Below are 57,671 nucleotides of genomic sequence, written 5' to 3' on the forward strand. Positions count from 1 at the left end.
CAGCTGATGCTGCTGGGGGTGGCGGGGTTCATCGGGGTGTGGCAGGCGCCAGGCGTGGTCAATGACTGGCTGGTGGCGAGCGATCCGGTGACGGTGCCCGACGCGACGATCACCGATGGGGAATGCCATGCGCGGCGGGTAGTATTCGTCGATTGCTCAGCCCATATCACCTATGACATCAACGGTAAGAGCGTTGAGCACGATATCGAATTGATGTTCGTGGATTTCAACACGGGCGATTATGAGGTCGACGTGGTGCGTTCGGCATCGCAGCCCAGCCGAGCGGCGCTGTCGCTGGGGCTGGACATGCTGTGGAACCGTACGTTCGTGGACAGCGCCCTCGTGCTGGGGATCGCGGCAGCAGGGATTGGCCTGTTCGCGGGAGGCGCCAAGAGCGATCGCAGCCGCCGTTTGGCGCGGCGGGAATCCACGCTGGATCTTCGGGAAGTCAAAGTGGTCCAAATCAATCCGGTCTTGGGCGGTAAGTATGTGCAGTTCCAACATGGCGCCGACCGCAAGGGCAAGCCGCTGCTGGCGCTGTCGCGCTTTGGTGGGAAGGAAGAGCCCTATTGGCTCGACGGGCAGCGCGGGATGGCGTTGGCGGCGCTACCGGAAGGGGCGAGCGTGCCGGTACTGCTCGACGCGGAGCTCAAGCGGCTCGATGCCTCGCCGCCGGAGATTGCGACAATTGCGGCGCGATTGAAAGGGATGATGGCGGGGGCTTGAGGATGGGCTCGTCAAACAGGTATTCAACGCACCGAAGCTCGTCATACGAGACGGATGCACTTGGCATTAGTCGAGAGCGTTCAGTTCATAATCGGACCCTGAGGAGTTCTCGCCGTGGCCATGTTTGAAAAGCGGATGACTGCGACAGGTGGGTCCGATTCTGGCGACGTCGACTCTGTGTATGCCTGGTGGCGGCTGGTACTCACGTTGATCCTCGGCACCGTTGCCTGCGTCGGCAATTGGTCCGTCGTGGTGCTTCTTCCAACCCTGCAAGTCGAGTTCGACACGGTGCGTGGCGGTGCCTCGCTTCCCTATACCTGCACGATGCTTGGCTTTGCCTTTGGCGGGGTTGTAATGGGGCGTCTGGCCGATCGGGTCGGCATCGTCGTGCCAGTGCTGATCGGCGCGTTCCTGCTTTGCGTTGGCTACATCCTGGCTGCCCTTACCACCAATATCTGGCAGTTCGCAGCCTTCTCGCTGGTAATCGGCCTTGGATCAGCTGCCGGCTTCGCGCCGCTGATATCTGACCTCTCTCTTTGGTTTAGCAGGCACCGGGCGCTCGCAGTCGCCTTTGCGGCCTCGGGCAGCTATCTTTCCGGGGCGGTTTGGCCGATGGCTATCGAGCATTTCCAGACGACCCAGGGCTGGCGTGCAACCCATGTCGGAATCGGCATTTTCATCCCACTGGTGATGGTGCCCATCGGTCTGCTGTTGAAGCGGCGTCTACAGACCGTAACCTATGTCCAGGCCGAGGCGATAACCGAAGCAGCACGCAACGAACTGGGCCTAAGCCCGAACGCGTTGCAGGTCGTCCTTGTCGTCGCGGGCTTTGCGTGCTGCATGGCAATGTCAATGCCGCAGGTCCACATCGTCGCATATTGCGGGGATCTCGGCTACGGTGTGGCGGTGGGCACGCAGATCATCGCCTTGATGCTTGGACTGGGTGTCGTCAGCCGCTTGGCGTCCGGGGCGGTCGCCGATCGGATCGGTGCCGGGCCGATGTTGATCCTCGGTTCCTCGATGCAGGCGGCAGCGCTGCTGCTATATCTGTATTTCAACAGCAAGTCGTCGCTCTATGTGATCTCCGGCCTGTTCGGGCTATTTCAGGGTGGCATAGTTCCGATGTATGCCGTGATCATTCGGAAATATCTGCCGCCACGTGAGGCGGGTATCCGCATCAGCCTGGTGTTGATGGCGACCGTACTTGGAATGGCTTGTGGGGGCTTGGCCGCTGGCTATATTTTCGACGCCACCGGCTCTTACCGCCTGGCTTTCCTGCATGGCTTCCTGTGGAACTGCGTCAACCTTGCTTTGGTGAGCTGGTTGATCCTATGGCCAAGGCTGCGCCGGAGGCAGCAGGCGTTGGCGACGTGAACAGGGGCACTTTCTGTTTCTGACCCCGCGACAATGCTCTCGATTTACTGCCCAACGCGCTAACCAAAGCTTCTCGATTCCACACTTTAAAACCCCACCCCCCTGATTGTGGGGATGGGCAGATCACTAAGAGACACCTACTACCAAGGCCAGCATTATCCCGCTCCGAAGAGCGGCGCGAGATCGAATTGGGCATTTGCACTCACAGCAGTCTTCATCAGTACGGTGGGCGCTTTGGCATCCAGGACGGGATCGTGGCACCAATACTGAAAATGGGTTCGTTGACGGTAGGACGCAATGTGCCCGACCGGCGACAATAGCTCCCGGCAATCCGATGGCGGTCTATTAGAGCAAGGGACTGGCAGTCCCGCGGCGCTCGCAACCGTTCAGCTCCTCGGCGATTTCATCTGCGTCCCGCTTTCGAAGTGCACCAGATCCTTGCCGTTCGTGGCGGCCGGAAGTCCTGTCAAGGTGTCCATGACTGTCCAAGAGCCGCCATCGGGCTCGACCCGATAACGGTCGCCACTCGTAACGCAGGGCGCCAATCTCGTCACCGCTCTCCAACCTCATCGTCCGCGATTTTGCGAAGAAGATACAGCAGCGCAATTCTCTCCGCCGGATTGAGGGGAGAGATGGTTTTCTCGCTGATGAGATATGCGCGAGGATACATGTCCTGAAGCAACGCCTCACCCTTCGGCAGGAGAGAAATCACGACTTTGCGGGCGTCGGCTTTGTCTTTGGACAGATCGATCAATCCACGTGCTTTCAGACGCTCGACGATCCCGCGGATGGTCGCCTGATCGACCGAGGTGGCCTTCACCAATTCGACCTGCGAGCTCGGGCCGAGATCGTGTAGCGCGCAGAGCGTGACGAACTGGACCGATGTCAGGTCTGGGTCACTGGCGTTGGCCTGGAAGATCGAGAGATGCCGCTGATAGGCTTTGCGCAGCAAGTGACCCACTTGCTCGGTAACATCATAGACGGTTTCAGACACCGCGGCTTCACGTGGGCGTTCGGTGTCTTTGACAGTCATGTTAGCGGGTCCATCGGTTGCGGCGTCTAGTGCGTCCATGCAGGAAACACCACAGCATGTTTCACCGGTCAAGGCATACGAGGCTCGAGCTGCTTGGCGTGTTTTCACGCCAAGCAGGTGGGTTGTGATCAGGATTTGACGGGGTGCTTCATTTCCTTGACGGCGATATCGCCGTTCAGGACCATCGGCTCATCGTCGAGAAAGAGCGAGCAATTACGCATCGGGATATCGAGATGGCAGGCCGTGTCGTTCGGGCCGCCCAGTTCATTGTTCGGGCCGGTCGAGAACATGACATTGCCGTAGAACGAGCGGGCCTCCATGCCCATGCCGCCCGGAAATTCGCCGGGCACCATGCGATGCCACTTGGCGTTTTGATTAAGACCCCAGCCGACATGGCTCATGCCCATGCCACGCGGATCGTTGAAACCGTCCATGTAGGATTTGACCAGCTCGGCGTCGAGGCCGCCGCGAATGTCGGTGATCCAACCGTTTTCAATGGTGTAGTAGATCGGATCGCGCACGTAGATGTTCTGCGGCAGCAGAATATCGCCCGGAGCAACGACGATCGTACCGTCGACGCCGTCATCGTCACCACCGGTGAAGACAAAGCCGGATGGCCAATGATCCCAGCGGCCCGGCTCGTCGGTGCACGCATATTCCGTGACGGCCGGATAGGTGTTGAGCTTGTAGGTGACATCCGTGCCATGGTCCGAGGTGATCCGCATCACCTTCGCCTTGGACAGCAGGTCTCCGGCAAATTCCACGCGCTCGCGCAGTTCCTTTGTCGGCAACATGCGGGCAAGAATTTCCGGCGGTTCGACGGCGGTCAGGATGCGCGTTCCGGCCGCCTGGATCGCCATCTGTTCCGGGCTGAAGAGCAGGAAGATGCAATCGATCAGCATGTCGGCGGCCTTCAGGGCCTCGACCGCGTCAGGCATTGCCGCGAGGCCTGTCTGGCCGACGGCCCATGCACCCGCCGGTGGCACCGGCGGCAAACGCATGTGATACATCTTGGCCCCTAGACGCATGCCCGCCGCCATGAAGGCGTCGGCATAATCGAGGCGCTCGTTGCCCTGGGTCAGGACGATGAGTTTTTCGCCCTCGTGGACGCCCGACATCTTCAACTGATGCAGGCAGATTTCGGTGAAGCTGAATTGATCCATGCTCGTTCCCCTATCTTACGTGAAGGCTTGGCTGTTTTTGCAAAGTTACGGACAGTCGGACTTGATCTTGGCGATTTCGGCGATGGCATCCTCCCTCGAAACGACATCGCCATACTTGCTGTCGATATCGAAGAGGTTGGCATTGTGCGGATCGGGGTGCCGGTCGCCGACGCAATCGCGCACGACGATGGTCCTGAACCCGTGCTGGACGGCATCCACCGCACTTGCGCGAATGCAGCCGCTTGTCGAGCATCCGGCAAGAACGACGGTATCGATACCTTGCGTGTGAAGTAGAGAGGCGAGACTGGTGCCGAAAAAGGCGCTGGCATATTGCTTGACGACGACCAGCTCGCCCTTTTCCGGCTCGACGCCGTCGCAGAATTCGGCCAGCACGTTGCCCTCGACCATGGCCATCATGACCGGAGCCTTTTTCACCCACATGCCGCCATCGGCGCAGTTCTCGGCGAGATAGAGAATGCGGGTGTGGATGACGGGAATGCCTGCGGCGCGCGCCGCAGCCAGAAGTGCTGGTGTTTGTGCGACGGCATCGACGACACCCGGCGCATAGAGCGGCGCACCTTCCACCGTGTAGGCCTTCAGGAAGTCGATCACCAGAAGGGCCGGCCGCCGGCCGAAACCGATGCGGTTGCCCCAAACGCCCTGATAGTTGGTTTCAGCACTCTGCATGGGGCACTCCTTGTTTTCCTCCGCCGCAATGCGGCCGGAAACGACAAAAACTTCAGGTTCAATAAGCGCCGGACAGAAGAGCACCGGCACCCGGCACCACGGCTTCCAGTCCCAGTGATTTCAGCATGCAATAGGTGGTCGCCACGGCGGCGGTGAGCACCGGTTTGCCGGTCATGGCCTCGACCTTGGCGATGACGGGCAGTGACGGCATCTGCACGCAGGCCGAAAGCACGATGACATCGACATCGGAAAGATCGAGCGTCTGGACGATGGCCGGCAGGTTTTCCGGATCGTGGCGGGCAACATCCAGATTGTCGGGAATTTCAAGCGCCCGCCAATCCATCACTTCGAAGCCTTCCTCGCCAATATAGTTCACGACGAGTTCGGTCAGCGGCTTCATATAGGGCGCGACGACGGCGATCTTCTTCGCCTTCATCACCTTCAGGCCCTCGATCAGCGCGCCGGCGCTTGTGACGACCGGGATGTTCGTGTCGTTTTCCTGCGTGCGGCCGGTCAGGCGCTTTTCCGACTGGCGATGGTAGCCGAGGCCCATCGCCATGATGGCGACGAGGCAGGCATATCCCAGCACGTCGACGCGGGCATCGGACAGTTCGATGGCGCACCGATCGGATTCGGCGTCCATGGCGGCCAGTTCTTCCTTGACCACCTTCTTCATGCGCATGCGGCTGGAATGGAAGGTGAAGCGCTCCGGCCGGATCAACTGGCGAGCCATCAGCATCGCCGGAATTTCCGTCTCCATCGTCGTGTTGGAACTCGGCACGATCTGGCCGATACGATAGGGTTTCTGCACGGACGGCTCCTTTGATGAGTGAGCGGGCGCACGTTGGGCGCTCTCGCTGCGGCAATAAAAATGGCGGGCCGAAGACCCGCCATTGGCGTTTATCGGGAGAGGAAATCTCCAAGCGCTTCGAAGAAGCCGTCGAGATCGTCCCAAGGGATCATGTGGCCGGCATTCGGGACGCGGCTGATCTCGATAGCGGGGTTGAGCCCACGGATTTCCGCTTCATCTTCCGGCGCAATCACGCCGCCACGTCCCGCGACCATCAGCATCGACGGCTGCTTCAGTGTGGCGAAATCCGGGAAGATGTCGTCCTTGTGGAAGTCCTCGAAGGCGGTGACGATGGCAGGCTCGAAGCAGGTGTGCAGCCATTCGGCGCGCAACTGCAGCTGGCTTTCCGTCCATGTCGGGCAAAACGCCTTCATACCCTCGGCATCGATGCCTGCCAGCGCCAGGCGAATGCTATCGACATACCAGGGCAGCTTGCTCGGATAAGGCCGGCGGCCCGGCCCGGAGACTGGGGGATCGATAAGGGCGAGGCGGGAGAACTCGCCGCCGGTATTTGCCGCCCGCATGGCGATGCGCGCACCCATCGAATGGCCTAGCAGCGCAGGAGCGCCAACACCGAGCGCCTCGGCAAGGCCGATGACGTCGGCGGCCATGGCATCGAGACCGTAGTCGAGATCCGGACCGGGCGAGGACAGGCCGCGTCCCCGGACATCGAGAACGTAGACGTCATGGCGTTCGGCAAGGCGTTCGGCAACGAAGCCCCAGGTGATCGCCGGGCTGGTGATGCCGGGAATGAGGATGACCGGCCGACCCTTGCCGCCATAGCGGAGGTAATGCTGGCGAATGCCGTTGGCAGAGACATTCGCGCCGTAGAGAAGGGCCGCGCTCATGCGACGCTCTTGTCGAGGATAGGCTCGGCATAGACGTCGTAGCCGTAGACCCATGAAGGATCTTCCTGCGTCTGCAGGAACGTATTAGCGTTGGACACGGTCTGAACCTGCGTCGCGCGATCGCGTCGGCTGGCCTCATAGAGGCGGAAGGCGGTCGCGTAATCCTGCGATCCGGTTTCCTCCAGGCATCGTGCCAGCATGGCCGCATCCTCGATCGCCATGGCGGCACCCTGAGCCATATGCGGCTTCATCGGGTGGCAGGCATCGCCGAGCAGGACCATGCGGCCCTGGCTCCAGAGCGGTAGCGGGTTACGGTTGAACAGCGGCCACTTGGTGACGTCGTCGGTGGCTTCGATCAGCGCCTGGATGACCGGATGGTATCCGGCAAAGGCTTCCGACATTTCTTCGCGGCTGCTCTGCACGAAAGCGCCGTCGAATTCCCAGGCGGGGTGCGGAACGCCGGTCACGTAGTAATATTCGTCGCGGCGGCTGGTGGTGTAATAGACCATCATGTGGCGATCCGGCCCCCACCACTTGACGCAATCCTCGAAGGTCAAGTCGAACTTCTTCAGCTTTTCCGCCGAGATCATCGCGCGATGACCGACCCAGCCGCTATAGTGCGGCTTTTCGGCGCCCAGCAATGTCTCGCGGACGCGCGAATTGATGCCGTCGGCACCGATCACGATCGTGGCACGCGCCGAGGTGCCGTCCTGGAATTCGAGGTAGACATCCGAGCCATTGTCTTCGAGGCGGGTCAATCGCTTGTTGAACTGGACGGTGCCGGGAGTCATGGTGTCCATCTGCAAGGCAGAGAGATCGCCGCGATGGACGGTACAATAGGTCGCTCCATAACCTTCGAGCGGAATGCGGGAGAGATAGTCTCCCGTCAGGCCATCCCGGCTGAACCAATAGGCCGGCGTGCTGCTGATATCGATCAGCTTCTGGTCCATGCCGATGCGCTGGAAGATCTTCAGGACATTCGGTCCCATGTGGATGCCGGCGCCGAGGCGGGAAAAGCTCGGGGCCTGTTCAAAGATCTGGACGTTGAAGCCGGCATGCTGGAGCAGCGCCCCCGCTGCCGCGCCGCCGAGGCCGGCACCGATGATCGCGATTTTCTCATTTCCCGTGGACATGGCGACCCCTTTTTTCCGTTTTTCAACGTATCGCTCTGGCGATAGGCGAATTGGCTTACTTATAGCGTATACGCTTTAAAATGCAACAGCGAGACAAGCATTCGTGGCCGGCTGGTTTAAATGGATACCCCAGCGTAACGCGTTTTTCGACGTTTGCAACAACGAAATTCGACTTGCCAGCTCTCCATATGAAGCGTATACGCTATTTATATAAAAATGAGGGGCAGTAGATGCGTGATGTCGGTGACAGTCGCATCGTTATGATGCGCACGCGCCGCCAAGGCGCCCGCCGTATAGCGATCCGTCCAGTAGCAAAAGGCCTGGCTATTTGCGCGATGCTGGAGGAGTTGCCGTGAAGCCTCCCGTTTCCGTTTCACTGAATGTCAACGACGCTCTTTGGCGCGTTAGCGCGAAACCGGAAACACCGCTTCTTTACATCTTACGTAACGACCTGTGCCTGAATGGACCGAAATATGGCTGTGGCCTGGGCGAATGCGGCGCCTGCGCGGTTCTGGTTGACGGCCGTCCGGTGCGGTCTTGTACTGTGCCGCTTGGCGCGATCGGCAAACGACGCGTGATCACGCTCGAGGGGCTGGCGGTGGATGGGCTTCTGCACCCGGTACAGCAGGCTTTCATCGAAGAGGCGGCGGCGCAATGCGGGTATTGCCTCAACGGCATGATCATCGCCACGGTTGGACTGCTTCAGCGAAATACGGATCCCGACGAGGGCGATATTCGTGATGCTCTGCGGCACCATCTCTGCCGGTGCGGAACGCATGTTGAGATACTGGCCGCTGTGCGGCGCGCCGTAACCCTTACCAAAGCCGGCCGGCCAGTCGACTCGATGACCAACGACATGACGGAGGTTTCGCGATGAACCACCGCGAAGCACCCAAGTCCGCCTACATGGCAGCCGCGAGCACGCTTCTCATTGTCAATGACGCGTCGATGGGCGACGCCGCCGAGCTTTATATCGCTGTCGGGGCCGATAGCCGGGTGACAGCGTTCAACGGCCACGTCGATCTCGGGACAGGCATCCGCACGTCGCTGGCGCAAATCGTCGCCGAAGAGCTCAGCGTGCCGTTCGAACAGGTGGACATGGTGCTCGGCACGACGACCGCCGCGCCCAACCAGGGCGCGACCATTGCCAGCGAAACCATCCAGATCACCGCGATACCGCTGCGCCAGGCCGCCGCCACCGCCCGCCGCCATCTTCTCGTCAAGGCCGCCGAGAAGGTCGGCGTGCCGATTGAGCGGCTGCGGCTGGAGGACGGCATTATCCGTGCCGACGGCGGCGAGAACTGGCAGCTGAACTTCGGCGATGTTGTCGTCGGCAGCCATGTCAGGCTGTCGATCGACAGCAATGCGGCGCTGAAGCCGGCGTCGGACTATAAACTGGTTGGCTCGTCGCGCCCGCGCGTCGATATTCCCGAGAAGGCAACCGGGCGCTGGACCTATGTCCACGATGTGCGCGTGCCTGGCATGCTGCATGGCCGCGTTGTTCGCCCGCCATATGCCGGATTCGATCACGGCGAGCATGTCGGAAACAGCCTGATCTCGATCGACGAGACCTCGGTCGCGCATATCGACGGGCTGGTCGGCGTCGTCGCCATCGGTGATTTCGTCGGTGTTGTCGCGACCCGCGAGGAAATCGCCATCGAGGCCTCCGGGAGCCTGAAGGTCGTGTGGCGCGCGCCGCCCGAGTGGCCGGATCTGAACATGCCGGAGAAGGCGCTGCGTGCCAATCCGTCGACGCCACGCAAGCTTGCCGATCGCGGCAATGTCGACATGGCATTGGCCGGCAGCGCCCAGCCGATGAACCGCACCTATGTCTGGCCTTACCAGATGCACGGTTCGATCGGCCCGTCCTGCGCGGTGGCCGATTACAATGACGCCGGGCTGACCGTCTGGTCGGGAACCCAGAACCCTTATCCCATGCGCCGCGATCTGGCGCTGCTGCTCGACATGCCGGAAGAGCAGATTAGGGTCGAGCGGCTGGAGGCGGCCGGCTGTTACGGCCGCAACTGCGCCGATGACGTGACAGCCGACGCGGCGCTGCTGTCGCGGGCCGTCAAGGCACCCGTCCGGGTCCAGCTGACGCGCGAACAGGAACATGCCTGGGAGCCGAAGGGCGCCGCCCAGATCATGGATGTGCGCGGCGGTCTCGACCTGGAGGGCGGTCCGTCCGCCTATGATTTCGAAACGCGCTATCCCTCCAATCTGGCGCCAACCCTTCCCCTGATCCTCACCGGCAAGCTGCCGCCCGTATCCGACGTCGTGCAGATGGGCGATCGTACCGCCATCCCACCCTATGCCTACGGCAACCTGCGCGTAACCGTGCACGACATGCCGCCGATCGCACGCGCCTCCTGGTTCCGTGGCGTGTCGGCGATGCCGAATACATTCGCCCACGAATGCTACGTCGACGAGCTGGCCGCCGCCGCCGGCGTCGATCCGGTCGAGTACCGGCTCCGTTATCTCCACGACCCACGCGCCGTCGACCTGGTGCACGCGCTTGCCAAACGGGCGAAGTGGGTGCCGCATACGACGTGGGGCACGCTCGGCGGCGAAGGCGATCTGCTCTACGGCCGTGGATTTGCCTATGCCGTCTACGTCCACGGGCCGTTTCCGGGCAAGGCCGCCGCCTGGGCTGCATGGGTTGCCGATGTCGCCGTCAACAAGAAGACCGGCGAGATCGCGGTTACCAAGGTGACATGCGCGCAGGACTCGGGAATGATGATCAATCCCGACGGCGTGCGCCACCAGATCCACGGCAACATCATTCAGTCCACCAGCCGGGTGCTGAAGGAAAAGGTCGAATTTTCCTCGACTGCGGTGCAGTCGAAGGAATGGGGCGGCTATCCGCTGATTACCTTCCCCGAGGTACCTGATATCGACGTGCTGATGGTGCCGCGCCAGGACGAGCCGCCGCTCGGCGTCGGAGAGTCCGCCTCCGTTCCCAGCGCCTCGGCCATCGCCAATGCCGTCTACGATGCCACCGGCATTCGTTTCCGCGAACTGCCGCTGACGCCGGAACTGGTCCTTGCCGCGCTGAACGGCAAGACGGACGAAACGCCGGCCACCCCGGTCGCAAAAAAGCGGAGGTGGTGGAACGTCGGCCTGTCGGCGATCGGTGCCGTCGCCGCTCTGTCCGGTATCGTGACCATGGCATCGCCATGGCGCCCGGCGATCGGCACCATCCAGAAGCCGGACGCCAATGTCTACAGTGCCGCCACCATCGAGCGCGGCCGGCTGGCGGCGGCGGCCGGCGCCTGCAATGTCTGCCATGTCGGAAACGACGGAACACCCTTTGCCGGTGGCCGGCGCTTCGACACGCCATTTGGCGCAGTTTATGCCACCAACATCACGCCCGATGTCCAAAGCGGCATCGGCGCCTGGTCCTACCCGGCCTTCGAACGTGCCATGCGCGAGGGCATCAGCCGCGACGGCCATCACCTCTATCCCGCGCACCCCTACACCTCGTTCGCCGGCGCCGAGGATGCCGATCTTCAGGCGCTCTACGCCTACATGATGACGCAGGCGCCGGTCGCCGAAAAGGCGCCTGAGACGAAGCTCAAATTCCCCTACAGCATCCGCGCGATGATGGCGGGCTGGAACGCGCTGTTCCTGAAGGCGCAGCCGTTCAAATATGTCGAGACCCGCGATGCGCAGTGGAACAGGGGGGCCTATCTCGTCGAGACCTTGGGCCACTGCTCGGCCTGCCACACGGACCGAAATGCGCTCGGCGCGGAAAAGAGCGGCAGCGCCCGGCTTTCCGGCGGCTTTGCCGATGGCTGGGAGGCGCCGGCCCTGAATGCGTTCGCCAACGGCCCGGTCGGCTGGACGGCAGACGCCTTCTATGACTACCTGCGCACCGGACATTCGCGCGATCACGGCAGTGCCGCCGGCCAGATGGCGCATGTCGTCGAGGTCATGCAGCCGCTGCCGGACAGCGATATCCGCGCCATGGCCACATATCTCGCAAGCCTCAACGAGGGCCTGGCCGATAGCAAGGCGCAGAGCGAGGCGGCCATTGCCGCGAGTGAAGCGGCCAAGGCTTCCGCCGCGCGCATATCGCCGAAGGGCGAGCGGCTGTTTAGTGGCGCCTGCGCCACATGCCACACTGGAAACACGATCCTGTCGTCGCTGGCGCTCAACAGCAACCTTCATGCGGCGACCCCTGACAATCTTATCCAGGCAATACTGAACGGTGTCGAGGCGCCGGCAATCCTGGCGCAGACGACCGGCCGCCAAGCCCCGGAGGTGATGTCGATGCCGGCTTTCCGCCAGACGCTGAACGACGGCCAAGTGGAAGACCTTGCCGATTATCTGAGAGCGCGCTTCGCCCCCGACAAGCCGGCCTGGACGGAAACGACCAAAGCCATGCAACGCGTGACGGCAGCAAGCCACTAGGGAGAGACGAGTTGGAGCAGATCCGAACCGGACAGGATATCGGCGGCCGCGACTTGTTCGAGAACCCGACAGCCGCATTTCGCCCGTCGGCCTATTGGTTCTGGCATTCGATTCCGACAGAGGATGTTTGCCACGCGCAGCTCGCCGATTTCAAGCAGAAGGGGATCGGCACGATCCTGATCCAGGCCCGTCTCGCAATGTCGCGCGATGACTACCTGTCGCCGGCCTATCTGGACGCCTATCGTGTTGCGGCTGAGATTGCCGGCAAGCTGGGCCTGAAGCTCGGAATCTACGACGATTACAACTGGATCAGCGGTCACGCCGGCGGCCGGACGGTCGTGGACCGCGACGACCTGCGCGAGCGCCACCTGTTCTGGTCGTCCTCGGGAGGGGCGCAGGGCGAGATCAGCGGCGTCCATCCGCCGTTCACCCGCAAGATGGGCGCCGATATCGTCGCGTGGCAGTATGAGGGCAGCATCGTCGAGTGGTGCCAGTGGACCGTCGAGGCAGCGCTGCTGCATCCGTCGGTCGGCATCGACAGCCTCGACAAGGTGGTCGACGTCACGGCGCGGACATTCGTCGTCGAAAGCGACCGAACGTCGTGCACCTACCTGTTCGACGGTGTACCCGCCGAGGGGCAGATGCTCACGGTGTTCGTCAGCGCCCGGTCGACGACCTCGCGGCTGATCAATTATCTCCTGCCAGAGGCAGCGGAGCGGTTCATCGAGGTCGGGCTCGACCCGTTGGTCGAGGTGCTTGGTGATCTCCTGCCAGACCCCGTCGGCTTCGTGTTCTACGACCAGCCGGCGGCGGGTTTCTACAAGTGGAGCCAGATCTCCGGTGACCTCGGCAACAGCCTGCTCTATGCGCCGACGCTGCCGGACGTCGTGTCGCGCGGCACAGGCGAAACCTTCGCCAGGGCCCTGTTGGCGCTGGTGCGTGACGTCGGACCTGAAACCCTGCGGCTGCGCGCGCAATTCTACGCCGCCTATTCGGCCCTGATGAACGAGGCCTTCTCCGGCACGTTGCGCCGATGGGCCGAGGGCAGGGGGATCGTCCTCACCGGACACGAGATCCTGCCGCATGTCAGTTCCTGGTCGCTGAACGGCGGTTTTACCAGCATCGACCCCAGGGTGGCGCTTGCGGTGGATTTCTTCGGCATCGATGCCTACCGGCACGAAACGGCCGTTGATTGCAACAATTTGGTGGCGCAGCTGGCGCCGAAGCTCGGCGACTCCGTTGCCCGTTCGAATGGTCGCAGCCGATGCGTCGTCGAAACTTATGCCAGCGCCGAGCGAACGCCCGTGCGTGCCGCCGGGCAATGGGAACTGACGCTGGAGACGATGCGGGAGCAGGCCATCCGGCTTCACTGCCTCGGGACCCGGCAATTCCTCTGGCACGGCGTCTACCAGACGGACGGGCGCGACAACGATCCGACGCCGTTTTCCAATCCACGTTTCGATTTCGGGCCGGGCATCAATTTCGAACCGTGGTGGAGCTACCACGATCTGTTTGCCGAGGAGACGGCACGGATTTCCGCCTTCATCGAGGGTGCCACGCCCCGCACGCCGGTTGCGATCCTTTATCCTCTTCATACAGGCTTCGCAGAAGGGCCGCGCCACAGCCATGCAACCCATATCGGCGCCTGGTGCGAAGGGCTTTTAGCAGAAGGCTGCGACTTCATGTTCGTCAGCGAGGCCGATTTGGCGACCGCTACGATCGAGAACGGCCGCCTGCGCGCGTCCGGCCTTGTTTTCGATGCTGTCGTTCTGCCGTCCGTCACCGTGCTCGAGACGACGAAGACCTTGCACACGCTCGCCGTCTTCAAAGCGGCGGGTGGTGCTGTCTGGTCTTCAGGCGAGCGGCTCTCCACCGTCTGCGATGGCGCAGCGGGGCGTGCCGTCGGCCCGTCGATCCATCTCGAAGGAATGCCCGGCAAAGGCGACATCACCGCTCTGTTGCAGTCGCTTCGGTCATCGGGTCCAGATCTTGCCTGTCATTCCGCGGGCAGACCCTGGCAATGGGTGGGGTATGAGGCCGCTGGTTGGTGGCGGGTCGTGCTGTTCAACGATGGCGCATCGCACCTCATCAGTGAGATTTCCTTCGGCGACGGTTTCGCGTGCGAGGTCTGGTCCGCGACGACGGGAGACGTGGGAAAGGCAACCGCCTTCAGCCACCTGACAGTCGCGCTCGCGCCCCAGGAGGTGCAATGCATTCGACTGGGCGAGACGACGCAGAAGACCACCGTGAAAGGCCATCTCGAGCACCAGCCGCTGCTTGCCGCGGCTCGTGCCATATCGCTTGTCGACGGCTGGAGCTTCGCGCCGGCCCCTGACGCGGGATTCGTGCCGATCTCGGTGGTTGCAGGGTGGGAAACGCAGGGTTTTGCCGGTTTCTCCGGTACCGGCATTTATCGGCTGGCGCTCGAAATCGGCGATGAGGCCGAGTGGGTCCTCGAATTGCCCGAGGTCCACACGGTGGTAGCGGCGCTGCTCGATGGCCGGCAGATCGATCGAAGAGGCTGGCGCCCCTATCGCTTTGCTCTGGGGCGGCTGCTTCCAGGCGTCCATTCGCTGGAACTGCGCGTCGCCAACACGGCCGCAAATCGCTACTACATCAACACGCCTTATCTCGGTGACATCGCCGACAAGAGCGGCTTGTCCGCAGCACCGAAACTTATCCAGCTGGCAAACTGACCGGAAGTTACAGATCCATGCTACAACATTCGACGATACCCCTGATGCGTGCCTGGAATAGCTGGTCCAACCGGCCGGCCGAAATGGTCTTCCTGCCACTCGGCGTGCGGATCACACCGGTTCTCTATTCGACCCGCAGCAAGACGACCTCCGCGATCGAGCCGCGACGCGATATGGTTCGCCTCGGCCGTCACACCATCGACGGCTCGCTGATCGAGCTGGAGACCGAACTCAGCGGCACGACGGTCGCCTTTTCTACGACGAAGACAGACCCCTTCGCCATCCGCGGCAGCTGGAACGGCAAGGTATCGGCCGAGTGGGGACTGCGATTCTGGCTGACGCTGGCAATCTCCTCAGATGGCGGCGAGGTGGTGGTCCATGACGCGGGCCGCAACATCACGCTGCTGAAGGTCGGAACGCGCTTCGTGGCGGTCGCGACCGCCGAGGCGCCGGTGCACGTCACCGGCCATGAGACGATCGACGCGCTACGGACCGACTTCGAGGAAAACGGTTATTTCTATACCGCCACCCGCAGGAGCGAAGCGCCGTTGATTGCCCTGCGTTTCAATCTAGAGATGATGCGCCAGGGCGCCTATGCCGCAGGCGTCGCCGACAGTGCCGAATTGGCGATCGCCAAGGCGCAGACATGCCTTGCCGCCGGCGCGCCAGCTGCCATTGCCGATGCGCAGACCGGCATGTTCGAGGGCGCCCTAGAGGCGATGCGTGACGTCGTCGCCTGGAACACCATCTGGGACGAAACCAACGCGCGTTCCTACACGGCGGTCACCCGGATCTGGAACCTCGGGAAATTCGCCGTCTGGTTCAACGACCAGATTTTCGCCGCCCTTCTTGCGGGCGTGTTCGACGCCGATCTGGCGCGCGAAAACATGGCAACCGCGATGGCCGGCGCAACCCCGCAGGGCAATATCGCCTGCATCGTCACCTCCAACGATGCCTGGGTCGATCGCAGCCAGCTGCCGTTCGGCGCACTGGTCGTCTGGCAGCTCTACCAGCGGACGGGCGAGCGGTCGATGATCCAGGCAAGTTACGAGGCGCTGGTACGCAATCGGCGCTGGTGGCAGGACAACCGCGATCCGGACGGTTTCGGCCTGCTGTCCTGCGGCACCTCCGACGTGGGCGAGGGCCTCTACAAGGGGACGGCTTTTGCCGCGCGCAACGAGACCGGCATGGACAATTCCGCGACCCATGACGAGGCGATCTACGATCCCGTCACCCGGACGCTGTCGACCTTCGATCTCGGCCTCAACTGCGCGGCCGCTCTCGATGCCGAGATGCTTTCGAAAATGGCCGCCGTGCTCGGCAAGTATGACGATGCCCGCGAATTCGCCGCCTTGGCCGAACGTCAGCGGACGCTGATCTCGCAGACGCTCTGGGACGAGAGCCGCGGCATCTTCGCCAATCGCCAGCGGCGCGGCGGATTCGTGCGCTCGCTGTCGCCGACCAGCTTCTACCCGCTGCTGTGCGGCGCCGCGACGCCGGCGCAGGCGGCGCGTCTGCTCGAGCATCTGAGCGACGAGACGACCTTCGGCGGCGATTTCGTGCTGCCGAACGCAACACGAGACGATCCGGCCTTCGCCGACAACGTCTACTGGCGCGGCCGCATCTGGCCGAACGTCAACTACATGGTCTGGCTCGGCCTGCGGCGCTACGGTTTCGTGGCGGAGGCGAGCAAGCTGGCAAGCCAGAGCTACGACCTGTTCATGAAGAATTGGCGCGAGCATCGTATCGCATCCGAAAACTACAACGCGGTGACCGGCGAGGCAATGGATCAGGGCGATACCGATCCGTTCTACATCTGGGCCGCCATGCTGCCGCTGATGGCTGCCAGTGAGATTGTTGACTTCGATCCGTGGACCGGATGGACGATGCGCCATGCCGGCCGGGATGTGGTGCTCGGACCTATGGTTTCGCCGTCGGGAACGCTCGAGCTGGTCGTCAAGTCCGGAACACTGGTGATGACTTTGAACGGGCGCGCAGCACTGAAGACAGATCTGCGCACCACGCTGTCGCGCATCGTCTTCGCCAACGGGCGGGTGGCCTGCACGATTGCTCCGGTCTCCGAGGCTGGTTTCATCGAGTTGCCAGGCTTGGCATTGGGCGATGTTCTTGCCGCCCGCATCAACGGGCAGGACATCAACTATGTGTCGGGCGGCGACGGAATACGCGTCATGATTGCTGAACACGCGGAGGATCGCCGGCTCGACGTCTATTTTTCATCGTCAAGCGCTTACTAAAGCAAGGCAGTGCTTGACAGGTCTCGATTCCTCACAGATAGTTTGTGTACATATAAAATAAAAGACTGATGCTAAAGTCAGAGGGTTGAACGAACAGCTTGCAGGAGATCCGTGGATTCATGCCGGCCGCTCAGTGAAGTGATGTGCTGTTCTTACAGAAGTGGTGTGCCGCTGCGTCGCAGCGCGCGCTTCATTTCGCCGAGACGTCAGCGCCCCACGGACAATGCCCATCTGCTTTTAGTATGTATACAAATGATTAAGCGCGCTTTGGCACGCTGTTTGTTTTCAAGCTAGCCGATCCGTTGAGGTCGATGACCGCGGGTCATGATGGTCCATAACTGTGTATCTTCAAGAGGGGTGCCACAATGACTGAACTCACCAGACGCAACACAATGAAGTTGATGTCCGCAGCACTGATTGCTGGCGTCAGCATCTCCACCTTGCCGCGCAAAGCCTTTTCGGCCGGATCCATCACGGTCCTCAACTGGCAGGGTTACGGCACCGACGAAGCCTGGTCGCTGAAGGCTTTCACCGAAAAGACGGGCATCACAGTCGTCCATGACTACTACAGCTCGGAATCGGAAATGCTGACCAAGATGCGCACGAATCCGGGCGCCTACGATCTTGTTATCCTCAACGCTGCGCGTTGCGCCCAGGCGGTTGCCGAAGACCTGCTGCAGCCGATCGATTTCAGCAAGGTTCCAAACGCGTCAACAGTCGACGAGACCCTGCGCGCCAACCCGAACTTCAGCAAGGATGGCAAGGGTTATGCCGTTCCGTGGGTCTGGGGCATGACCTCGCTTGCCATCCGTGAAGGCATGACCGTTCCCGACAGTTACGCGGTGCTCGCCGACCCGGCCTATAAGGGCCGTGTTGCCATGGACGACGACGCCATCATCAATGTCGGCGTTGGCGCGCTGATGAGCGGGCAGGACATCAACGATCCCAAGGATCTGGCTGCTGTTACCGCCGCGCTGAAATCGATCAAGCCGAACGTCAAGTTGCTGTGGTCGACGGAAGATCAGTGGAACAAGTCGTTCGCCGCCAAGGAATTCGACCTGTCGCTGTTCTGGTCGGGCGGCTCGGTGCGATCCAAGCGCGTTTCCAAACTTCCGGTTCAGTTCGTAGTGCCTAAGGAAGGCGGCGTCGGTTGGGTCGATGGTCTCGGTGTTCCGGCATCGGCTCCGAATCCAGAAGGTGCTCTTGCCTTCGTCAACTGGATGATCGATCCGATATTCTATGTCGAATGGGCAACCAAGATTGGAGCCCCCGCGTCTTCAAATTCGGCAGCCCTTTCAGCACTTCCTGCCGACGATCTCACCCGCCTGGTACACAAGACCGAATATTTGAAGACGACGTCGTTTGTCTCGGGCATTCCCGACGACCGGCGCGAAGCCTTCAACAATATCTGGCAGGAAGTGAAAGCCTTCTATGCAGAATGATCGTCTGATATCAGCGTCAGAGCGCGGACCTTCGGGTCCGCGCAGCCGGCGCCCACTCCCGCCATGGGTTTCGACGACGGCGCTGCTGCTGCCGACCTATGGGTGGCTGACACTTGCCGTCTTTCTGCCGCTGCTGACCATGTTCGTGTTCAGCTTCATGTCGGCGACACCGATGGGCAAGGCCCCGATCGTCTTTACGCTGAAGCAGTACCGCGCGTTCATCGATCAACCCTATCTGGTCGGGATCGGCATCACGTCGCTGCTGATCGGCTTCTGGACGACGCTATTCTGCGCGGTGCTTGGTTTCCTGGCGGCCGTGGCGCTGGTCCGCTCGACCTTCGGCAAGACGCGCGAGATGTTGTTGATCCTCATCCTCCTGCCATTCTGGACCAACGGTCTTGTGCGCGTCTTTTCGTGGACCATGGTGCTGCGCGAAAACGGCTTTCTCGACAGTCTGCTGCATATGATTGCTCCGGACGCGGGTTCCATCGGCTTTCTCTACACGCGCTATGCCGTGGTGGTTGGTCTTGTTCACGGCTACCTGCCGTACATGATCCTGACCTGCTACATAGCGCTGGTGGCCATCGACGACGCGATCATTGAGGCTGCTTCAAGCCTCGGCGCGCGCTGGTGGACCATCCTGTTCAAGATTTTGGTGCCGCTTGCAGCTCCCGGGCTGATCTCCGGCGCCGTTTTGATCTTCATTCCGGTCATCGGTTCATTCATGGAACCGCGCATTCTGGGCGGTCGTGTCGGCGTGACCATGGGAACGGTGATCGAGGATCAGTTCACCCAGGCCTTCAACTGGCCTTTGGGCGCATCGTTGTCCTTTACGCTGCTGGCTGTCGTGCTCGCAATTTTCGCAACCTTCTCCGGTGTCCTGCGCCGCGGAACGGTCGCTTGAGGAAGGGATCATGAAAACGCTCGGTCCAATCTATCTCATCGCCATCCTCATCTTCCTCTACACGCCCATTCTCGTGATGATGGCGATGGGGTTCAACGCTTCGCCACTTTACGAATTGCCATTCCATTTCTCGCTGCAATGGTACGACGCGCTCTGGGACAACAGCATCCTTCTGACGGCGGGTTTGAACAGCCTGGTGATCGCGAGTATCACCGCGGTTCTGGCGACGGCTTTGGGTACCATGGCGTCCGTTGCGCTGTCGCGCCGGACCTTTCGCGGCAGAAGTCTCCTGCAACTGATGCTGCTGCCGCCGATTGCCATTCCCTGGCTGATCACCGGCACGGCCATGCTAATCTTCTTTTATTGGACCGGTATCGGGCGCGGTATGCATGCCCTGTTGATCGGCCACGTGGCGCTCGCCATCCCCTACGTTGTTCTGGTCGTCGGCACGGGCTTCAAGACAATCCGCGCCGACCTTGAAGAAGCCGCGATGAGCCTTGGTTCGACACCGGTTCACGCCTTCTTCTCGGTGACGCTACCGCTGCTTTATCCGAGCATCCTTGGCGCCGCGCTCTTCGCCTTCGCCGTGTCGCTCGACCAGTTCGTGATTTCCTACTTCCTCGCAACGCCCGGGTACACCACCCTGCCGGTGCAGATCTACTCCTCGATCCGCAAGGGCTTCACCCCTGAAATCAACGCGATCTCCACCGTGCTTCTGCTCGGCTCGATGACGATCATCCTGATTTTTGCGCGCTTCGCCAAGCCCGGAGACACAAGTGACAAACGTTAAAGTCAATTCCGTCGCCAAGACCTACGGCACCACACCGGTCCTGTCCGATATCACCACCGAATTCCCTGAAGGCTCTTTCACCAGCCTTCTCGGCCCATCCGGCTCCGGCAAGACCACGCTGCTGCGCATCATCGCGGGCTTTATCAAGCCCGACCAGGGCGTCGTCACGATCGGCAACAATGATGTCACTGACATTCCGGTCTGGGGCCGTAACATCGGCATGATGTTCCAGTCCTACGCGCTGTTCCCGCATATGACGATTGCCCAGAACGTCGCCTTCGGTCTCGAACGCCGGGGCATCAAGGGCGCCGCCGCCCGCAAGGAAGTCGACCGTGCGCTGGAAATGGTGCATCTGCCTGGCTTTGCCGATCGCATGCCCAAGCAGTTGTCCGGGGGCCAGCAGCAGCGCGTTGCGCTGGCCCGCGCCATGGTCATCAAGCCGAGCGTACTGCTCCTCGACGAGCCGCTGTCGGCGCTCGATCGGCGCCTGCGCCAGGAAATGCAGGTCGAACTGCTGCGCATCCAGCGCGAAAGTGGCCTGACGACGATCTTCGTCACCCACGACCAGGAAGAGGCGCTGACGCTGTCCGATAAGGTAGCGATCCTCGACAAGGGCCGCATCGTCCAGATCGGCGAGCCGGAAACCGTCTATGAGAGACCGCTGACGCGCTTTGCCGCCGAATTCCTCGGCGATTCCAACTTCCTCACCGGGACGGTGGACAACGGCGCCGTGCGTCTCGCCGATGGGACGGTAGTTCAGACCACCGGCACGTTGCCATCAAGCGGCTCGAACGTCACGCTCGCGGTGCGCCCGGAGAAGATGTCGATCGCATCGGGTCCGACGGATGGCAACAGCCTGACGGCGCGCATCACCACCGTCATCTACGCAGGTCCCGTGCTGTCCTATCTGCTGGAGACGGCAGACGGTCTGCCGCTGAAGCTGTTTGCACAGAACCGCGATGGCAAGGTCCTGAGCGATGGCGACACCATCACCCTGACCTGGGCCGCGGAACACACCGTCCCGGTGGCCGACTGATGATGGCACCCGCGCCACTCTCCAGGAATGCGTTGCATGTCGTCATCGACATGCAACGTCTCTTCGCTGAGCAAACGGCGTGGTATACGCCAGCGATCGAAGGCATCCTTCCCAATGTGGTGGCGCTGAGCAAAGCGCGGCCCGCTGAGACTGTCTTTGCTCGCTTCATGGTGCCCCAAAATGCCGAAGGTGCCACAGGCCGCTGGAAGACCTACTATCGTCGCTGGTCATCGGTGACGCTGGATGAGCTCGATATCGCCATGCTGGATCTGGTCGCGCCGCTTACAGCGATCGCCGCTCCAGGCTCCATCGTTGACAAAGAGACTTACTCGGTCTTTGGCTCGCCCGGGTTTACTGCGCGTTTGCAAGGATCGGCAACGGACACGCTGATTTTCTCGGGCGTCGAGACCGACGTCTGCGTCTACGCCAGCGTTCTTGATGCGGTCGACGCCGGCTACCGGGTCATCCTCGCCGAGGACGCACTGGCAAGCGGCGACTTGAAGGCGCACGCCATGGTCATCGAGATCCTGGCGCCAAGGCTTTCGGAGCAGATTGAAATTCTAACGACAGAAGCCATTCTGAAATTATGGCGAGAGTAAATTCGGCAGCGCCATTGCCGGTCACGACGATGAATAGGCAGATTTGAGAGATCCTATGGACGTTCCGTTCAAAGACAAAGGCGGCCGACAAAAGACCGAGGCGCCCGGCCAGCAGGCACAGTATGCGCTTGGCGAGCAGATCGGCTTCTATCTGCGCCAGGCCAACCAGCGGCACGTGGCGATCTTTGCGAGCCTGATGGCGGAGAAGCTGACCACCACCCAATGGGCGGCGCTCGTCAGGCTGAAGGACCTGCAGCCCTGTTCGCAGGGCAATCTCGGCCGCGAGACCGCCATGGATATGGCGACCATCAAGGGCGTCGTCGATCGACTGGTGAAGCGTGGCCTCGTTCACACCGCCCCCGACGCGACCGACGCGCGCCGGCTGGTGCTGACGCTGACGCCGGAAGGCGAGGTGACAGTCGCCCGCAACCTGTCGGTCGCGCTGCAGATCTCGCAGGAAACGCTGAGCACGCTGACGCTTGCGGAGCGGATGATGCTGATGGAACTCCTTCAGAAGATCTGTTGACACACGCCTGATCCGCAGTACTGGAGACCAATCATGTTCCAGCCGAGCGACGCCGAAATTCGAGCGCTTGTCGATCAGATGACGGTGGCCGAAAAGGTCGATCTCCTGAGCGGGCGTGGCCTGTGGAAGACGGCATCGATAAGCAGGCTCGGTGTTCCTTCGATCGTCATGACCGATGGGGCCTATGGGGTGCGCTACTCGACCACCCAGATCGACGCCGGCGACAACGACGAAGACAGTCTGCGGGCGTTCCTCGATCTCGTCGGGCAACAGGGCGACGGATCGGGCGGCATGTTTGGTGCCACCCGTCCAGCCACGTGCTTTCCCAACGGCAATCTGCTCGGCTCTTCCTGGGATATTGATCTTGCCTATCGCATGGGCGCTGCGCTGGCGGCGGAGTGCCAGGACTTCGGGGTTCATCTGCTTTTGGGGCCCGGCATCAACATAAGGCGCACGCCGCTGGCCGGGCGGGCCTACGAATATTATTCCGAGGATCCTGTTATTAGCGGCGACATCGCAGCGGCCGTCATCTGCGGATTGCAGGATAACGGCGTCGGCGCCTCGCTCAAGCATTTCGCCTGCAATAATTCCGAAATCGAGCGAACCACGACCAGTTCCGATGTCGATGAGCGCGCCCTGCGCGAAATATACTTGGCAGGCTTCGAGCGGGCCATCGAAAAGAGCGCGCCGTGGACCGTGATGAGCGCTTATAATCCGCTGAACGGCATCCAGGCAGCCGAACATCATTGGCTGCTGCGAACCGTGCTGCGCGATGAATGGGGCTATGACGGGCTTGTCCTGTCAGACTGGCACGCGATTAAGGATCGTGCCGCAGCGCTCGATGCCGGCACCGAACTCGACATGCCGGAAAGCAAGCCCCGCAAGGCGCGTCTCCATGCGGCGATCAACGCCGGCGACGTGGCGCCCGAGGTGATCGATGCGGCTTGCGCCAAAGTTCTGGCGTTCGTGCGCAAATGCAAGTCGAGCGAGCGGCGCGGCACGCCGGCGGATTTCGAGGCGCATCATGCGCTGGCGCGCGACATCGCGGCGGAATCGATTGTGCTGCTGCGCAATGAGGGCCAGGCGCTGCCGCTCGATCCCGCCGGGCCTGGTGAGCTTCTCATTGTCGGCGACGGCGCCGTCACTCCTGTTATCCAAGGCTCCGGCTCGGCTACCACCAATCCCTATCGCGTCGACAGTCCGTTCGTTCAGATTGCCGCGCGGGCGGGAGACAGCCTGAAGGTCCGGCATCTGCCCTTCTTGTCGGTCGCGCAGCCCGAGGTGACGGCGTCAATCGCGGCGATCGTCGAAGCCGCGGAGCGTGCCGATGTAGTTGTCGTGTTTGCGGAAAACGAGAAGAGCCGTCACGGCGAGGGCAACGACCGCGACACACTGAAGCTCGCCCCCAGCCACGATGCACTCATCACGGCGTTGGCGGCGACAGGTCGCAAGCTAGTCGTCGTGCTTTCGATGCCAGACACGGTCGAGATGCCATGGATCGGGGATGTCGACGCCGTCCTGGCCAGTTTCTATGCCGGGCAGGGCGGTGGCGAAGCGCTGGCCCGCATCCTGTTTGGCGAGCAGAACCCGTGCGGCAAGCTCTCCGCCAGCATGCCGGTTCACATGCAGGATATTCCGGGCTGGCACACCTATCCGGGCGAGCATGGCCGGCATGTCTATAGCGAGGGCATTTTCGTCGGTTACCGGTTCTACGATCTGAAGGCGATGACGCCAGCCTTTCCGTTCGGCCATGGGCTCAGCTACACCACGTTCGCCTATGAGGATCTCAGGCTCGATACGCAGGAGATCACGCCCGGCGCCGGCTGCACCGCCGCCCTTACCATCCGCAACACAGGTACGGTTGCCGGCAAGGAAATCGTGCAACTCTATGTCCGGCCGATTAAGCCGGGTCTCAAACGACCCGTCCATGAGCTTAAGTCCTTCACCAAGCTTCATCTGGCGCCAGGAGAAGCGAAGAGGGTAACGCTTGGGCTGGCGCAGCGCGATTTCCAGTATTTCGACACGTCGCGTTCGGCTTGGGTTCTTGACGCTGAGGCTTTTGTAATCGAAGCGGCTGCATCCTCCAGAGATATCCGCTTGTCGATCACCTTGCCATGCAGGTCGGAGGCTGCGGCCCTGCCGACGATTTCGGCCAATTCTCCGACAGCGCTTGTCTTTGCCCACCCGAACGCCGAGGCCGCTCTCGTTCGTTTCTTCGTCAGCAGGCTTTCGATCTCCGCTGCCGAAGCCATGGCCCTTCTAGCCAAGACAAAGGGCTCCTTTCTCGGCTTCTACGACACTTTGAGCTGGTATGTCGGAGACAGTGTCAAAGAGGCGGATATTGCCGAAGTCTTTTCAGAACTAAACCAACACTAGATTGAGGCCCGCAGGAATGACCATCCAGACGAAACTGACCGACCCGCTGCTGACGGCCGAGCACTGGATGGAAGCGGGCCGAGCTGTTGCGATTGCGACGGTGATCGAGACGTGGGGTTCGGCGCCGCGTCCGGTTGGCAGTCAGCTGGTGGTCGATGGTGATGGCAACTTCGAGGGTTCGGTTTCCGGTGGCTGTGTCGAGGGTGCGGTGGTTGCCGCCGCTGCCGAGGTGATTGCCGCTGGCAAGGCGCAGATGCTGGAATTCGGCGTTGCGGACGAGACCGCCTGGCGCGTCGGGCTGTCGTGCGGCGGGCGCATCCGTGTCTTTGTCGAGAGGCTCGGCTGATGCTCCGCGACAGCCTGCAGCGTTTGAACGCCGCGCGCCGGAAACGTCTCGCCGTCGTGCTGCTGACAGATTTTCGGGGAGAAGAGCATATCTTCCTGGAAGGGGATCCGGTCGAGCCGCCATTTGCCGCGCTCGTCGAAGGCGCCTTTCGGTCTGGCCGCTCGATGGCTTTCGACACGATAGATGCCAGCGGCTTCCTCAATGTCTACATACCTGCCCCGCGCATCGCCGTCATCGGCGCCGTCCATATCAGCCAGTATCTGACGCCGATGGCAAGGTTGGCCGGCTTCGATGTGCGCATCATCGATCCGCGCACAGCCTTTGCGACGCGTGATCGCTTTCCCGATGTGCAGATGTGCAGCGATTGGCCCGTTGATGCATTGATGGCGGATCCACTCGACCGCTATACCGCCTTAGTCGCACTCACCCACGATCCCAAGATCGATGATTTTCCCCTGGCCCAGGCATTGCGCACCGGCTGCTTCTATATAGGCGCGCTCGGCAGCCGAAAGACCCACGTAGCGCGGACAGGCCGCCTTGCCGCATACGGCTTCGGTGCCGATGCGCTTTCGACGATCCACGCGCCGATCGGGCTCGACATCGGCGCATCCAATCCAGCTGAGATCTCAGTAGCGATCCTTGCTGAGGTCATCAAAGCGCTTCGCACGAGCTGCCGCCAGACGGTGCCTGCGGAGCGCCCATAAAGAGGTTCACCCTCTGTCGATGACGCAGATGGAAATAGCTCGCCTGGACGCTAAGCTGCGGCAAGGCGGCGTTTCGAAAACATCTTGCGCAGCGAGGCAAAACCGCGCTGTCTACACGTCTGCGGCATCGCAACCTGGAGCTTGTCGACGCAGCGGGCGCTTGGTGGGATCGGGAAAAAGATGCGAGCAAAGGCGAATGTATCAATCGTTGTGCTGGCGGCCGGCGCCGCGACGCGCATGAGATCGAACAGCGGGCACAAGCTGTTGGCGATGTTTGACGGAATGCCGCTCGTGCGCCGCTCGGCTTTGATCGCCAAGGCCAGCACCGCCCTTTCGGTCATCGTCGTCGGCCATCGGCAAGACGATATTCGCGAAGCTCTCACCGGCCTGTCACTGCATGTTATCCCCAATCCCGACTACAGAGTGGGCATATCAAGTTCGCTGGCGGCTGGATTTGCCGCCGCTGTAGCCGAGGGCGCCGATGGTGTTCTTATCTTGCTCGCGGATATGCCCGGCGTTTCCGCAAACAATCTGGACCAGGTCGAGATGGGAACCGCGGCGCTAACCGATGTCGATACGGCCGAGGCGATTGTCGCTGCCGGTGGCATTCCTGTTGAAGACTGCTAAGCGATGCCGCCGCTCCATCCAGCGGGTTCTCGCGGCTTCTGAGCGCCTACGGTGAAGAGTTCCACGTCACCGTGGTCATCCGTCATGCGGTCTTAGCCCGTCGAAGCCGTTAGGCTGCCACCGGTCTCAGCTACGAGCGAAACGCCGCTCTTCACATGGGCATTCGAGGCGCTGATGAGTCCCTTGATTTCCTTTGCGGCCTTTGCGGAACGCTGGGCCAATTCGCGAACCTCCTGTGCAACGACGGCGAAGCCCTTGCCTGTATCGCCTGCGCGTGCGGCTTCGACACCGGCGTTGAGCGCCAGGAGGTTAGTCTGGAAAGCAATTTCATCGATAACGCCGATGATGGCGCCTATTTCCGAGGCGGACGATTCGATGCTGCCCATTGCAGCAACCGCATCTCGCACGACGATACCTGAGCGTTCGGCGTTCTCCTTGGTCTGACGAACGAGTTGGCCTGCTTCCTGGGCTCGATTGCTTGAGTCAGCGACGGTTGTCGTGATTTCTTCGAGTGCCGCCGCAGTCTCCTCGACCGAGGCCGCCTGCTGTTCGGTGCGCTTGGAGAGATCTTCGGATGCCGACTGGATTTCTTGTGCTCCGGCTGCGATCGAACGTGCGTTCTCGGCAACGGCTGAACATGCCAAGGTCGACGAAAGCACGCGCACTTGCGGGCCGAGCTTCGATCATGGTCAGGGGAGCAACTGCGCTCGCACGTGCTGTCCCACGCTTGCCTCCGATGACGAAGTCCAGAAACTTCGTTTCTCCGCTTTCCGGTGGAGCGGCATCATGCTCCCCAGCGGTTCCCATGGTCGCAGGACCCTGGTTGCGGCTGCGCCTGTCAATATCGAGGAGAAATCCTGCCATATCCTCGATGGCAGCCTGGCGCGCCTGCTCTCGATTTGCCGCAGTTCTTTCTGGATGAGCCTTGTTCGTCAGCACACGGATTTCCTGATCAGCGTCAGGTGCTGTGTTGGTTCCGAGGAGACGCAAGGCCAATTCGATAGCGACATCTATAGCGTCGGGATCCCATACCCCATGACATGGAAGGACTGCTCAGGGTAGTTTTCGAAAACAACCTGCCGCAGGAAGCGGGTGGTGGGTAGGTCGGAAGCGTTGAATAGATGACAATGAGCGTCGATAAGAGGCTGCCCCTTGCCGGGCGCAGTCGGCGTTGCATCATCACTCGTGCATCCTGTCGAAAGCGCAGCTCCGAACAACGCGCTCTGTCGCAGGAAAGCTCTTCGCAGCATGAATGGCTCCCCCTCAGAAGTCCGGACATGCAACCACAGGGTCAGCGGCTTTGCAACTACTGGCAATAAAGAGGCAGGACGCCCAGCACGAGGCACCTTTTTACCAAGCGACTTCGTAGATCCTCGCGGCATCCGACAGCGACACCGTGCGCGGATTGTTGACCAGCAAGCGGGTCTGTTCCACGGCGCTTTCCGCAAGCAGTGGCAGCCCGTCCTTGGGAATTCCGACATCCCTCAGGCGTACGGGCAGGTTCAGGCGCACAGGCAGTATTGCCAATCCTTCGATGAAACCGGAAAGCCGCTCGGCCTGACCGGCAGGCTCAAGGTGAGGAAAGAGGCACGGCGCCAGTTCCGCATAGGCATCACCACACGCGATCGCGTTGAAGCGCAGGACATGCGGAAGGACCAAACTGTTGGAAAGGCCGTGCGCAACGTGATAGCGGCCACCGATCGGGTAGGCGAGAGCATGGACGGCAGCGACCGGCGAATTGGCAAAGGCCTGACCGGCCAGCATTGCGCCGAGAAGCATCGCCTGTCGGGCGGCGAGATCGGTTCCTTTCATCACTGCGATCTCGATATTTGCCCCGAGTAGCCGAAGCGCCTCCTTGGCAAGGGTCCGGGAAACCGGATTGTTGTTCGTACTCGCGGAGGTAAAAGCCTCGATGGCGTGCACCATGGCGTCGATCCCCGTTGCGGCCGTCACGGCCGGAGGAAGGCCGAGGGTCAACTCCGCATCGAGAAGTGCCGCATCCGGCAGTAGCACCGGCGATACGACGCCTTTTTTCTCGTATGCGCCCGTGGTGACAATGGAAATCGGTGTGACTTCGGAGCCGGTGCCTGCCGTTGTGGGCACAAGCACCAGCGGCAAGCGATGCCCGCTTACTTTGCCTACTCCATAGATATCATCGAGTGCTTCACCGCTTTTGCAGAGCAGAGCTACAAGTTTTGCCACATCGAGCGACGAGCCGCCGCCAATGCCAAGTAGACCCGTGGCGCCGAAACCGATCGCCTGCGCCACAGCCGCATGAATGATGGCTTCCGGCGGATCGGCGACAACGCCGGTAAAAAGCGATATTTCAGCGCCGCCGTCGGCAAGGCTCGCCAGGGCCCGCTGAACGAGCCCCGCTTTGACGACCCCTTCGTCCGAAATCACCAGAACACGCGGCCCAAGCCGGGTTTTTGTCAGCTCCGAAAGCCTCGCGATGCAACCCGGCCCCGCGATGATCTGCGGGACGGTCGCGAATGTGAATGTGGACATCTTGCCGGTCTCTCACTGATGCCATTTGACGAGGGGCTGATAGTGATGCGGCTGGCGCATGACGACAAGATCCTTTCGCCGGACGATGTTCGTCGGATACGGCGTATCGAGATTGGTGGTGTCGACGGCTGCCGCCGCAATCCCGTCCTCGTCCAGGATTGCCGATTCCTGGCGCGGAAAGGCAAAGGAATCCGGCCCGAACACCGCACTCTTGCCCAGGTATCCCCGCGCCGGATCCAGGACGTTGGCGAAGGCGAAATAGACGTTGTTTTCGCCGCCGCGCACGCGCAATGCATGCCAGTGATAGGGATCCGCTCCCTTGGGGATCGGATAGTTGTGCGGGATTTTTGTGCCGTTGTGGCTGCCGGTGAAGGTGCCTGCTATGGCTGATGGGCAAGCGACCACGTCGCATCCCATCAGCGCCAGCGAACGGATGGCTTCCGGATAGAGCGCGTCATGGCCGATCGCCAGGCCGACGCGGCCGATAGCAAGGTCGTAAACTTTCCATTCGTCTCCGGCGGTCGCCCAGCTGTCGGCAATGCCGAGATGCGTCTTCCGGTAGCTTCCCACGAGCCCCTCAGGGCCAGCGAGAACCGCGCTGTTATACACCTTGTCCCCGTCCTCTTCGGCAAATCCGGCGACAAGATAGAAACCGAGCTTCATCGCGAGACGAACGAAGGCCGATACCGTCGGGCCCGAGAGCGGTTCCGCCCGGCCTTGCGGGGCCTCCAGTCCGGTCAGAGATAGTTCCGGGAAAACCAGAATATCCGGTGCTGTCGTTGCCTTCGCTTCGGCTGCCAGATCGCCGATGCGGGCGAGATTGTCGGCGACGACGGAGGTGGGGGCGAACTGGGCGACGGCGGCGCGCGACGCGCGTCCGCGCGGGATCGGCTGGTAGCCATAGAGACGGAAGTAATCGCCCGGATTCCAGGTGAAGCTGTTGGTCATCATGTTCATGTAGAGTTCGGGCCGGCGGGACTTGAATACCGGTTCGCACAGGACCTCGCGGCGGCGGGCAAGAGCGAGATCGATAGTGCCATAGGCGATCCCGTCGCCCGTATCGATCGATGCGGCGACCCTGCCGTCGGGATCGATCACGCAACTTCCGCCGGAAAACTGCACGGTTCTCTCCAGCCCCCAACGGTTGCTTTCGATGACATAGCAGGCGTTTTCGAAGGCGCGGTTGATCCAGTAGGGTGCCGGCGTGCGCTCCTGCAGCCAGTTGGAGATATGGCAGATGATGTCGGCACCCGCGAGTGCCTCCAGGCGCGCCGTCTCGAAGAAGTGTAGATCCATGCAGACCAGCATCGAGATCCGGCCGATCTCCGTTTCGAATACCTCGTGGACGATGTCGCCGTTGGCAGCCCATTTCGGCTCCGCGATATAGGGATGCGATTTGCGATGCCGGCCAACGACGCCGTCTGGGCCGATCAGGACGGCGGTATTGTAGTAAAGATCGCTTGCCGGATCGACTTCCGGCATGCCGACGACGATATAGCAGCGGTGTTTGCTGGCAATGGCCTGGAAAACATCCGTGGTCGCTCCGGGGATAGTCTCGACGAAAGGTTTCACCTCGGCCCTGTCGAACCAGCAATAGCCGGTCGTGCCCATTTCGGGCGTGACGATCAGGCGCGCACCTGCCTCCGCTGCCTCTTCGCAAAGGGCTGCCAGCCGGCTGATATTGCGCGCCTTTTCGAACATGGTCGGTTCGAACTGGATGGTGGCCGCGGTATAGCTTTGTGTCGATGTCATGGTTGTTCCCATTGTCTCTATGAAAGGATATCGGTCTGTTTCAGACAGCCATATGCCGATGAACAAGCGCGTCGGAGAGCGTGTCGATGGCGCCGGCCGCGACCACGCCTCCCTTCTCCAGCATTGCGAACTGGTGAGACGCGTGCCGCGCAAATGCGACGTTTTGCTCAACGAGGATGATCGTCATGCCGATCTCGCGATTGAGCCGGATGATGATCTTTTCGATCTCCTCGACGATGGAGGGTTGGATGCCTTCGTTCGGTTCATCGAGAAGCAGCACTTTAGGATCTGCGGCCAGCGCGCGGGCGATGGCGAGCTGCTGCTGCTGGCCGCCCGAAAGCACGCCGCCCGGCCGATCGAGATTGGCCATCAGGTATGGAAAAAGCTCCGGCACCAGCGCAGGAATCTCGCGTTTGCCATCGGTGCGGGCAAAGGCGCCCATCAGGATGTTCTCGCGGATGGTAAAATCGGGAATGATCTCCCTGCCCTGAGGGACGTAGGCAATACCGGCCCTTGCCCTTTCATGCGTTGGGGATGCGGCCATGTCCTTTCCCTGCAGACGCATCTCGCCCGTCATGCGGTCGGTCAATGCCATCAGCGTTTTCAACAGGGTCGTCTTGCCGGTGCCGTTGCGGCCGAGAATGCTTGTCACCTTGCCGGCCGGAACATCGAGCGTGATGCCGTGCAGTATATGGCTGCGGCCGTAATAGCTGTGCACGTCTTTCAACGACAGCATCAGGATATTCCTTTCGAACCGAGATAGGCTTCACGAACCTTCGGATTGCGTTCGATATCGTTGACGCTTCCTTCCGCCAGAACCTCCCCGAGATGGAGAACGGTGATGCGCTCGGCGATTTCGCGGACGAACCCCATGTCGTGTTCGACGACGAGGATCGTATGGCGACCTTTGAGATTGTTGATGATCTGGGCGGTCTTGCGGGTTTCCGCCTGAGTCATGCCGGCCGTCGGCTCGTCGAGCAGAACCACCTTGGGATCCTGTACGATGAGCATGCCGAGCTCCAGCCACTGCGTCTGGCCGTGGCTCAAATAGGCAGCCATCACGTCGTGCTCGGCATCGAGACCGATGAGGGCAAGGACGTCGTCCACACGCCTTGCCTCGGCGCGCGAAAAGCCGAAGCGAAGATTGGCGAGCACCGAAGGGTTGCGGCAATTGGCGACCTCCAGATTCTGTCGCACGGTAAGGTCGCGAAAGACGCTGGGGATCTGGAATTTCCGGCCTATGCCGGCGCGTGCGATGCGGTGTTCGGGCCAGTTGGTGATGTCGGTGTCGTAGACGAAGACCTTGCCCTGCGTGCTGCGCGTCTTGCCGCTGACCAGATCCATCAAGGTCGTCTTACCCGCGCCGTTTGCGCCAAGCAGCACACGCAGCTCGCCGTCGAAGACGGTGATGCTGACATTGTTGACGGCGCGGAAACCGCCGAAATCGACGCTGAGACCGTCGATGGTCAATGCGATCGCACTCATGTCACAATGCCTCGCTTTGTTGCTGCAACGGTGAAGATGCCGCGCCCGGTTTGAGCCGGCGGATAGACTGCCGCAGCACATCATGTGCAAGGCCGCCAAGGCCGCGCGGCATGAACAGAACGACAAGCACAAAGATGAGACCGATGATCGCCTTCCATGCCTCGACCAGCGCCTCGGTCTCGCTGACCTCCGCCTCGATCATGTTGATCAGGATTGCGCCGATGCAGGCGCCAAGCAGGGAGGAGCGGCCGCCGACGGCAGCCCAGACCACCATCGTCACGGAAAAGGACAGGTCCATGAACGTCGGAGACGCAAACTCTGCGACGACCACGTAGAGCATGCCGGCAACGCCGGCGATCCCCGCCGAAATCACGAAGAAAAACACCTGGTAGAGCGAGACGTCGAAGCCGAGATAGCGGGCGCGCACATGATCGTCGCGGATCGCCTGCAGAATCATGCCCGCGCGGGTTTCAACGATGAGACGGGCACCGATGAGCGTCAGCGACAGGCATGCGGCACACAGATAATAGGTCGCCCGGCTGTAGGGATCGAATTTGATGCCGCCGATCGTCAGCCAGCCAAGATCCGTCAGGCCGTTGAAGCCGTTTGTCACCGGTTGCGCATCGACCATGACGAGACGGACAAGCAGAACGAGCGCCAGCGTGATGATCGAGACGAAAACGCCGGAAATGCGCTTGCGGAAAACCAGCATGCCGAGTGCTCCGGCAATCACCACCGGAAGCACGATGCCGAGCACAAGCCCCACCGACTGGCTTTGAAACGGAAGCCAGAGGAAGGAGCCCTTGTTGATGCAGCAAAGCTCCGTCGGCGCGCCGGGCTCGGCATTCCAGAGCATGAAATCAGGAACCGGCTTGTCGGAGCCCTGTTGGAGACTGGTCAGGCTCGACAGCTTCAGCGACATGGCCAGCATGTAGGCGCCGAGACCGAAAAACAGTCCCTGGCCGAGATTGAGAATACCGGCATATCCCCATGTGAGCGCGATGGCGACGCCGAGCATCCCGTAGACCAGGTATTTCGAAATGCGGTTCAGCCAGAATTCGTCGCCGAAAACGGGGGCGGCGAAGATCACCGCGATGAAGAGCACATAGGCGGCGATCTGGAATTTCCGTTCGATGCTCATGTCAGCGCCCCTTGAACGAGAACAGCCCGCTGGGCTTGACGAGAATGACGAGAATGACGACCCCGAACACGACGGCACGTGCCAGGATGTCGTTCGTACCGATGGCGACCAGCGCATTGATTTCGCCGAGCAGCCCTGACGACAGGATGGTGCCGAAAAGGCTGCCGACCCCGCCGGTCACCACCACCATGAAGCCGTCGACGACCATCGTCGTGCCCATGTCGGGAAAGACGGTCTTGAAGCCGGACATCATGACGCCGGCGACGCCGGCAAGGCCGGAACCGAAAGCAAATGTCATGGCGTTGACGCGTTTCACGTCGATGCCGCAGGATGCGGCCATTTGCGGGTTCCGGATGATGGCGCGAACCTGCATGCCGGCCGCCGTCCGGTAGAGAATGAACCATGTCGCCAGTGTCAGCGCGGCGGTAACGGCGATGATGAAGGTGCGGTAGGCGTTGATGTCAGCGCCGGCGAGCCTGAACGTGCCCTGCAGGTAGGCGGGCACCGCGACGTTCTGCAGGCCGGCCCCAAGACCTTCGACATGAATGCCGAAAAAGGAGAGGCCGAATTCGAGCCGCACGGCCTGTTGCAGGAGGATGGCGATCCCCCAGGTGGCGAGAAGCGTGTCCAGCAGACGGCCATAAAGCCGCCGGACGACCACCCGCTCGATCAGCAGACCGAGCAGGGCCGTCACGACGAAGGCCAGCGGGATCGCAAGCAGAAGGCTTGCCTTCAGCCAGATGCCCGAGAGGACGGCGACATAGGCGCCGATCATCACCATCTCGCCATGGGCCATGTTGATGACGCCCATGGCGCCGTAGGTGATGGCAAGGCCGAGCGCCACCAAAAGAAGAATCGATCCTAGACTAAGGCCGATAAAGAGAATGTCGAGCATAACGCCACCATTCGTGAGAAGGGCGGGCCGAACTCTCCTGCGCCTTGCCCCTCCTGAAGGAAGGATGGCAGCTTGCGGAAAGAGTGGAGGCCCGCCTTACCGAGACATGATCCCGCCACCCATGGATGGCGGGACGACGCGGGGAGGGGTCAGCCCTTGAGCTTTGCGGCGTCGAGACCGCTGCTGGTGCAAAACAGATTGCTCTCCGTCTCCCCATAGGCCGAATAGGGCAGCGGCTTGATCGGCGCCGGATAGGCATCGACCACCTTGCTCTGGCCGTCCGCCTGCCATTGCCCGATGCGCGGCGTCAGCCAGCAATGCAGGTTGTCGGGGTCGGTGGTCACCTTGCCGCCGGGCGCTTCATAGGTTTGGCCGCGAATGCCGGCCCTGATCGCGTCAGCTGAAAGATCGCCGGATTTTTCGACGGCCTGCTTCCACAGGAAGACCTGGAAATAGGCGGCTTCGAGAGAATGGTAGGTGACGGCTTTCGGATCGTTGACGAAGGTCCTGAAGCGGTCGATGAAGCTCTTGTTCGCCGGCGTGTCGATCGACATGAAATAGGGGAAGGAGGTGTAGCTTCCGGCCGCATATTCGGCGCCCATCGCCGCGATTTCGATTTCGGAGGTGACCGTCGCGCAGATCGGCAGGACCTCCTGCGAGAGCCCTTGGTTCTTGAACTCTCGGTAGAAGGCGATGATGGAATCGCCGACCACGTTGGACAGGACCACGTCGGCACCGGATTCCTTGATCTTGCTGACCATGACGGCCCATTCCGAATGGCCAAGTTCCAGATATTCGTCCGCCACCCACTCGGCGCCGGCTGCCTCGATCAGCTTCTTGGAAACCTTGGCCATTTCGCGCGGATAGACATAGTTCGAGCCGACGATGAAGAATTTCTTCTTGCCCAGTTTCTCGACGATCCAGGGAATGTAGTTGGAGAGCTGCTGGTTCGGAACGGCGCCGGAATAGACGACGTTGCGCGAGCACTCGAACCCTTCGTAATGCGTCTGGTAGAACAGCATCGCGCCGCGTCGCTCGAAGATCGGCAGCACGGCTTTGCGGCTGGCCGATGTGTGGCAGCCGAACACGGTCGAAATCTTGTCCTTGAGGATCAGTTTCGAAGCCTTTTCGCTGAAGGTTTTCGGATCGGATGCACCGTCTTCGACGACCACCTCGACGGGGCGACCGAGAACGCCGCCGGTCGCATTGATTTCGGCCACGGCCATCATGACGCCGTTTGCCAGAAGCTTCTCGGCAACCGAAAGCCCGCCCGTCTGCGAGTAGAGCGCGCCGACCTTGATGGCATCGGCTGCAAAGGCCCGGCTGCCCAGAGCCGGCAGGGCGAGTGCGGCGGAAGCGGTCGCTGCGGTTTTCAGAAATTCACGTCTGTTGAACACCATCTTGGTTCCCCTTTTTTTGATTGGCGCACACGGCGGCGTGGCCCGCCCAACGGCGAGGCTTTAATGCCGGTAATGAGTAGAGAACTGACGTCACTGTCAGCAGACAACAAAAAACCCGCCAAGCCTGTCACAGCCTGCGGGCACCTTTGCCATCACCGCATCACGGCAGCGCCGCGTGCAACAGCGGCACATGGCTTCGTCAAACGAAGGGATGTGCCGGAGGTGTTTGTTTGAAACACATGAAAAACTAATCATGTTTTTGGGAAGGGCGCAAGAGCTGTTCGGCGTTGATAATCGAATTGGCGATTTCATCGATCGGCACGCGCCGAGCCATCGCCTGCTCGCGCATTTCACGATACGCCTCATTCTCGCTGGTGCCGCGATTGGCCATCAGAATGGCTTTGGCCCGGGCAAGTTTCTGGTCGCCCAGTACCTTGCGCTTGTATTTGCGCGCTTCCTTGACGAGCTTTTGCCGCTCCAGCCACAGGTTGCGGGCGATGGCGAGATTGGTCAGCAGACCAAAGGGTTTGATCGGTCTTTCGACAATGGCGAGTGCCCCGCTTTCCAGAACGATCTGCAGCGTCGAGGGGTTTTCGTAACCGACGATGGCAAGCATGGTCGGGGCAGGATTGGGGAAAGACTTCAGCAGGCGTTCGATTTCCGGTCGCGCCTCATCTTCCATAGCAAGGAAGACGACATCCGTGCCGTGCGGCAACTCGGCAGGCACCGGCCAGAGGCAACTGACCGTACAACCGATACGGCGCAGGTGATCGACGAGGAACTCTCCTTCGGATGTCCAGGGATGGATGACCAGAACCTTGAGATCCCGCAAATCTCTGAGAAGGGCGAAAGACATCGTCGCTCCTCTCAAACCTGAACACGATGTGGGAAAGTCCGCGTCAAGTCCGGGCGATATTCGCGCATGAACGGGTCTGGCGCCACCCGGAGCGACGGATCGTAGACGATGTCGTAGCCGCCCTGCGCATTCACTTTGGCAACCCTTGGCCAGAGATGCGTGTGGTTCGTCAGCCGGTCGATCTTCACTGCGCCCTGTGGCGCATCGTATTCGACATCGTAGAGAGCCGGCAGAAGTTCCTCCTGCCTATCGCTGCCGGCACGCTGCAAAGCAGCCGCATAGAGATAAACCTGGAAATAAGCCGCTTCGGCCGGCGCGGTTGGCAGCATCTCCAGGCCGTATCGCTGTTGGTAAGCCGAGACGAAGGCGCGGGCGCGGGGTGTATCCAGTGAGGCGAAGAAGGGGGCTGCGGTGATATGACCCTCGGCCACCTCCGGTCGCATACGGATCACGTCCGCCTCGCTGGTCGATTGGCTCGCGATCGGCATCGTTGCCGCATCGAAACCGGCCTCCTTGAACGCCGTGTAGAAGGGAATGATACCGTCGCCGACGATCGTCGAATAGATGACATCCGGCTGTGCCGCGCGAATATGCCGGATGATCTTGGCAACGTCCTCGCTTTTGAGGTTCAGGGGAACATACATCTCGTTCAGGACCTGTCCGCCCAGCTGGAGAAACAGGTCGCTGATCGTCCGGTTGGATTCATAAGGATAGACGTAGTTCGAACCCACAAGGAAAACCCGCTTTCCATAGTGCTCGGTCAGGAAGTCGACGAGCTGGACGGAGTTTTGATTGGGGGCTGCACCCGTATAGATGCAGTGCCGGGAGTATTCGAACCCCTCATAGAGCGTCGGGTAGAACAGCAGTGCATCACGGGCCTCGATGACGGGCAGAGCGGCTTTGCGGGTGCTCGACATATGGCAACCGAAAACGACCCGGACCCGGTCTTCGTCGCAAAGCTTAACCGCAAGTTCCTTGTAGCGATTGGGCGTCGATTGCGGATCGTACACGACGGGCTCGATCGTCCTGCCGAGCACGCCGCCGGCCGCGTTGATCTCATCGATCGCCAGCAAGGTCGCGGCCCTCTGGGTTGTTTCGACGGCTCCCGTCACACCCGTTTCGGAGAACAGCACACCGACCCGCCAACTTTCTGAATGCATCATCGCCCACCAAAAAATAATAAAGCTCCCGCCCGTTTCCGGTCGAGAGCTACCCTGCTCATGGAATATCAGCGGCTCATTGAAGCCTGCCAATCCATGATGTCAGTTTCCGTGTCCGGTGACAATAGCGGAACGAAAGGCCGTTTATGGTTATCGGCTTGCATCCTCAAGGACCATCGCAGCACCTTTCATCGCGATCATCGCGATCATCGCCGTCGGCCTTCGCAAGCGATGCTTCATCGTCGCCGACGGCAATGCCCGGCAGAACTTCTTCCGGCCGGTACGGTCTCACCGCGGACTGTGCCATCAGCCGCCGCGTCGCGCGAATGGCATCCGCTGTTGTCAAATAGTGTTCGACAATGACAATCTCGGCGACGTCTGGCGTGTAGCCGCCAAACCCGTCTCCGACAGATCGGACAATCCGTGTGCCGCCCTCAATTGAGAGCTCAGCCCAGCACGTCGTCCGCGCGGATTTAGCGGAACTCGCTTCCACCCTCGAAAAAACTTTCACCAGCGGCGAGATCGACTTTGCGTCGCGTTTGGCCGAAGCGAAGGATCGAACTGACATTGCGCGAGGCCGTGAGCCTGATTGTCCGCGGTTCGCCATCCTCCCAGTCAAGGTCGAGCAGCATGCCGCCGCGCAGCCGCAAGCCACGGATCCTGCCGCCCGGCCATGCCGTCGGCAACGCAGGGAGTAAATGGATTTCCCCCGGGCGCGATTGCACGAGCATTTCCACGATGCCTGCTGCACCGCCGAAATTTCCGTCGATCTGAAAGGGCGGATGAGCATCGAACAGGTTTTTGTAGCTTCGTTCCGGTGTGAGAAGCAGTTTCAGTACGTTGTGGGCATGGTTGCCATCGCGCAGCCGCGCCCAAAGATTGATGCGCCAGCCGATGCCCCACCCCGTCGCGTCGTCCCCGCGGATCTCCAGTGAACGACGGGCGGCGGCCGCGAGGTCGGGCGTTCTGTCGATGTCGATCTGCCAGCTCGGATAAAGGCCGTAGAGATGCGAGACATGGCGGTGATGCATCTCCGGCGCCTGCATGTCCCAGTCTTCGAGCCATTCCTGCAACTGGCCATTTGCACCGATCCTGTCGGGCGCAAGGCGCGGCAGCACACGATCGATGTCGGCGACAAGATCGATCTCTCCACCGATTGAGACTGCGAGAGGACGCAGGAGACCTAAAAAATCGCGGATGAGTTGACTGTCCATCGCCGGACCGGCGCAAATCGAAGCTCCGTACGGGTGTGCGTTTTCGGGTGAAAGCGACGGGTTCGTCACCAGATAATCCGTGCCGGGAAACGGGACGAGCACGTCGAAGAGGAAGTGCGCCGCCTCCCGGGCGATCGGAAACAGTCGACGTCGCATCGCTTCTGCGTCATCAAGGTAGTCGCAAGCGTCCAGCAGCTGCGCCATCAACCAGATACCGCCCGTTGGCCAGAGGCCCCATTTGGCGCCGTCGATCGGTCCCGTTGCGCGCCAGAGATCGGTATTGTGATGCATGACCCAGCCGCGGGCGCGATAGTGTACGTGTGCCATCGCCTTGCCGGTCTCGGCAAGCTCTTCGGCCATTGCGACGAGCGGCTCGAGGCACTCGTGCAGATTGGCCGGTGCCGGCAGCCAATAGTTCATCTGGAGATTGATGTTGGCTGTGTATTTGCTACCCCAGGGCGGATCCGTTTCCGGATTCCAAATGCCCTGCAGATTGGCCGGTTGCGTCCCGGGACGCGAGGAGGCAATCATCAGATAGCGGCCGAACTGGACATAAAGCGCCGCCAGCGCCGGATCATCGCCACCAGCGAATCCAGCGATACGTTGGTCGGTTGGAAGCGACGCTGCGGGCGTCGATCCGAGATCGATGGCAAATGCGCTAAACAGCCGCCGATGCTCCTCGATATGGTCGTCGCGCAACGATACGAAGTCGCGCGAAGCGGCTCTTGCGAGCCTATCGACGATATCGCGCTCGGGATGTCCCAACACGTCGTCGTAGCGCCTGAAGCTCGTCGCCGCATCGAGAAAGACCAGAACCTCGTCAGCGCATTCTACCGACAGGCCACCCCCCGAAGCGTTCACCGTTCCACCGCTGTTGATAAGCCGGATGCCAAAGGCGAACCGGAGAGCGGCGGCAATGCCGGATTCTGCTTTGCCCTTGCCCGAAAAGCTCAGCTGGGATCCCTCGCCTATGCGCATCTCTCCCTGCTGTAGACTGTCGATGGAGATCCGGCAGCTGATCGCGCGTTTCCGGTCGGCCGAGAGGCGTAGGACGAGCACACCATCTACTGGCGACACGAAGGCTTCGCGCAGGTAGGCGATACCGTCGGCAGTGTAAGACGACGTAGCGATGGCGGTATCGAGATCGAGCGCACGCCGATACCCGGAGACGCTCTCGCGGTGATCGAATTCGAGATGGAGATCGCCGATAGACTGGTAGGACATCTGCTTGATCGGCCGTGCCATCAGATGTTTCTCGGCCAGCGCCTCGGCGTCCGCATAGCGGCCGTCGAAAATCAACTGCCGCACGGTTTCCAGATGACCAAAAGCGTCTGGATTGACGGGCTGATAGGGACCGCCGGCCCAGAAGGTGGATTCGTTGATCTGCAGGTGCTCGCGCAGAGGATCGCCGAAGACCATGGCACCGAGCCGGCCGTTGCCCAGCGGCAGCGCGTCGGTCCAAACCTGTGCGGGCGTATCGTACCACATAAGATGAGCGGTCATGGCTATTCCGCCGGAAGGGTGTTTGCGGGGCGCGTCCCGCGGATGCGCTCACCGTCCCCATCGAAGAGCAGGGCCCTTCGTGCGGGGAAGCCGGCAGTGACGATTTCTCCGGGGCGGTGGATGGTCTCGGAGCGGTCCTCGATGATGACGGCCTGCCCGGAATTCAGCGTGCCATAGATGAAACGGGTGCCGCCGAGATTTTCCACCACGTCGACCTTGAGGTCGATCGCGCCGCCAGCATCGTCGCGTCCGCTGAAGTGCTCGGGCCGAATGCCTGCTTTGATCGGAATGTCGCCTGCGCCGTGCAAGAGACCGGTCTTGAAGACAGCGCCGCAATCGAGGCTAACCACGCCACTGGGATCCAGCGTGCCATCCAGGAAATTCATGCGAGGCGAGCCGATGAAACCGGCGACGAAGAGGTTGTCGGGGTCGGCATAGAGCGTATCGGGCGTCCCTGTCTGCTCGATCTTGCCGGCGCGCATGACGACGATCTTGTCGGCGAGTGTCATCGCCTCGGTCTGGTCATGGGTGACGTAGATCATCGTGGCGCCGATGCGCCGATGCAGCTTGGCGATCTCGACACGCATTGAGACTCGGAGCTCGGCATCCAGGTTCGACAGCGGTTCGTCGAACAGAAAGACAGCCGGATTGCGCACGATCGCCCGGCCGATCGCGACGCGCTGGCGCTGGCCGCCCGAGAGCTGAGCGGGCTTGCGCTTGAGCAGGGGTTCGATCTGCAAGGTGGCGGCCGCAGCGGCGACGCTCCTGTCGATATCGGCCTTGCTCATGCCGGCCATGCGCAGCGAGAAGCCGATATTCTGCTCGACCGTCATATGCGGATAGAGGGCATAGTTCTGGAAGACCATGGCGACGCCGCGCTCGATCGGATCGGCCTCGTTCATGCGTCGCCCATCGATCTTGAGATCGCCAGCGGTGATCTTCTCAAGGCCGGCGATCATACGCAGCAGCGTCGATTTCCCGCAGCCGGAAGGGCCGACAAAGACAGTGAAGGAGCCGTCATCAACGCTTAGATTGAGCCCTTCGATTGCTTCGAAACTGCCATAGGACTTGTCGATATCGTGTAATTCTACGCTGGCCAAAGCTTCCTCCCTTTAACCGCTTGGCGGGCAGAACGCGTCAGGTGATCCGTCGCGTCGAGCCCCGCAAAATGATGTCGCATTCAAGAACGACGCTGCGGGTCGCCCCTCCTGATGGTTCCGTCAGGCGTTCCACGAGAATGTCGGTGATGGTCTCGGCAATGCTGGCGACTGGCTGGGCGACGGCCGTAATGCCGGCCTCATAGAGCCGGAAGATCGCCACGTCGTCGAAGCTCGCAAGCGAAATGTTCTCGGGCACGTGCCGGCCATTCTCCTTCAGCCAGCTTAACGCCCCGACCGCCATGCCGTAGTTGGCGGAGAAAATCGCGGTCGGCGGGTTCTCCAGCGACATCAGCCGCTTGGTCGCCTCATAGCCGCCGTCCATCCGCCAGTTGCCGCGCGCTGCAAGCGTCGGATCGATCGTAACTTCCCTGTCGCGCAACGCCTGCTCATAACCCGCCAAACGCTCGATGCCCGATGAGTTACGCGGATCACCGGTCAGGATGCCGATGCGGCTATGGCCGAGATCGATCAAATGGCTGACGATGCGGTGGCTCGCGCGGTGATTTTCGACCATCACCCGGTCCGCCGCGAGCCCACGCACGTCGTTATTGTAGAAGATGATCGGAATGTCGTGATGGATCAGGTCGTCGACGCGATCATAGACCTCAGCCGTGCCGTCCATGACCAGTGCATCGACGCGTTGCGCGGCAAAGAAATCGAGAGCCTCGGCGACCACGCGCGGATCGCCGCCATGACAGTAGGTCAAGAGCGCTCGTCCGGTCTGACGCACGGAAATGGCCAGATATTCCAACATCCGGGCATGGAATTCGTCGAAGGTCGGCACCAGGAAGCCGATCATATGGGTAAGGTCGGTACGGATCGAGGCCGCTGCAGCATTGCGCCGGTAGCCCAGATCCTGGATTGCGCGCACGATCTGTTCGCGGTTCGACCGGCGGATCGTCTGGCCGTTAAGATAACGGGACACGGTGCCGACAGCGACGTCCGCCACCCTGGCAACGTCGATAATCGTGGCTCCGCGTCTCTTTCCGGCCGTCTGGTCCGTCTGTCGCATGTCGAGCGGGCTCCTGCACTCATTGAGGGGAAATAGCGCCAGGGGAAGCGCTTTTCCGTCGTATAGCCCAGCGCTCTGCCGCCCACCAGCGTTGCGGGCGGCAAGAGCAATGTCCGACGGTTCCCCTACCTCGACCTGCATCAGACGCCTTCGAACACCACGGCTCTGTGGATATGCAGGCGCGGCACTGTGATGCTGATGGCGCCGTCTGCGCCGGCTTCCCAGGCCAGATCCTCTCCGGTCATGGCATCGAAAACCCGCTTCGGCTCTGCCGGCAACCGCACGCTGGCGTTAACCGGGCCGATCGCCGGGATGTCCTCGATCATTTCCATCACCCGTGTCGAGCCGTCATCGCCACGAACATCCTTGCCGCGGATCTGCGGCGGTCCGTAAAGAAGATGCAGGATGTGGCGATTGTGCCCAATCTGCCGGGTCAGCGTTGCCCGGCCGGATGAGGGAAGATCGGTAACCATCGCCGGATCGGGAACGAGACGATCGAGAAGCCCGCGAACAACATATTTATAGAGCGGCTGGCCAATGGCCCGGTAAAGCCGAAAGATCGGATAGGCTATATAGGCGGTGCCCCCATGCTCGGTCACGGCAGCGCCAAGCATATCAGCGGCTGTATCGTCCGGAGCATGCTGGTGCGAGCAGAAATGTTTGTAGGACCGGTTGAAGTAGGAGGGGTAGATACCGGCCAGCACCGTTGCGTCGACCGCGCGGACGGTTTCGGCTTCATCGTAGAAAACGAAGGCCGTTTTCGGCATGGACGGATCAAGGTCCTTGCCTGCTTTCACATAGCTCGGTCTGAACGCGACCGGTGTTGGCTGCCGCTCGATGCCGAAATCGACAGCAAATGCACCATCTTCGCCGATGCCCGAATGCCAGGAGGCGATGATCTTGCCGCCACCGGCGAGATAGGCTTTCAGCCGCGCCGCAAGGGCAGCATCGACCGGGATTTCATCCGGCAGGATCAGCAGTCGGTATTCCTCGAAATGAGCGGAGCTGTCGAGCACGTCGAAGGGCCGCTTCAGTTCCTGCAGCATCTGTGCCGCGCCATCGTCGCTCGGATGGTTGCGCGCTCCCTTGGGGTTCATATGCTCGGCCGACAATATGGCGATCTCGGAGACCTGCTTGGCGCCATCCAGAAACGGCTCCAGCTTTTCGACGCGTCGATAGGCCGGGGCGATCGAGGCATAGGTATCAGGATTGATGGCGCCGTTCGGATGCAGCTGGTCGCCGACCAGGCACTTCGATCCGAGCGCAATCATTTGCGCACATTCATATTCCAGCGCGTCGGGGTGCTTGAATCCGCCGAACTCGCCCCACGAGGTGTGGAACTTGCCTGTATGAGCCAGGAAATCCATGCCGAGCGTTGCCGCGTAGCGCGCGCTGGACGGAAAGTGATCGTAACCCCAACCGCCCGTCGGCAGGCTTTCGAGCTCGAGATGGGAATAGGTGGAAAAGCGCTTCGGGCCTTGCTTGTGGATATGTCCGCAATTGTAGAAGACGCGGAGATTCGGGAACTCCTTGAACAGCGCCTCGCTCGTTTCGCGGCGGAACTGTTCGTTGACGGCCTCGTCGTTTTTCAGCCGGTCCACCGGGTTTTCCGGATCGAGACCCTCGCACTGCATGCGCTCGATGCAAGCCGGGCAGACACAATCCGGCGTGAGGATGATATCGAAGAACAGACCCTGCGTGGGGTAGCTTTGCGCGACTTCGCGCGCCTGATCGAGAATGTATTTCCGAAGGCCGGCATGGTTGAGGCAGAGCGTATGCCACGCCGGGCTGAGCTGCTTGCCGGCCGACGGGTCGTCCGGACGGTCGTGATGGTATTGGTTCGACGCGGTCATGGCGCGCCATTCGGGATGTTCGCGCGCCGACAGCTCGTCCCACTGTACCGATATATAGATCGGGCTTTCGATATCGGCCGCCGACAGGGCCTTCACCATGTCGCCGAGGAGGTCCGGGCGGGCCAGTTGCGGATGCGGCTTGCCGACCTTGGTCGGGTAGTAGGACCAGCCGTGATGGCACTTGGCGAAGATCGTGATCGAGTCGACATGCGCCGCCTTGAGTGTTGAAATGAAGGTATCCGGATCGAAATCTGCGCCGATGCCGGGAATATGTTCCGACGTATGGAAGTCTAGATGGATCTGGCGGTAGCGCAACGGCTTGTTTGTGGTGCTAGGCATGGTCCTATTCCTTTGCGCCGGTGCGGGTTTGAGAGCCGGCGGCGAACTGACGTTGGAAGACAAGAAAGACGAGGAGGGGAACGATTGTCGTGATGATCGCCGCCACCGAGCGCAGGTCCCAATTGATCTCGTAGCTCCCGGAGATGCGGGCGAGCAGCACGGGCAGGGGTACATCATTGCGCAGGAAAAGCATCGGCAGCAGCAGGGCGTTCCAGGTCCAGAGAAACTGTAGGATGCCGACGGCGAAGATCGGCGATAGACTGTTCGGCAGTACGACATGACGGAAAGTCGCAATCGGTCCGCAGCCGTCAATCTTGGCTGCTTCCACGAGTTCGCGCGGGAAATCCTCGAAGAAATTCTTGACGAGGAAGATCGACCAAGCGAAGGACATCCCGACATAGGGAATGAGAACGGAGAGAATGTTGTCGATCAGCCCGAGATCGCGCCACAGCGTGAAGAGCGGAATGATCACAACCTGCTGCGGCAGCACGAATGCGTTGATGATGATGATCAGCAAGATGCGGCGGAACGGGAAATTGAGGAAATGGAAGGCGTAGGCCGCTGCCGGCGTCAAAACCATCGTCAGCGCCGTCGCAATCCCCGCCGTTTTCATCGTCACCCACATGGATTGGGAGAGCGGATATTTGTCCCAGACTCGCTGCCACGCATCGAAGGTCAGATCGAAGCGATCGAAGTGCCACCAGCCAAGCGAGACTCCCTCGGGAGGACGCAGGGAAGTGACAACGATACCGACGATTGGGATGACCCAGATGCAGGCGATGGTGCCGACGAAGATGACAATCCAGCGGGGAGCCTTGCCGATCATTTCGCACCTGCCGTTCGCTGGATGATGGCGGGGATCGAGACGATGAGCACGGCCAGCAGCAGGATGACAGTCGCGGCGGCGCCATAGCCCAGTTTGAACTGGGTCATGGATTCCCGGTACATGAAATAGCCGACTGTCTCGGTTGAGCGCACCGGTCCGCCACCCGTCAGGATATAGATGATGTCGAAGGCGCGAAGCGCACCCAGAAGATTGATGAAGACCGCGACACGGACGCCGGGCATCGACAGTGGCATCATGATATGGCGCATAGTCGAGAGCGGCTTGGCGCCGTCCATATAGGCTGCTTCGAGCACGGATTTCGGGATTGCCTGGATGGCGGCGAAGATCAGCATCAGGGGCAAGCCTACACCGCTCCACGATGCGGCTATGATGAGTGCCCACAGCGCCGTATTGGCATCACCGAGCCAAGCATGCGAGAAGCCGGAAAACCCGAAAAGCTGAATCAGCGAATTGAGCAGGCCGCCGGCATCGGCCCTGTAGATGCCGATCCACATGTAGCCGGAAACAGCCTCCGAAATACCGAAGGCTGCAAAGATCATCACGCGGAACGGCAGCGTCTGTCGTGGCGCGAACGCGCACGTCATTGCCAGAGCCCAGCCGATCGAGACCGAAATCACCGTCGTCCCGATCGTGAAGATCAGGGTCGTCAGCAGCGTGCTGCGAAAGGCGGCGTCCGAAAACAGCCGCACATAATTGCCAAAGCCGATGAAGGAAGGTTTCCGCAGGCCCTGTATGTCCCAGAAGCTCAAGCGGATAGTCTCCACCAGCGGATAGACCACGGCGACGGCAAAGAGCACGATGACAGGTGCGATCAGGATCAATGCGGCGGGCGTGTCCCTGAGCAGACGCCGGCGGCCTTCAATGCTGACCGCCAGCGGAGAAACCTGCATCACGCCCGCCGCTTCCCGTACCGGGGAAGCGGAGGTGCCAGCCATCAGTAGGAACCCTGGGCCTTGGTTTCGATTGCCGCAAGGACGCTATCGATATTAGCATCCGAGGGATCCTGCAGAAATTTCTGCAGCTGCACGCGATATTCATCGACGAGATCGCCGGGCAGGAGATCTCCGAGCACGAATTGCAGCTTCGAGCTTGCGACCGCTGATGTCGCCACCTTCTGCGTCTCGCCATAGAGCGACGTGTCGGTATTACTGCTGGGTGACGCATAGCCGTTCTTGGCAAGAATGTTGGCGGCCTCGGCGCTTGTCCAGAAATCGAGGAAGGCGTCGGCTGCTTTCGGATTGGGGCCGTTTGTCGTGACGAGCAGTTCCTTGGTATCGACGCTCGACGTGTCGTCATGACCCATGCCGAGGGCGGGGAACTGGAAAAGACCGTAATCCTTACCTTCGGTGAGTTTGTAGTCGTTCTTGGCGCGGTTATTCATCCACATGCCGATCAGCAGGTAGTTTTTGGCATTCGCCTGGAAGATCTGATCGGCTTCCCCGTCCCAGTCGTTGGCGAGCATGCTGTTCGGCGCGCCGCAGCAGCCCGCGGTCAACATTTCGGCATACTTTGTAAGCGCATTCTTCACGGCCGGATCGGTCCACGAAATTTCGTGCGCGCCTAGCTTCGAAGCCGTCTCGACGCCTGCCGTTCTCAGTAGCAGTGTTTCGAACCATTCGGCATGCGCCCAGTATTTGCCGGGAATGGCGACCGGAGCCGCGAACCCAGCTTTTGTGAGCTTCGCAAAGGTGGCAACGAACTCGTCCCAGCTCCTCGGCAGCTCGATGATGCCCGCCTTGGCAAGGTGCTCCTTTTTGTACCAGATGCCGGAGCGGTTGCCGAAGGTGTAGGTCAGGCCATAGGTCTTGCCGGCTATAGCGCCGAGTTCCTTCCAGGATGGGCTGATGAGCCTGTCCCAGCCGAAGGACTTCCATTGGTCGTCGATCGGCCGCAGCATGCCGGCATCGAGCAGTTCCTTCCGGAAGGCCGGCCAGGTGTTGTAGAGAACATCGACCACTTCGCCGCCCATGAGTGCCGTGCGGATGCCACCGCGCATGTCTCCTTGGCCGGTAATGGCAACTTCCCTGATCGTCACTTTCGGATATTTCGCCGTAAATGCATTCTGGATCTGGTGCATCATGTCGAGCTCGGAACCACCGAGCCAATTCAGCACCACAAGTTCGCCGCTCACGGTATCCTGCGCGTTGGCGCTGCTCGCCAACGCCATCAATGCGGCACTTCCCGCACCCGCAAGCAGGGTGCGGCGACGTATCTCATGCGTGAATCCACTGCTGTTGGTCATGTCACATCCTCCCAAACGTTGACTTTGCCCTTGGCACTCAATTTAATTGAAACGTTATCATCTATCTTGAAACTGGCAAGGGTTTTGTCTGATAGTGCTCAACGAGTCGAACCGTTGCGTTGCGGCGGCGGCACTACACAGGATAGGAGCACAAAATGACCCGGCTTAAGCACAGCGTAGCGGTCGTCACCGGTGGCGGTAGAGGGATCGGTCGGGAGATCGCGCTCCGGCAGGCGCGAGAAGGCGCCAGGGTCGCAGTGCTTGCGCGAACCGCCACTGAGATCGAGGAAACAGCCTCGCTGATTGAAGATGAGGGCGGGCAAGCGATCGCTGTGACGACCGACGTTACCCAATACAGCGCCGTCGAAAGCGCTTTTGCGCGGATCGCATCTGAGTTGGGACCGGTTGATACGTTAGTCAACAATCACGGTTCTTTCCAGGCTTTCGGACCGATATGGGAGTGTGACCCTGTTGCCTGGTGGCGGGATGTGGAAATCAACTTGCAGGGGACGTTTCACACCTCCCGCTCGGCTTGTTCGACAATGTTGGCGCGCGGCAGAGGCCGGATCATCAACCTTGTTGGCGGAGGGACGGGCAATAGTTTCCCACACGGCTCCGGCTACGCATCGAGTAAAGCAGCGATCATGCGGCTGACCGAGTGTCTCAATGATACGACGATCGCTCATGGCATACGCGCCTTTGCCGTCGACCCGGGGCTCGTACGAACCGACATGACGGAAAAGCAGTTGTTTTCGGAGGCGGGCAAAACTTATCTGCCCGGCATCCAGCAACTCTTCGATGACGGCGTCGATATCCACCCTTCTCGAGCTGCACTTCTTATCGCGGACATCGCCGCCGGCCGTTTCGATGTGCTTGCTGGTCGCCTCTTGCGCGGCGTCGACGATCGAGACGTGCTCGAAAAAGAAATGGACACTTTGGCTAAAGCCGATGGAAGGGCATTGCGCTTCAGCGCGATAGAGCAACAGAAGCTCTGAGGGGGTTTCGATCCTCCCTTCAGTTCCATAAATAGCTGTTACACCACAAAGGTCGAGTTTTCAGCATCCTAGAAAAGAGGCTGTTGGGCCGTGGTATGTATTCCATCAAGAGCACTAAAACGGGCGGGGCCTCGGCTGATTCGTATCGATTTGCAACGATGCTTCGAGTCTTTCTCGCAACACCTGAGCGGGAACTGTAATCTTGGACGGATTTGGCTGGATTAGAGTGTTTCAGTTGCGGTATCCGTAGGACTGCGAAGCGATTTGCGCGAGCGGGACAGCTAGAGAAAGCACGTCCGCATCTCCTAAAGCGGGACCTTGATGAACGCGGATATGATAGCCGCTTGGGCGGTGGAAAACGTCTCCACCATCAGCCCGACTGAGCGGTTGGCAGTGACGTGAAGTCATCCTGGCCAGTTGCCCGACCAGCCTCCCACGAACATTGCGCGACGTAGCGACATTCGCAAAGCCCAGCTCGCGCTCATCGACGAGATCGTTGAGAGATTTGAAGCGACATACCTCCGGCTTTGATTGCCGCGCCGAATAAGGGCGATCGACCGTTGCCAGCCGGCAGGTGAGCCCATTCTCACGCCATGCCCGGATGTTTACCGCTCAGGATGAAGATCTTGATTGCGCGTGATGTTGCATCGTCCGCGCTTCATCTGCGACGAGAGGGACGTGATGCCGCCTCGCGGATTTGCCATTTCCGCCTCCGTCTAAACCTTCCACTTAGTTTGCGTGCGATCGCGTCCTGCCCCGGCTTTTGGTCCTGCCAGGCTCGCGCCGCCCGCAACGGCTTTGCCGTCCTCCACTGCGTTGCGGCCCTGCGGGTGCAGGCAGCGCTTGCAGCCCGGCTTTCGGACCGCCGTAGCAGGTCGCGATGGCCGCGACCTCGAAACGGAGGTTCAGACATGAGCAGGCAACAATCCAATCAACGATCCGATATCTACAGCCGCATCACCACCAGGATCATCACCGATCTCGAACAAGGCGTGCGACCATGGACCAAACCCTGGACGACGGGACATGCGGGAAGTGAGGTCAGCCGGCCACTGCGCCACAACGGCCAACCCTACACCGGGATCAACGTCCTGCTCCTCTGGTCCGAAGCCATCGCCCACGGCTTTGCCTCATCGAGGTGGATGACGTTTCGCCAGGCAATCGAGCTCGGCGGCGCCGTCCGCAAGGGCGAAACCGGCACGACCGTCGTCTTCGCCAGTTCGTTCATCCGCACCGAGACGACCGAGACGGGCACCGAGATCGAACAAGATGTTCCATTCCTCAAAGCTTACACGGTGTTCAACACCGACCAGATCGCCGGTCTTCCCGGGCGCTTTCATGATATCGCACCTGTCCAGGATCCGATGAGCCGCATCGGCGATGCCGGCCGCTTCTTTGCCAATACCGGCGCGCTGATCCGGCACGGAGGATCGGCTGCCTATTATGCCGCTCAGCGTGACTACATCCAGATGCCCTGCCTGGATGCCTTCAGGGACGATGCTTCCTATGTCGCCGTCCTCAGCCACGAGATGACGCATTGGACCGCCGCACCGCGACGGCTTGATCGCGATCTCAGCCGCTACGCGAAAGACCGGAGCGATCGGGCCCGCGAAGAGCTTATCGCCGAACTCGGCAGCTCGTTTCTCTGCGCCGATCTCGGCATTGTCCCAGAGCTCGAACCGCGCCCCGACCACGCACGCTATCTCGATGGCTGGCTGAAGGTTCTGGGCAACGACAAGCGCGCCATCTTCTCGGCGGCAGCACATGCGCAGCGCGCCGTCGACTACCTGCATTCCTTGCAGCCCGAACTCGACGAGGAGGAGGCGGCGTGAGCCGTCTCTTCCTCAACTGATGCTCGCATGATCAGGCCGCCCAGCGGGCCTTCCACGCCATACGGCGGGGCAACCCATCAAGGATGCGGTTATCGACGTCTGGCGGGCCAATGACGAGGACTTGTACGACGTGCAGCGAAGCTGTTTGGTACGTTTTCCAGCCGCCAAAAGGAGCTTTAGCGACATGAACGTGGTCTCGAAGATTGTGAAAATCCCCTGTTGCTCTGTCCGTCGGCGGCTTGCTTGCGGAAGCTCGCGCGGCTCGCGGCTATTCGCTAGATGACGTTGCAGAAACCACTGGTCTGACTGTGGCCGAAGTGACGGCTCTCGAGAACGACACGGATTTCGACGCGTCAAGGATACGAAGGACCGCGGCCGCTCTAGGGGTTTTTAGACAATATTTGAGACGCGCGCCGCGCACTCCACAAATTTTTCACGGCAGCGTGTTATCTGTTGACCCGCAGAGACTGTTTCTCCGATTTAGCAGAAACCCGTTCAACTTGAGGATTTTATAGGCGTCGATTGCCGCTTGGAGTTCATCTTCTGAGTTTCGATCTCCTCGGTTGGCGTCTGGATGATGCAGCTTGAGCATCTGCTTATAACGGCGTCTGATCTCCTCAGGCGTCGCGTCCTGCGAAAGGCCGAGTGTTTCGAAGGCTTTCGCTTCCAATACCTTGAGCTTACGTCGCTGGAGATCAGCTTTCGTTGCTTGATGTTGTGCAGCACTCTTGCGCGCGTTAAGGGCTTTTGCTGTGCCTGAGCGGACGGTCGAAGGAAGCGGCATCTCTGTCGCATGATCAACGCGGGTCCCCCACGTCTTACGGGCGCCGCTTGCTGCGTCATTCTGATAGCGGGCGGTGACCGGATCGGACAGATTGCTCGCGAAATTGTATCCCTTATTGTATTCTCTCGCATGTTGCGGGCAGAACACCAGGTACAAACCCTCCGCATCTCGCCCAACGGGCGCACGATTGGTGCCGCCGCTTTCGCAACCGTCCCACTGGCATTTCGACTGGTAAGGCTCGCGGACCGGAGCTGATTTTTTGCTCGTGGGCTTCAGGCCGACAAAAATTTTCGAATCAAACGTCATCGCGCGTTATATGGCGGTTTTCATCGAACCGGCAAGCTGCCACGCGGCCTGGCTATAATTTCCTAATCCGGTCAAATTGGGCAATGCTGCGGCTGCCCTTCGAGCAATCGTGGCGATCATCAGGCCGCCTCGCAACAGGCCGCAAATAGGAACTGGTAAATCATCGCGTTCGATTTGACGCGGGCAATTCAGTCCTGTTGGAGAGGTTTTCAGTCATCTTTTAGCTGCGAAAGCACGATAGTTTCATGTGCGACGGTTGAACTTCCGACGCTACATCGCTGGCAAGAGCTTACCTCTAGCCCCATTCGCGATCGTGCCCATGAAACAGTGACGACAGAGAATTTAGGCAATCGGTCTTTCAAGGCTTGATCATCAATGCGCGTGGATCTAATGAGGCGCGTTAGCGATCCTCGGAGTTTTAGAATGCAGGTTCTGGTACGTGACAACAACGTTGAGCAAGCGCTCCGTTTTTTGAAAAAGAAGTTGCAGCGCGAGGGCGTATTCCGGGAAGCCCGACTTCGGGAGCGTTTTGAAAAGCCCTCCGAAAAACGTGTTCGTGAGAAGGCCGAGGGCATCAGGCGTGTCCGTAAACTCGCTCGCAAAAAGCTTGAGCGGGAAAGCGGTATTTCGGCCCCCAAGAAAGCAAGAGCTTCTGGTCGCTAAAGGGGATCGAATGACGGATGTTCTGTCCGTCGAGGATAGGACTTCTTGTGTCCGAGACATTCCTTTCCAACACGCCGTGCCGAGTTGAAACTGATCGAAAGCATCGACGCCCCTGGCGCCCTTTTATCAAGCGGGGTGAGCAACCCGCCACCGCGGCTGATTGCAGAATAGCTCGCCGCGCTTCAGGGCCTCTCCAGAGGATAGCTGCGTCTCAAGCATGTCCCGCACTACCGCGCGGCGGTTGCGATCACGACATGCGGAAAACCAAAGACCTAAAGTGCCGTCAGCCAATTCGAAAGATTGCGAGGCGCTTTAATAGCTTGGACGACCGACATCGGTCCTCACTGGCTGTCCCAGGACTTCATGCAACGGCCCGGTTACGATCTGCTGATGGCTAACGCTGGCTCGCTCGAGAAATTTAGGGTGACCGTTCGAACGACGGTGAGCGCCGAAATCTCCCGCAGTTTCTTTGAAGCAAGGTGCGGTCACTCGTCTCTATTCCAAATGCGTGAGCTCGCAGCGATGATGGATTTGCTAAACCCAATCCTCTTGGAACCGCGTGGCGCCGTCGACCGGGCGCAGCCTAACCTCGCGGCGCTTGATCCAGAGCTTGTGTGTCGGGGGGGGCGACGCTTCGGAAACGGACGCCCTGCTTGAGCTCGACTTTACTCGTCCACGGAGGACATCCCCACTCCGGACAGAATCGGCGTCCACCACGATCGACAGTGCCGCCTTTGCTCTCGAACTGCCCGGCCGGCCATATGGCGAGTAGGTGAATGCGGCGGGTCCCCTGCCGTCAGTAGGTACAGGGACAGATGCCGACCCGCGTTGGGCACAGTGATGGCAATGCGCACATTTCCGCAGAGGCAGGATTCTGCCAGGACGCCCATCAACCTTGCCTATTCGTCGTCGACGACTTCGGTATCGGGGCGGTCGCCGCCATCGGCATGTTCCGTCTGCCACCGACCATCGGCTAGCTGATATGAAATTTCTGCATCGCGGCCTTCAATGTGCTGGCGTTGGGCCGCCGACTTGGCGGCAGCGAGCGCGCTATCGTGGTCCGAATAGGTCTCCGACCAAACGTCCCCCAGGCGGTAGGCAAAGCCGCCGTCGTGCTCGCCGACATGGTAGGTGATAGTCGTCATCCTGTTCCCCTCCTTGGTGTCGATATAAATTAGGGCGCAGCGCCAACATTCCAATCGCGCGGCCAGGCGGCAGCTGCGCGGGCTAATTCGGCTTCAGACCGACCATCTGCCGCATGCGATGCGGATGACATCTTTACAGTCGGAAACCTGACCATGCCGCCGCGTGCCACCCATCGCGGATATGGCGGTGGCCTTCGCGATAGACCGCTTCCGATGTCTCAGAAAAGTCGCGCCAGACCTTTGTCGCGGCGGCGAGCTCCTTGAGCGCCCGGCCGAAGGCCTCGATTGTCAACCACCCGTCGTAGCCGCTCGCACGTAGCGCGTTGAACGTCTCCGCCCAGGGAATGTTTCCGCGTCCGGGTACGCCGCGATCGTTCTCCGAAATGTCGACATGGACGATGCGGTCACTGTTTCGCGTGAAGGCGCCGATGGGATCGGCCTCTTCGATATTGCTGTGGAACGTGTCGTACATGACGCGGATATGCGGATGTCCGACCGCGTCGATATGGGCCGCAAGATCGTCCATCGTGTTGAACAGGTAACATTCGAAGCGGTTCAGCGCCTCAAGCCCGATCGTGATGCCATGCTTCTGTCGCCGGCACACCTTTGGCGGCAGCATTGCGTGCCTTCATTGCCACAAGCGGCGCATCATAACGATCTCAAGATTGCGCTCCCTGGTCGAAGGTGTCGCTATCTCGCAAGAAACGTCGTCGTCGGATCCGCACGAACTGATCCAGGCTTTCGACGCCTCAAAGCGACAGATCCAGAGCACACTCAATATTTTCGTCGCAACCTGATCCGCTCATCGGCTTGGCCGAAGCAAGACATTTCGCTGTCCGATCATGGAAGCTGCGGCATTTCCCCTTCGACGACACGCCAGATCCACGGTGTAATTTCCGGTCTCATTTCGATCATCTCAGCCAAGGCCTTCTCGAAATCCTCGCCGGCACCGGGAGGCACGATGAACATGGCGACGGGAGCCGGGCGTTGTTCCGGTAAGGTGACCGAGACGACTGGTTGCTCGCGGGAGAGATTGAAACGCAGCCCTTTCACGCTCTTTCGCTTCAGCCTTGAAAGCCGTTCCAGGAGATGTTGCTCGTGCATACTCTCGAATGGGATCCAATTCTCGTTGACCACCATTATGGCGAGCTCCTCGATGGACGCGATCCCCGCGCCTGATATCCCGAAGGTCGCAATCATGGTCAGATGAAAGTCCTCGCCCGACCGCCAGAGTTCCAGCTCCGTCTCATATCTGGCGCTCAACCGGTTCCAGGTCCGTTCCTCGATCATAAAGGGGAAGGGAAGGTGACGAACGACGATTTTCCGGCCGCCCCGGGAAGCCGTGAACTCCTTCACCTCCGCCACAGTCATCATCAGTTTCCGCGGCCCGGAACTGGAGGTATAGGCAGGAGCCAAGGCCGCCGCCCGGCGGGTGGCTATTCCCTCGCGCTCCTGCTGATGAAACACTTCCGGCACGAACAGAATGTCGCTCAATGGTCCGCCGCGTGCGGTCATCTGTGAGGCGGCGTTCATGAGACTTGTCCGCACCCTGCCCCAACCGCGTTTGCCGGCCCATGATGAGCGCCATTCCGTCAGTTCTCCCGCCTCCCAGAGATAGTGCAGGACGGCGCGCAACGAGAGCTTCCTTGTCTCGTTGCGCAAAGCCGGCTCAGATGCCTCGGTGGAGGACGCGGGTGCACTACGAGCCCCCTTTTTCGTCAGGGGGAAATCGAGCTTCAGAGCAGCCGTTCCGCTTCCATCGATCTGGATCGCGTTGCCGATCAAAGACCCAAGACCCGATAGCTCGTAGGGTGGCTCATACGACGGACATGCGGGGTCATGGTCTCGTCCCGAAAGCGGCATGCGCTTGATGACATGGAGACCGTCGATGCATGCAATGTACATCGGAAGCGGCGGCTCTTTGCATCGGCAAAGTGGCCGTAGCTTCTGCGCGTAAGCGTGTTCGAGCCGGGCCGGAAGCTCGGGATCGTCTTCATCGTACACCTGCTCGCCAATCGAAAAACGTCGCACATGGCCCCCATGATCATCTCGTCGGACCGGCTGACCGTCGCCTGCGAACATGTAGCATGGGTCTCGGCGATTACACTAGCGCGAAATAGCCAGTATAATGTCGCTGGAACACCGCGCTTGGGACCGGTCTTGACCATGATAGTTGGAAGTCAGGACCCCGGCGATGGAACTGACCGATCCGAAACCTGAGAGTTTGGCGACAGCATGAGCCCTTGCTTCAGCCTTACAGGGCCAAGCCTCCGGTGCAGTCTTGACACCCTGAAGACGTGACGATCGCGCGCAGACGATCGCGCTGTGCTGGTGAGCGGTCAGGTCATCACTAACGGCATCGCAGCCTTGGTCGGCCTATAGCCCTTCCGACGCTTCCGGCGAGCAAGATCGAGAAAATGCGCGACGGCTTCCTGTTCGGTCCCGAACACGTCGGTCCTCTCGCCACCACGTCTGCCGATCCGTCCCCAGCTGCGCACGACCGCGGTTTCGCCGAACAAGGTCGGCTCGATTGCGAGCGTGTAATAGCGGGCCATGTTACGGCTGGCGTCGACACGCTGGCAGTGGAGGTGAAACGACATTCGGCTCATGGCGGGAATCATTCCTGCGGAGACCGACGCTGTCCAACGAGAGTTTTGAATCCTTTGCAGCCGATGGATTCCGTTTTGTGATGTGTTGGCGCGCCATGGATTGTTAGAACGCCTGACGAAGCCGATCCTAATCACTCGGCCAGGTCCGGGCGTTCAAGCTCGGCGCCCGGCGGAACACTGTCGGATCCGTCAGCACGCGCTGGTGGGCGTGTTGGCTAAGCTCACGTATTCGATCTCGGAGCGAACAACTCCACCCGGCAGATGCACCGCCTGCAGCGCCGATGCGATCATCGTGTCGGCCCCGTCGGGCGACAAAGGATGATGGAGCAGCCGTGAGCGCATCTCGCTTGCGATGGCCAGGAGCGGCGAGTCTTGGCCGCAAACGGTGGCGAGGCATTTCAAAAGCCGTAGCCTCCTCCCACGCAGAGCCGGACCGGCGGCCATAATGGTTCGTCCGGCCCTTCGGTTGCAATCTGGGGCCATTCCCGTTCTATGTGTCGCCTTTCTAAGGGACCGGCCGCCATCAGCGTCAACCCGCAAGGGGTTCCCCTACGCTGGCGCTCCGGTGACGCCTGCGGCTCGGCCCCTTCTTCGGGCGTCATCGGGAATGGTCCCGAGCAACCGAAGGAGACAATACCATGGCCACCACGATCGCAACCCTGACGCAGAAGACCGACGGCAGCTTCGAAGGCATCTTCGCCACCATCCGGGTCAACGCCCCGATCGCCATCGTCCCGAACGCCAGCAAGGAGAGCGATGAAGCCCCCGACTTTCGTGTCATCCATCGCCGCACCGGCTTTGAGATCGGTGCCGCCTGGAACCGCATCGCCCGCGTGACCGGCGAGGAATACCTCTCGGTGAAGCTGGAGGCGCCGGAGATCGGCGTGATCTTCGGCAACGTCGCACCGGCACCCGGCGGCGAGCCGAACCGCAAGGTGATCCTCTGGAACAACCCGGCCTGAGCCTCACACTGGCCGGTCCCGGCAACGGGGCCGGCTCCCAAAATGTCTCTGCCGCGAGCCTTGTTGTTATTCGAGCCGGCAACGGGCATCGAGCCCGTTACCGGCTTTTCCGGTGGCATACGGAGAGGGAAGGTCTGCTCAGTCCGTCCGAGGGTGCCATGGCGGCATGAAGGCCTCAAGGACGAGCGGTGCACCCAATTTTGCCGCCGCTCCGGTCCCCTCCACTTCGACAAAATCGGCTCCCCCACTCGCCGGCTCCGCCGGTTGCTTCGCAATCCTTGACCCCTCCATGCCGCCATGGCCGGAGCGCTCGTCTTTCACAAACGTCAAGGAGACGACAATGACCACTTGCATCGACGAAGTCATCGCACTGCTGCAGGCCGAGCTGCGGAACGCCGATCCAGCCGAGCGTCGCCAGATCGAGAACGAACTCGAACTGGCGCTGGCCGAACGTGAGGTGATCTGGGCCGAGCAGGACGG

General features: G+C 60.8%; 48 protein-coding genes and 4 pseudogenes (1 of these 52 running past the window's edge). 22 read left to right on the forward strand and 30 right to left on the reverse strand.

Features of this window, described 5'->3' with window-relative positions:
• Together GR198_RS08485 and GR198_RS08490 are read left to right on the forward strand one after the other, a co-directional pair.
• A pseudogene (locus tag GR198_RS08485) lies at positions 1–726 on the forward strand (hypothetical protein); the annotation flags it as partial.
• Between the two features lie 120 nt (positions 727–846).
• A complete protein-coding gene (locus GR198_RS08490) occupies positions 847–2,100 on the forward strand; it encodes an MFS transporter (protein ID WP_164069033.1) in 1,254 nt (417 codons plus the stop codon).
• Between the two features lie 550 nt (positions 2,101–2,650).
• Here the strand turns inward: GR198_RS08490 and GR198_RS08495 are convergent.
• The 6 genes from GR198_RS08495 to GR198_RS08520 all read right to left on the reverse strand — a co-directional run bounded on the left by GR198_RS08495 (position 2,651) and on the right by GR198_RS08520 (position 7,814).
• On the reverse strand, positions 2,651–3,133 hold the full coding sequence (locus GR198_RS08495) for a MarR family winged helix-turn-helix transcriptional regulator (protein ID WP_164068284.1): 483 nt from the start codon (positions 3,131–3,133) through the stop codon (positions 2,651–2,653).
• Between the two features lie 128 nt (positions 3,134–3,261).
• Positions 3,262–4,296 carry a leucyl aminopeptidase gene (locus GR198_RS08500; protein ID WP_029874454.1) on the reverse strand — a complete coding sequence of 345 codons (1,035 nt, stop codon included), beginning with the start codon at positions 4,294–4,296 and terminating at the stop codon, positions 3,262–3,264.
• Positions 4,297–4,341: 45 nt separating this feature from the next.
• Positions 4,342–4,983: an N-carbamoylsarcosine amidohydrolase gene (locus tag GR198_RS08505; protein ID WP_164068286.1), complete on the reverse strand. Its 642-nt coding sequence runs from the start codon at positions 4,981–4,983 to the stop codon at positions 4,342–4,344.
• Between the two features lie 58 nt (positions 4,984–5,041).
• A complete protein-coding gene (locus tag GR198_RS08510) occupies positions 5,042–5,794 on the reverse strand; it encodes a maleate cis-trans isomerase family protein (protein ID WP_164068288.1) in 753 nt (250 codons plus the stop codon).
• Between the two features lie 89 nt (positions 5,795–5,883).
• Positions 5,884–6,681 carry an alpha/beta fold hydrolase gene (locus GR198_RS08515; protein ID WP_164068290.1) on the reverse strand — a complete coding sequence of 266 codons (798 nt, stop codon included), beginning with the start codon at positions 6,679–6,681 and terminating at the stop codon, positions 5,884–5,886.
• The gene (locus GR198_RS08520) at positions 6,678–7,814 is read right to left on the reverse strand and encodes an FAD-dependent monooxygenase (RefSeq protein WP_017997013.1); all 1,137 of its coding nucleotides are present in this window, start codon (positions 7,812–7,814) and stop codon (positions 6,678–6,680) included. Before GR198_RS08520 ends, GR198_RS08515 begins: the two co-directional genes overlap by 4 nt.
• A gap of 352 nt (positions 7,815–8,166) precedes the next feature.
• Here GR198_RS08520 and GR198_RS08525 point away from each other — a divergent pair, with 352 nt between their 5' ends.
• The 13 genes from GR198_RS08525 to GR198_RS08585 all read left to right on the forward strand — a co-directional run bounded on the left by GR198_RS08525 (position 8,167) and on the right by GR198_RS08585 (position 25,901).
• On the forward strand, positions 8,167–8,691 hold the full coding sequence (locus tag GR198_RS08525) for a (2Fe-2S)-binding protein (RefSeq protein ID WP_164068292.1): 525 nt from the start codon (positions 8,167–8,169) through the stop codon (positions 8,689–8,691).
• Positions 8,688–12,227 carry a molybdopterin cofactor-binding domain-containing protein gene (locus GR198_RS08530; protein ID WP_164068294.1) on the forward strand — a complete coding sequence of 1,180 codons (3,540 nt, stop codon included), beginning with the start codon at positions 8,688–8,690 and terminating at the stop codon, positions 12,225–12,227. The genes GR198_RS08525 and GR198_RS08530 overlap by 4 nt, the downstream gene beginning before the upstream one ends.
• An 11-nt stretch (positions 12,228–12,238) precedes the next feature.
• Complete coding sequence (locus tag GR198_RS08535; protein ID WP_164068296.1) at positions 12,239–14,923, forward strand: carbohydrate-binding protein; 2,685 nt, start codon at positions 12,239–12,241, stop codon at positions 14,921–14,923.
• Positions 14,924–14,940: 17 nt separating this feature from the next.
• Positions 14,941–17,178 carry an MGH1-like glycoside hydrolase domain-containing protein gene (locus GR198_RS08540; protein ID WP_164068298.1) on the forward strand — a complete coding sequence of 746 codons (2,238 nt, stop codon included), beginning with the start codon at positions 14,941–14,943 and terminating at the stop codon, positions 17,176–17,178.
• A 365-nt stretch (positions 17,179–17,543) separates the two neighbouring features.
• Positions 17,544–18,620 carry an ABC transporter substrate-binding protein gene (locus tag GR198_RS08545; protein ID WP_003554938.1) on the forward strand — a complete coding sequence of 359 codons (1,077 nt, stop codon included), beginning with the start codon at positions 17,544–17,546 and terminating at the stop codon, positions 18,618–18,620.
• Entirely contained in the window at positions 18,610–19,524 is a 915-nt protein-coding gene (locus GR198_RS08550) for an ABC transporter permease (RefSeq protein ID WP_082933958.1), read from the forward strand. Before GR198_RS08545 ends, GR198_RS08550 begins: the two co-directional genes overlap by 11 nt.
• A 10-nt stretch (positions 19,525–19,534) precedes the next feature.
• Positions 19,535–20,314 (forward strand): ABC transporter permease, encoded by a 780-nt coding sequence (locus GR198_RS08555; RefSeq protein ID WP_003554934.1) that lies wholly within the window; start codon positions 19,535–19,537, stop codon positions 20,312–20,314.
• On the forward strand, positions 20,301–21,350 hold the full coding sequence (locus tag GR198_RS08560) for an ABC transporter ATP-binding protein (protein WP_130767547.1): 1,050 nt from the start codon (positions 20,301–20,303) through the stop codon (positions 21,348–21,350). The genes GR198_RS08555 and GR198_RS08560 overlap by 14 nt, the downstream gene beginning before the upstream one ends.
• Positions 21,350–21,949: a cysteine hydrolase family protein gene (locus tag GR198_RS08565; RefSeq protein ID WP_033184104.1), complete on the forward strand. Its 600-nt coding sequence runs from the start codon at positions 21,350–21,352 to the stop codon at positions 21,947–21,949. The genes GR198_RS08560 and GR198_RS08565 overlap by 1 nt, the downstream gene beginning before the upstream one ends.
• A 55-nt stretch (positions 21,950–22,004) precedes the next feature.
• Complete coding sequence (locus tag GR198_RS08570) at positions 22,005–22,475, forward strand: MarR family winged helix-turn-helix transcriptional regulator (protein ID WP_164048412.1); 471 nt, start codon at positions 22,005–22,007, stop codon at positions 22,473–22,475.
• Between the two features lie 33 nt (positions 22,476–22,508).
• Positions 22,509–24,851: a beta-glucosidase family protein gene (locus GR198_RS08575; RefSeq protein WP_164068300.1), complete on the forward strand. Its 2,343-nt coding sequence runs from the start codon at positions 22,509–22,511 to the stop codon at positions 24,849–24,851.
• A gap of 16 nt (positions 24,852–24,867) precedes the next feature.
• Entirely contained in the window at positions 24,868–25,197 is a 330-nt protein-coding gene (locus GR198_RS08580; protein WP_164068302.1) for an XdhC family protein, read from the forward strand.
• Complete coding sequence (locus GR198_RS08585) at positions 25,197–25,901, forward strand: XdhC family protein (RefSeq protein ID WP_164068304.1); 705 nt, start codon at positions 25,197–25,199, stop codon at positions 25,899–25,901. Before GR198_RS08580 ends, GR198_RS08585 begins: the two co-directional genes overlap by 1 nt.
• A gap of 50 nt (positions 25,902–25,951) precedes the next feature.
• On the opposite strand, the gene GR198_RS35725 is transcribed toward GR198_RS08585, so the two are convergent.
• Complete coding sequence (locus tag GR198_RS35725) at positions 25,952–26,218, reverse strand: hypothetical protein (RefSeq protein ID WP_246711095.1); 267 nt, start codon at positions 26,216–26,218, stop codon at positions 25,952–25,954.
• On the opposite strand from GR198_RS35725, the gene GR198_RS08590 reads away from it, so the two are divergent.
• The gene (locus GR198_RS08590; protein ID WP_246711076.1) at positions 26,139–26,528 is read left to right on the forward strand and encodes a nucleotidyltransferase family protein; all 390 of its coding nucleotides are present in this window, start codon (positions 26,139–26,141) and stop codon (positions 26,526–26,528) included. The two genes, GR198_RS35725 and GR198_RS08590, sit on opposite strands and share 80 nt — an antisense overlap.
• A 110-nt stretch (positions 26,529–26,638) precedes the next feature.
• On the opposite strand, the pseudogene GR198_RS08595 reads toward GR198_RS08590, so the two are convergent.
• From GR198_RS08595 to GR198_RS08675, 17 genes and pseudogenes are all read right to left on the reverse strand, one after another.
• Positions 26,639–27,169, reverse strand: a pseudogene (locus GR198_RS08595) (methyl-accepting chemotaxis protein); the annotation flags it as partial.
• Positions 27,170–27,878: 709 nt separating this feature from the next.
• Positions 27,879–29,036 (reverse strand): iron-containing alcohol dehydrogenase, encoded by a 1,158-nt coding sequence (locus GR198_RS08600; RefSeq protein ID WP_164068308.1) that lies wholly within the window; start codon positions 29,034–29,036, stop codon positions 27,879–27,881.
• A gap of 12 nt (positions 29,037–29,048) precedes the next feature.
• Positions 29,049–30,800 carry a nitrilase-related carbon-nitrogen hydrolase gene (locus tag GR198_RS08605; RefSeq protein WP_164068310.1) on the reverse strand — a complete coding sequence of 584 codons (1,752 nt, stop codon included), beginning with the start codon at positions 30,798–30,800 and terminating at the stop codon, positions 29,049–29,051.
• Positions 30,801–30,828: 28 nt separating this feature from the next.
• Positions 30,829–31,524, reverse strand: coding sequence for an urea ABC transporter ATP-binding subunit UrtE (gene urtE / locus GR198_RS08610; protein WP_062940180.1), 696 nt, complete (start codon positions 31,522–31,524; stop codon positions 30,829–30,831).
• Entirely contained in the window at positions 31,524–32,273 is a 750-nt protein-coding gene (gene urtD, locus GR198_RS08615) for an urea ABC transporter ATP-binding protein UrtD (protein ID WP_164068312.1), read from the reverse strand. The genes urtE and urtD overlap by 1 nt, the downstream gene beginning before the upstream one ends.
• Position 32,274: 1 nt before the next feature.
• Positions 32,275–33,414: an urea ABC transporter permease subunit UrtC gene (gene urtC, locus GR198_RS08620; RefSeq protein WP_164068314.1), complete on the reverse strand. Its 1,140-nt coding sequence runs from the start codon at positions 33,412–33,414 to the stop codon at positions 32,275–32,277.
• A 1-nt stretch (position 33,415) separates the two neighbouring features.
• Positions 33,416–34,309: an urea ABC transporter permease subunit UrtB gene (gene urtB, locus GR198_RS08625; protein WP_164068316.1), complete on the reverse strand. Its 894-nt coding sequence runs from the start codon at positions 34,307–34,309 to the stop codon at positions 33,416–33,418.
• Between the two features lie 149 nt (positions 34,310–34,458).
• Positions 34,459–35,709: a transporter substrate-binding domain-containing protein gene (locus GR198_RS08630; RefSeq protein ID WP_164068318.1), complete on the reverse strand. Its 1,251-nt coding sequence runs from the start codon at positions 35,707–35,709 to the stop codon at positions 34,459–34,461.
• A gap of 247 nt (positions 35,710–35,956) precedes the next feature.
• Positions 35,957–36,565: an ANTAR domain-containing response regulator gene (locus tag GR198_RS08635; protein WP_017956939.1), complete on the reverse strand. Its 609-nt coding sequence runs from the start codon at positions 36,563–36,565 to the stop codon at positions 35,957–35,959.
• Positions 36,566–36,576: 11 nt separating this feature from the next.
• Positions 36,577–37,728 carry a transporter substrate-binding domain-containing protein gene (locus tag GR198_RS08640; protein WP_164068320.1) on the reverse strand — a complete coding sequence of 384 codons (1,152 nt, stop codon included), beginning with the start codon at positions 37,726–37,728 and terminating at the stop codon, positions 36,577–36,579.
• Between the two features lie 470 nt (positions 37,729–38,198).
• Positions 38,199–40,442 (reverse strand): glycoside hydrolase family 95 protein, encoded by a 2,244-nt coding sequence (locus GR198_RS08645; RefSeq protein WP_164068322.1) that lies wholly within the window; start codon positions 40,440–40,442, stop codon positions 38,199–38,201.
• A 2-nt stretch (positions 40,443–40,444) separates the two neighbouring features.
• A complete protein-coding gene (locus GR198_RS08650; RefSeq protein ID WP_164068324.1) occupies positions 40,445–41,542 on the reverse strand; it encodes an ABC transporter ATP-binding protein in 1,098 nt (365 codons plus the stop codon).
• A gap of 37 nt (positions 41,543–41,579) precedes the next feature.
• On the reverse strand, positions 41,580–42,614 hold the full coding sequence (locus GR198_RS08655) for a LacI family DNA-binding transcriptional regulator (RefSeq protein ID WP_164068326.1): 1,035 nt from the start codon (positions 42,612–42,614) through the stop codon (positions 41,580–41,582).
• Between the two features lie 140 nt (positions 42,615–42,754).
• Positions 42,755–44,806: an alpha-L-fucosidase gene (locus GR198_RS08660; protein ID WP_164068328.1), complete on the reverse strand. Its 2,052-nt coding sequence runs from the start codon at positions 44,804–44,806 to the stop codon at positions 42,755–42,757.
• Between the two features lie 4 nt (positions 44,807–44,810).
• Complete coding sequence (locus GR198_RS08665) at positions 44,811–45,632, reverse strand: carbohydrate ABC transporter permease (protein ID WP_164068330.1); 822 nt, start codon at positions 45,630–45,632, stop codon at positions 44,811–44,813.
• Entirely contained in the window at positions 45,629–46,588 is a 960-nt protein-coding gene (locus GR198_RS08670) for a carbohydrate ABC transporter permease (RefSeq protein WP_164068332.1), read from the reverse strand. Before GR198_RS08670 ends, GR198_RS08665 begins: the two co-directional genes overlap by 4 nt.
• The gene (locus GR198_RS08675; RefSeq protein ID WP_164068334.1) at positions 46,588–47,895 is read right to left on the reverse strand and encodes an extracellular solute-binding protein; all 1,308 of its coding nucleotides are present in this window, start codon (positions 47,893–47,895) and stop codon (positions 46,588–46,590) included. Before GR198_RS08675 ends, GR198_RS08670 begins: the two co-directional genes overlap by 1 nt.
• A gap of 155 nt (positions 47,896–48,050) precedes the next feature.
• Between GR198_RS08675 and GR198_RS08680 the strand changes: the two genes are divergently transcribed.
• The 3 genes and pseudogenes from GR198_RS08680 to GR198_RS36215 form a co-directional block, all read left to right on the forward strand.
• Entirely contained in the window at positions 48,051–48,890 is an 840-nt protein-coding gene (locus GR198_RS08680; RefSeq protein ID WP_164068336.1) for an SDR family NAD(P)-dependent oxidoreductase, read from the forward strand.
• Positions 48,891–49,801: 911 nt separating this feature from the next.
• A complete protein-coding gene (locus tag GR198_RS08685; protein WP_164068338.1) occupies positions 49,802–50,722 on the forward strand; it encodes an ArdC family protein in 921 nt (306 codons plus the stop codon).
• A gap of 184 nt (positions 50,723–50,906) precedes the next feature.
• Positions 50,907–51,111 (forward strand): annotated as a pseudogene (locus GR198_RS36215) (helix-turn-helix domain-containing protein); the annotation flags it as partial.
• A gap of 44 nt (positions 51,112–51,155) precedes the next feature.
• Here GR198_RS36215 and GR198_RS08695 read toward each other — a convergent pair.
• Complete coding sequence (locus tag GR198_RS08695) at positions 51,156–51,812, reverse strand: J domain-containing protein (RefSeq protein ID WP_164068340.1); 657 nt, start codon at positions 51,810–51,812, stop codon at positions 51,156–51,158.
• Between the two features lie 423 nt (positions 51,813–52,235).
• Here GR198_RS08695 and rpsU point away from each other — a divergent pair, with 423 nt between their 5' ends.
• Positions 52,236–52,475 (forward strand): 30S ribosomal protein S21, encoded by a 240-nt coding sequence (rpsU, locus tag GR198_RS08700; RefSeq protein WP_081250632.1) that lies wholly within the window; start codon positions 52,236–52,238, stop codon positions 52,473–52,475.
• A gap of 899 nt (positions 52,476–53,374) precedes the next feature.
• Here rpsU and GR198_RS08705 read toward each other — a convergent pair.
• The 5 genes and pseudogenes from GR198_RS08705 to GR198_RS08725 form a co-directional block, all read right to left on the reverse strand.
• Positions 53,375–53,620, reverse strand: coding sequence for a hypothetical protein (locus GR198_RS08705; RefSeq protein ID WP_012759919.1), 246 nt, complete (start codon positions 53,618–53,620; stop codon positions 53,375–53,377).
• Between the two features lie 133 nt (positions 53,621–53,753).
• Positions 53,754–54,209, reverse strand: a pseudogene (locus tag GR198_RS08710) (sugar phosphate isomerase/epimerase family protein); the annotation flags it as partial.
• A gap of 251 nt (positions 54,210–54,460) precedes the next feature.
• Entirely contained in the window at positions 54,461–55,651 is a 1,191-nt protein-coding gene (locus tag GR198_RS08715) for a DUF1173 domain-containing protein (RefSeq protein ID WP_164068342.1), read from the reverse strand.
• A 308-nt stretch (positions 55,652–55,959) separates the two neighbouring features.
• The gene (locus GR198_RS08720) at positions 55,960–56,241 is read right to left on the reverse strand and encodes a WGR domain-containing protein (protein ID WP_151519785.1); all 282 of its coding nucleotides are present in this window, start codon (positions 56,239–56,241) and stop codon (positions 55,960–55,962) included.
• A 177-nt stretch (positions 56,242–56,418) separates the two neighbouring features.
• Positions 56,419–56,631, reverse strand: coding sequence for a hypothetical protein (locus GR198_RS08725; protein WP_164068344.1), 213 nt, complete (start codon positions 56,629–56,631; stop codon positions 56,419–56,421).
• A 236-nt stretch (positions 56,632–56,867) separates the two neighbouring features.
• On the opposite strand from GR198_RS08725, the gene GR198_RS08730 reads away from it, so the two are divergent.
• Positions 56,868–57,191, forward strand: a complete 324-nt coding sequence (locus tag GR198_RS08730; protein ID WP_164068346.1) for a DUF736 domain-containing protein — start codon at positions 56,868–56,870, stop codon at positions 57,189–57,191.
• Between the two features lie 340 nt (positions 57,192–57,531).
• Positions 57,532–57,671, forward strand: partial view of a hypothetical protein gene (locus GR198_RS35330; protein WP_165507536.1) — the 5' portion only. The gene runs 28 nt beyond the window's last position; the window shows 140 of its 168 coding nt (coding positions 1–140); it begins with the start codon at positions 57,532–57,534; its stop codon lies beyond the right edge, outside the window.

Source organism: Rhizobium leguminosarum (assembly GCF_010668065.1).
In the GTDB taxonomy this organism is placed as follows: Bacteria; Pseudomonadota; Alphaproteobacteria; order Rhizobiales; family Rhizobiaceae; genus Rhizobium; species Rhizobium leguminosarum_S.

Coding starts and splice junctions, on each gene's coding strand:
- GR198_RS08490 (WP_164069033.1), top strand. CDS start 847: ATGTTTGAAAAGCGGATGACTGCGACAGGTGGGTCCGATTCTGGCGAC.
- GR198_RS08550 (WP_082933958.1), top strand. CDS start 18,610: ATGCAGAATGATCGTCTGATATCAGCGTCAGAGCGCGGACCTTCGGGT.
- GR198_RS08670 (WP_164068332.1), bottom strand. CDS start 46,588: ATGGCTGGCACCTCCGCTTCCCCGGTACGGGAAGCGGCGGGCGTGATG.
- GR198_RS08695 (WP_164068340.1), bottom strand. CDS start 51,812: ATGACGTTTGATTCGAAAATTTTTGTCGGCCTGAAGCCCACGAGCAAA.
- GR198_RS08500 (WP_029874454.1), bottom strand. CDS start 4,296: ATGGATCAATTCAGCTTCACCGAAATCTGCCTGCATCAGTTGAAGATG.
- GR198_RS08570 (WP_164048412.1), top strand. CDS start 22,005: ATGGACGTTCCGTTCAAAGACAAAGGCGGCCGACAAAAGACCGAGGCG.
- GR198_RS08655 (WP_164068326.1), bottom strand. CDS start 42,614: ATGCGACAGACGGACCAGACGGCCGGAAAGAGACGCGGAGCCACGATT.
- GR198_RS08705 (WP_012759919.1), bottom strand. CDS start 53,620: ATGACGACTATCACCTACCATGTCGGCGAGCACGACGGCGGCTTTGCC.
- GR198_RS08665 (WP_164068330.1), bottom strand. CDS start 45,632: ATGATCGGCAAGGCTCCCCGCTGGATTGTCATCTTCGTCGGCACCATC.
- GR198_RS08635 (WP_017956939.1), bottom strand. CDS start 36,565: ATGTCTTTCGCCCTTCTCAGAGATTTGCGGGATCTCAAGGTTCTGGTC.
- GR198_RS08720 (WP_151519785.1), bottom strand. CDS start 56,241: ATGATTCCCGCCATGAGCCGAATGTCGTTTCACCTCCACTGCCAGCGT.
- GR198_RS08680 (WP_164068336.1), top strand. CDS start 48,051: ATGACCCGGCTTAAGCACAGCGTAGCGGTCGTCACCGGTGGCGGTAGA.
- GR198_RS08585 (WP_164068304.1), top strand. CDS start 25,197: ATGCTCCGCGACAGCCTGCAGCGTTTGAACGCCGCGCGCCGGAAACGT.
- GR198_RS08645 (WP_164068322.1), bottom strand. CDS start 40,442: ATGACCGCTCATCTTATGTGGTACGATACGCCCGCACAGGTTTGGACC.
- GR198_RS08540 (WP_164068298.1), top strand. CDS start 14,941: ATGCTACAACATTCGACGATACCCCTGATGCGTGCCTGGAATAGCTGG.
- urtD (WP_164068312.1), bottom strand. CDS start 32,273: ATGAGTGCGATCGCATTGACCATCGACGGTCTCAGCGTCGATTTCGGC.
- GR198_RS08555 (WP_003554934.1), top strand. CDS start 19,535: ATGAAAACGCTCGGTCCAATCTATCTCATCGCCATCCTCATCTTCCTC.
- GR198_RS08730 (WP_164068346.1), top strand. CDS start 56,868: ATGGCCACCACGATCGCAACCCTGACGCAGAAGACCGACGGCAGCTTC.
- GR198_RS08590 (WP_246711076.1), top strand. CDS start 26,139: ATGAGATCGAACAGCGGGCACAAGCTGTTGGCGATGTTTGACGGAATG.
- GR198_RS08600 (WP_164068308.1), bottom strand. CDS start 29,036: ATGTCCACATTCACATTCGCGACCGTCCCGCAGATCATCGCGGGGCCG.
- GR198_RS08685 (WP_164068338.1), top strand. CDS start 49,802: ATGAGCAGGCAACAATCCAATCAACGATCCGATATCTACAGCCGCATC.
- GR198_RS08605 (WP_164068310.1), bottom strand. CDS start 30,800: ATGGGAACAACCATGACATCGACACAAAGCTATACCGCGGCCACCATC.
- GR198_RS08520 (WP_017997013.1), bottom strand. CDS start 7,814: ATGTCCACGGGAAATGAGAAAATCGCGATCATCGGTGCCGGCCTCGGC.
- GR198_RS08575 (WP_164068300.1), top strand. CDS start 22,509: ATGTTCCAGCCGAGCGACGCCGAAATTCGAGCGCTTGTCGATCAGATG.
- GR198_RS08495 (WP_164068284.1), bottom strand. CDS start 3,133: ATGACTGTCAAAGACACCGAACGCCCACGTGAAGCCGCGGTGTCTGAA.
- GR198_RS08660 (WP_164068328.1), bottom strand. CDS start 44,806: ATGCCTAGCACCACAAACAAGCCGTTGCGCTACCGCCAGATCCATCTA.
- GR198_RS08675 (WP_164068334.1), bottom strand. CDS start 47,895: ATGACCAACAGCAGTGGATTCACGCATGAGATACGTCGCCGCACCCTG.
- rpsU (WP_081250632.1), top strand. CDS start 52,236: ATGCAGGTTCTGGTACGTGACAACAACGTTGAGCAAGCGCTCCGTTTT.
- urtB (WP_164068316.1), bottom strand. CDS start 34,309: ATGCTCGACATTCTCTTTATCGGCCTTAGTCTAGGATCGATTCTTCTT.
- GR198_RS08545 (WP_003554938.1), top strand. CDS start 17,544: ATGACTGAACTCACCAGACGCAACACAATGAAGTTGATGTCCGCAGCA.
- urtC (WP_164068314.1), bottom strand. CDS start 33,414: ATGAGCATCGAACGGAAATTCCAGATCGCCGCCTATGTGCTCTTCATC.
- GR198_RS08565 (WP_033184104.1), top strand. CDS start 21,350: ATGATGGCACCCGCGCCACTCTCCAGGAATGCGTTGCATGTCGTCATC.
- urtE (WP_062940180.1), bottom strand. CDS start 31,524: ATGCTGTCGTTGAAAGACGTGCACAGCTATTACGGCCGCAGCCATATA.
- GR198_RS08640 (WP_164068320.1), bottom strand. CDS start 37,728: ATGATGCATTCAGAAAGTTGGCGGGTCGGTGTGCTGTTCTCCGAAACG.
- GR198_RS08515 (WP_164068290.1), bottom strand. CDS start 6,681: ATGAGCGCGGCCCTTCTCTACGGCGCGAATGTCTCTGCCAACGGCATT.
- GR198_RS08530 (WP_164068294.1), top strand. CDS start 8,688: ATGAACCACCGCGAAGCACCCAAGTCCGCCTACATGGCAGCCGCGAGC.
- GR198_RS08630 (WP_164068318.1), bottom strand. CDS start 35,709: ATGGTGTTCAACAGACGTGAATTTCTGAAAACCGCAGCGACCGCTTCC.
- GR198_RS08580 (WP_164068302.1), top strand. CDS start 24,868: ATGACCATCCAGACGAAACTGACCGACCCGCTGCTGACGGCCGAGCAC.
- GR198_RS08505 (WP_164068286.1), bottom strand. CDS start 4,983: ATGCAGAGTGCTGAAACCAACTATCAGGGCGTTTGGGGCAACCGCATC.